The 56,683-nt window shown below is 59.6% G+C and carries 52 protein-coding genes and 4 pseudogenes; 20 read left to right on the forward strand and 36 right to left on the reverse strand.

Annotated elements, in window-relative coordinates:
- The 3 genes and pseudogenes from EKN06_RS15855 to EKN06_RS14360 form a co-directional block, all read right to left on the reverse strand.
- Positions 1–138 (reverse strand): annotated as a pseudogene (locus EKN06_RS15855) (IS6 family transposase); the annotation flags it as partial.
- Positions 139–415: 277 nt separating this feature from the next.
- Positions 416–916 carry a hypothetical protein gene (locus EKN06_RS14355; RefSeq protein ID WP_240655022.1) on the reverse strand — a complete coding sequence of 167 codons (501 nt, stop codon included), beginning with the start codon at positions 914–916 and terminating at the stop codon, positions 416–418.
- 404 nt (positions 917–1,320) lie between these two features.
- Positions 1,321–2,619, reverse strand: a complete 1,299-nt coding sequence (locus EKN06_RS14360) for an ISNCY family transposase (RefSeq protein ID WP_127613650.1) — start codon at positions 2,617–2,619, stop codon at positions 1,321–1,323.
- A gap of 331 nt (positions 2,620–2,950) precedes the next feature.
- Here EKN06_RS14360 and EKN06_RS14365 point away from each other — a divergent pair, with 331 nt between their 5' ends.
- The 4 genes and pseudogenes from EKN06_RS14365 to EKN06_RS14380 all read left to right on the forward strand — a co-directional run.
- The gene (locus EKN06_RS14365) at positions 2,951–3,193 is read left to right on the forward strand and encodes a DUF3489 domain-containing protein (protein WP_127613598.1); all 243 of its coding nucleotides are present in this window, start codon (positions 2,951–2,953) and stop codon (positions 3,191–3,193) included.
- The gene (locus tag EKN06_RS14370; RefSeq protein WP_127613599.1) at positions 3,193–3,627 is read left to right on the forward strand and encodes a DUF2924 domain-containing protein; all 435 of its coding nucleotides are present in this window, start codon (positions 3,193–3,195) and stop codon (positions 3,625–3,627) included. The genes EKN06_RS14365 and EKN06_RS14370 overlap by 1 nt, the downstream gene beginning before the upstream one ends.
- A complete protein-coding gene (locus tag EKN06_RS14375; RefSeq protein ID WP_127613600.1) occupies positions 3,624–5,282 on the forward strand; it encodes a recombinase family protein in 1,659 nt (552 codons plus the stop codon). Before EKN06_RS14370 ends, EKN06_RS14375 begins: the two co-directional genes overlap by 4 nt.
- A gap of 310 nt (positions 5,283–5,592) precedes the next feature.
- Positions 5,593–5,985 (forward strand): annotated as a pseudogene (locus EKN06_RS14380) (Ros/MucR family transcriptional regulator); the annotation flags it as partial.
- Positions 5,986–6,343: 358 nt separating this feature from the next.
- On the opposite strand, the pseudogene EKN06_RS16035 reads toward EKN06_RS14380, so the two are convergent.
- From EKN06_RS16035 to EKN06_RS14395, 3 genes and pseudogenes are all read right to left on the reverse strand, one after another.
- Positions 6,344–6,451: pseudogene (locus EKN06_RS16035) on the reverse strand (excalibur calcium-binding domain-containing protein); the annotation flags it as partial.
- A gap of 139 nt (positions 6,452–6,590) precedes the next feature.
- Positions 6,591–11,267: a DUF3320 domain-containing protein gene (locus EKN06_RS14390; RefSeq protein WP_127613602.1), complete on the reverse strand. Its 4,677-nt coding sequence runs from the start codon at positions 11,265–11,267 to the stop codon at positions 6,591–6,593.
- Between the two features lie 82 nt (positions 11,268–11,349).
- Positions 11,350–12,717: a hypothetical protein gene (locus EKN06_RS14395; protein ID WP_127613603.1), complete on the reverse strand. Its 1,368-nt coding sequence runs from the start codon at positions 12,715–12,717 to the stop codon at positions 11,350–11,352.
- 364 nt (positions 12,718–13,081) lie between these two features.
- Here EKN06_RS14395 and EKN06_RS14400 point away from each other — a divergent pair, with 364 nt between their 5' ends.
- Positions 13,082–13,555, forward strand: coding sequence for a GNAT family N-acetyltransferase (locus EKN06_RS14400; protein WP_127613604.1), 474 nt, complete (start codon positions 13,082–13,084; stop codon positions 13,553–13,555).
- Positions 13,556–13,682: 127 nt separating this feature from the next.
- Here the strand turns inward: EKN06_RS14400 and EKN06_RS14405 are convergent, their stop codons facing one another.
- Positions 13,683–14,675 (reverse strand): threonine ammonia-lyase, encoded by a 993-nt coding sequence (locus EKN06_RS14405; RefSeq protein ID WP_127613605.1) that lies wholly within the window; start codon positions 14,673–14,675, stop codon positions 13,683–13,685.
- A 441-nt stretch (positions 14,676–15,116) separates the two neighbouring features.
- Between EKN06_RS14405 and EKN06_RS14410 the strand changes: the two genes are divergently transcribed.
- On the forward strand, positions 15,117–16,001 hold the full coding sequence (locus tag EKN06_RS14410; RefSeq protein WP_240655026.1) for a division plane positioning ATPase MipZ: 885 nt from the start codon (positions 15,117–15,119) through the stop codon (positions 15,999–16,001).
- Positions 16,002–16,027: 26 nt separating this feature from the next.
- Here EKN06_RS14410 and EKN06_RS16205 read toward each other — a convergent pair whose 3' ends face one another.
- The 3 genes from EKN06_RS16205 to EKN06_RS14430 all read right to left on the reverse strand — a co-directional run bounded on the left by EKN06_RS16205 (position 16,028) and on the right by EKN06_RS14430 (position 17,799).
- Positions 16,028–16,243, reverse strand: coding sequence for a Lar family restriction alleviation protein (locus EKN06_RS16205; RefSeq protein WP_127613606.1), 216 nt, complete (start codon positions 16,241–16,243; stop codon positions 16,028–16,030).
- A 59-nt stretch (positions 16,244–16,302) separates the two neighbouring features.
- Positions 16,303–16,977: a protein-L-isoaspartate(D-aspartate) O-methyltransferase gene (locus tag EKN06_RS14420; protein ID WP_127613607.1), complete on the reverse strand. Its 675-nt coding sequence runs from the start codon at positions 16,975–16,977 to the stop codon at positions 16,303–16,305.
- Positions 16,978–17,379: 402 nt separating this feature from the next.
- On the reverse strand, positions 17,380–17,799 hold the full coding sequence (locus EKN06_RS14430; RefSeq protein ID WP_127613652.1) for an RrF2 family transcriptional regulator: 420 nt from the start codon (positions 17,797–17,799) through the stop codon (positions 17,380–17,382).
- A gap of 88 nt (positions 17,800–17,887) precedes the next feature.
- On the opposite strand from EKN06_RS14430, the gene EKN06_RS14435 reads away from it, so the two are divergent.
- From EKN06_RS14435 to EKN06_RS14460, 6 genes are all read left to right on the forward strand, one after another.
- Positions 17,888–18,310: a group III truncated hemoglobin gene (locus EKN06_RS14435; RefSeq protein ID WP_127613608.1), complete on the forward strand. Its 423-nt coding sequence runs from the start codon at positions 17,888–17,890 to the stop codon at positions 18,308–18,310.
- 50 nt (positions 18,311–18,360) lie between these two features.
- Positions 18,361–18,609, forward strand: coding sequence for a TehB family protein (locus tag EKN06_RS14440; RefSeq protein ID WP_240655028.1), 249 nt, complete (start codon positions 18,361–18,363; stop codon positions 18,607–18,609).
- Positions 18,610–18,642: 33 nt separating this feature from the next.
- Entirely contained in the window at positions 18,643–19,854 is a 1,212-nt protein-coding gene (gene hmpA / locus EKN06_RS14445; protein WP_127613610.1) for an NO-inducible flavohemoprotein, read from the forward strand.
- Between the two features lie 143 nt (positions 19,855–19,997).
- Entirely contained in the window at positions 19,998–20,699 is a 702-nt protein-coding gene (locus EKN06_RS14450) for an HPP family protein (RefSeq protein ID WP_127613611.1), read from the forward strand.
- A 77-nt stretch (positions 20,700–20,776) separates the two neighbouring features.
- Entirely contained in the window at positions 20,777–21,415 is a 639-nt protein-coding gene (locus EKN06_RS14455) for a cation diffusion facilitator family transporter (protein WP_127613612.1), read from the forward strand.
- 110 nt (positions 21,416–21,525) lie between these two features.
- Positions 21,526–21,987 carry a DUF411 domain-containing protein gene (locus tag EKN06_RS14460; RefSeq protein WP_420810800.1) on the forward strand — a complete coding sequence of 154 codons (462 nt, stop codon included), beginning with the start codon at positions 21,526–21,528 and terminating at the stop codon, positions 21,985–21,987.
- A gap of 100 nt (positions 21,988–22,087) precedes the next feature.
- On the opposite strand, the gene EKN06_RS14465 is transcribed toward EKN06_RS14460, so the two are convergent.
- From EKN06_RS14465 to EKN06_RS14475, 3 genes are all read right to left on the reverse strand, one after another.
- Positions 22,088–22,414: an antibiotic biosynthesis monooxygenase family protein gene (locus EKN06_RS14465; protein WP_127613613.1), complete on the reverse strand. Its 327-nt coding sequence runs from the start codon at positions 22,412–22,414 to the stop codon at positions 22,088–22,090.
- Positions 22,411–22,842, reverse strand: a complete 432-nt coding sequence (locus tag EKN06_RS14470; RefSeq protein WP_127613614.1) for a DUF6491 family protein — start codon at positions 22,840–22,842, stop codon at positions 22,411–22,413. The genes EKN06_RS14465 and EKN06_RS14470 overlap by 4 nt, the downstream gene beginning before the upstream one ends.
- A gap of 92 nt (positions 22,843–22,934) precedes the next feature.
- Entirely contained in the window at positions 22,935–23,501 is a 567-nt protein-coding gene (locus EKN06_RS14475) for a PRC-barrel domain-containing protein (RefSeq protein WP_240655030.1), read from the reverse strand.
- Positions 23,502–23,599: 98 nt separating this feature from the next.
- On the opposite strand from EKN06_RS14475, the gene EKN06_RS14480 reads away from it, so the two are divergent.
- Both EKN06_RS14480 and EKN06_RS14485 read left to right on the forward strand, forming a co-directional pair.
- On the forward strand, positions 23,600–24,952 hold the full coding sequence (locus tag EKN06_RS14480; RefSeq protein WP_164844097.1) for an NfeD family protein: 1,353 nt from the start codon (positions 23,600–23,602) through the stop codon (positions 24,950–24,952).
- Between the two features lie 19 nt (positions 24,953–24,971).
- Positions 24,972–25,751: a slipin family protein gene (locus EKN06_RS14485; RefSeq protein ID WP_127613616.1), complete on the forward strand. Its 780-nt coding sequence runs from the start codon at positions 24,972–24,974 to the stop codon at positions 25,749–25,751.
- A 52-nt stretch (positions 25,752–25,803) separates the two neighbouring features.
- Here EKN06_RS14485 and EKN06_RS14490 read toward each other — a convergent pair whose 3' ends face one another.
- From EKN06_RS14490 to EKN06_RS14500, 3 genes are all read right to left on the reverse strand, one after another.
- On the reverse strand, positions 25,804–27,507 hold the full coding sequence (locus EKN06_RS14490; protein ID WP_127613617.1) for a cation:proton antiporter domain-containing protein: 1,704 nt from the start codon (positions 27,505–27,507) through the stop codon (positions 25,804–25,806).
- 382 nt (positions 27,508–27,889) lie between these two features.
- Positions 27,890–28,081 (reverse strand): hypothetical protein, encoded by a 192-nt coding sequence (locus EKN06_RS14495; RefSeq protein ID WP_127613618.1) that lies wholly within the window; start codon positions 28,079–28,081, stop codon positions 27,890–27,892.
- Positions 28,082–28,139: 58 nt separating this feature from the next.
- Positions 28,140–28,343 (reverse strand): helix-turn-helix domain-containing protein, encoded by a 204-nt coding sequence (locus tag EKN06_RS14500; RefSeq protein WP_127613619.1) that lies wholly within the window; start codon positions 28,341–28,343, stop codon positions 28,140–28,142.
- 118 nt (positions 28,344–28,461) lie between these two features.
- On the opposite strand from EKN06_RS14500, the gene EKN06_RS14505 reads away from it, so the two are divergent.
- Together EKN06_RS14505 and EKN06_RS14510 are read left to right on the forward strand one after the other, a co-directional pair.
- Positions 28,462–29,058, forward strand: coding sequence for a hypothetical protein (locus EKN06_RS14505; RefSeq protein ID WP_127613620.1), 597 nt, complete (start codon positions 28,462–28,464; stop codon positions 29,056–29,058).
- Positions 29,058–29,723 carry a hypothetical protein gene (locus tag EKN06_RS14510; RefSeq protein WP_127613621.1) on the forward strand — a complete coding sequence of 222 codons (666 nt, stop codon included), beginning with the start codon at positions 29,058–29,060 and terminating at the stop codon, positions 29,721–29,723. The genes EKN06_RS14505 and EKN06_RS14510 overlap by 1 nt, the downstream gene beginning before the upstream one ends.
- A gap of 19 nt (positions 29,724–29,742) precedes the next feature.
- On the opposite strand, the gene terL is transcribed toward EKN06_RS14510, so the two are convergent.
- From terL to EKN06_RS14595, 17 genes are all read right to left on the reverse strand, one after another.
- A complete protein-coding gene (gene terL / locus EKN06_RS14515; RefSeq protein ID WP_127613622.1) occupies positions 29,743–31,224 on the reverse strand; it encodes a phage terminase large subunit in 1,482 nt (493 codons plus the stop codon).
- Positions 31,221–31,655: a DUF5681 domain-containing protein gene (locus EKN06_RS14520; RefSeq protein WP_127613623.1), complete on the reverse strand. Its 435-nt coding sequence runs from the start codon at positions 31,653–31,655 to the stop codon at positions 31,221–31,223. Before EKN06_RS14520 ends, terL begins: the two co-directional genes overlap by 4 nt.
- Positions 31,655–33,064 carry a site-specific DNA-methyltransferase gene (locus tag EKN06_RS14525; protein ID WP_205693921.1) on the reverse strand — a complete coding sequence of 470 codons (1,410 nt, stop codon included), beginning with the start codon at positions 33,062–33,064 and terminating at the stop codon, positions 31,655–31,657. The genes EKN06_RS14520 and EKN06_RS14525 overlap by 1 nt, the downstream gene beginning before the upstream one ends.
- A 736-nt stretch (positions 33,065–33,800) precedes the next feature.
- Positions 33,801–34,517: an IS6 family transposase gene (locus EKN06_RS14530; protein WP_127613625.1), complete on the reverse strand. Its 717-nt coding sequence runs from the start codon at positions 34,515–34,517 to the stop codon at positions 33,801–33,803.
- Positions 34,518–34,752: 235 nt separating this feature from the next.
- On the reverse strand, positions 34,753–35,241 hold the full coding sequence (locus tag EKN06_RS14535; protein WP_127613626.1) for a flavin reductase family protein: 489 nt from the start codon (positions 35,239–35,241) through the stop codon (positions 34,753–34,755).
- Positions 35,242–35,443: 202 nt separating this feature from the next.
- Positions 35,444–36,382, reverse strand: coding sequence for an alpha/beta hydrolase (locus tag EKN06_RS14540; RefSeq protein WP_164844098.1), 939 nt, complete (start codon positions 36,380–36,382; stop codon positions 35,444–35,446).
- Positions 36,383–36,502: 120 nt separating this feature from the next.
- Positions 36,503–37,279, reverse strand: a complete 777-nt coding sequence (locus EKN06_RS14545; protein ID WP_127613628.1) for a cyclase family protein — start codon at positions 37,277–37,279, stop codon at positions 36,503–36,505.
- A 2-nt stretch (positions 37,280–37,281) separates the two neighbouring features.
- The gene (kce, locus tag EKN06_RS14550; RefSeq protein WP_127613629.1) at positions 37,282–38,208 is read right to left on the reverse strand and encodes a 3,5-dioxohexanoate:acetyl-CoA acetone transferase; all 927 of its coding nucleotides are present in this window, start codon (positions 38,206–38,208) and stop codon (positions 37,282–37,284) included.
- 3 nt (positions 38,209–38,211) lie between these two features.
- Positions 38,212–39,021, reverse strand: coding sequence for a nuclear transport factor 2 family protein (locus EKN06_RS14555; RefSeq protein ID WP_164844099.1), 810 nt, complete (start codon positions 39,019–39,021; stop codon positions 38,212–38,214).
- Positions 39,018–40,565 (reverse strand): class I adenylate-forming enzyme family protein, encoded by a 1,548-nt coding sequence (locus EKN06_RS14560; protein WP_127613631.1) that lies wholly within the window; start codon positions 40,563–40,565, stop codon positions 39,018–39,020. The genes EKN06_RS14555 and EKN06_RS14560 overlap by 4 nt, the downstream gene beginning before the upstream one ends.
- 2 nt (positions 40,566–40,567) lie before the next feature.
- Positions 40,568–41,749, reverse strand: a complete 1,182-nt coding sequence (locus EKN06_RS14565; RefSeq protein WP_240655032.1) for an acyl-CoA dehydrogenase family protein — start codon at positions 41,747–41,749, stop codon at positions 40,568–40,570.
- Positions 41,750–41,771: 22 nt separating this feature from the next.
- The gene (locus EKN06_RS14570) at positions 41,772–42,632 is read right to left on the reverse strand and encodes a 3-hydroxyacyl-CoA dehydrogenase family protein (RefSeq protein WP_127613632.1); all 861 of its coding nucleotides are present in this window, start codon (positions 42,630–42,632) and stop codon (positions 41,772–41,774) included.
- On the reverse strand, positions 42,629–43,393 hold the full coding sequence (locus EKN06_RS14575; protein ID WP_127613633.1) for a crotonase/enoyl-CoA hydratase family protein: 765 nt from the start codon (positions 43,391–43,393) through the stop codon (positions 42,629–42,631). Before EKN06_RS14575 ends, EKN06_RS14570 begins: the two co-directional genes overlap by 4 nt.
- A 4-nt stretch (positions 43,394–43,397) precedes the next feature.
- Entirely contained in the window at positions 43,398–45,335 is a 1,938-nt protein-coding gene (locus EKN06_RS14580) for a flavin-containing monooxygenase (RefSeq protein WP_127613634.1), read from the reverse strand.
- Between the two features lie 47 nt (positions 45,336–45,382).
- Positions 45,383–46,582 (reverse strand): LLM class flavin-dependent oxidoreductase, encoded by a 1,200-nt coding sequence (locus tag EKN06_RS14585; protein ID WP_127613635.1) that lies wholly within the window; start codon positions 46,580–46,582, stop codon positions 45,383–45,385.
- Positions 46,583–46,622: 40 nt separating this feature from the next.
- Positions 46,623–47,288, reverse strand: a complete 666-nt coding sequence (locus EKN06_RS14590) for a glutathione S-transferase N-terminal domain-containing protein (protein ID WP_127613636.1) — start codon at positions 47,286–47,288, stop codon at positions 46,623–46,625.
- A 72-nt stretch (positions 47,289–47,360) separates the two neighbouring features.
- A complete protein-coding gene (locus EKN06_RS14595; RefSeq protein ID WP_164844100.1) occupies positions 47,361–49,733 on the reverse strand; it encodes a TonB-dependent receptor in 2,373 nt (790 codons plus the stop codon).
- Between the two features lie 493 nt (positions 49,734–50,226).
- On the opposite strand from EKN06_RS14595, the gene EKN06_RS14600 reads away from it, so the two are divergent.
- Both EKN06_RS14600 and EKN06_RS14605 read left to right on the forward strand, forming a co-directional pair.
- Positions 50,227–50,985 carry a TetR/AcrR family transcriptional regulator gene (locus EKN06_RS14600; protein ID WP_205693923.1) on the forward strand — a complete coding sequence of 253 codons (759 nt, stop codon included), beginning with the start codon at positions 50,227–50,229 and terminating at the stop codon, positions 50,983–50,985.
- Between the two features lie 109 nt (positions 50,986–51,094).
- A complete protein-coding gene (locus EKN06_RS14605) occupies positions 51,095–52,270 on the forward strand; it encodes an acetyl-CoA C-acyltransferase (RefSeq protein WP_127613638.1) in 1,176 nt (391 codons plus the stop codon).
- Positions 52,271–52,319: 49 nt separating this feature from the next.
- Here EKN06_RS14605 and EKN06_RS14610 read toward each other — a convergent pair whose 3' ends face one another.
- The 3 genes from EKN06_RS14610 to EKN06_RS14620 form a co-directional block, all read right to left on the reverse strand.
- Positions 52,320–53,279, reverse strand: a complete 960-nt coding sequence (locus EKN06_RS14610; RefSeq protein WP_127613639.1) for an alpha/beta hydrolase — start codon at positions 53,277–53,279, stop codon at positions 52,320–52,322.
- A 107-nt stretch (positions 53,280–53,386) separates the two neighbouring features.
- Positions 53,387–54,133 carry a glucose 1-dehydrogenase gene (locus tag EKN06_RS14615; RefSeq protein WP_127613640.1) on the reverse strand — a complete coding sequence of 249 codons (747 nt, stop codon included), beginning with the start codon at positions 54,131–54,133 and terminating at the stop codon, positions 53,387–53,389.
- A gap of 709 nt (positions 54,134–54,842) precedes the next feature.
- Positions 54,843–55,208 (reverse strand): hypothetical protein, encoded by a 366-nt coding sequence (locus EKN06_RS14620; RefSeq protein WP_127613641.1) that lies wholly within the window; start codon positions 55,206–55,208, stop codon positions 54,843–54,845.
- Positions 55,209–55,245: 37 nt separating this feature from the next.
- On the opposite strand from EKN06_RS14620, the pseudogene EKN06_RS16210 reads away from it, so the two are divergent.
- Together EKN06_RS16210 and EKN06_RS14630 are read left to right on the forward strand one after the other, a co-directional pair.
- Positions 55,246–55,464, forward strand: a pseudogene (locus tag EKN06_RS16210) (hypothetical protein); the annotation flags it as partial.
- A gap of 40 nt (positions 55,465–55,504) precedes the next feature.
- Positions 55,505–56,262, forward strand: a protein-coding gene (locus EKN06_RS14630) for an IS5 family transposase (protein WP_127613642.1) whose coding sequence is annotated in 2 segments (ribosomal slippage) — positions 55,505–55,829 and positions 55,829–56,262 — 759 coding nt in all. Because the reading frame shifts where the segments join, the coding sequence is not laid out codon by codon here.
- The last annotated feature ends 421 nt before the right edge of the window (positions 56,263–56,683 follow it).

Raw genomic sequence — 56,683 nt, forward strand, 5'->3', positions numbered from 1 at the left:
GTCGGCAGCGAACATCGGTCCGAACCTGTTCCACCAGAGCCGAACCGTCTCGTGGCATAGGTCGTAGCCGCGCTCGAAAAGCAGGTCTTCGACGTTCCGAAGGGACAGCGGATATCGCACATACAGCGTCACCACCATGCGGATGATGTCCGGCGAAGAATGAAAATAACGGAACGGCGACGCGGGCTTTCTGGGACGTGGCATAGCCCCGACCTACCCCATGCAGCTCACGGTGCAATCCTTCTGACAACACCCCTTCGCCATCCAGCGTCACCTGATCTCCCGCAATACCATGCGCAACTTCCGATCCGCCGCCATGGCGGAATGGAATGCCGCGTCCGCCGCGGCAGCATGAGATTTCAATTTTGGACCCTTGCTCGGCCCGGCAAAGTTATCCTGACAAGCCCGACCAACCCTATGATCTGGCGCGGGCGAAACGAAAATTGCGGACGAAGGGCACGCCATTATCGTCCACGTCCGCGGCGCTTTCCGTCATTTCCAACCCATCGGCGGAAATCGCGTAAGTTCGAACCGATTCAAGTTGTTTGTCGCGCGCCAGACTCATCACCAGTACATTTGGAGCTGGAGAATTCACCGCTGCGGTATCGCCCTCGCCAGCATAGCCACTGCCTGAATTGGCCTGGCCATCGCGACGATAGCTGACAGACATATCACGCACGCCGCCATCATCGTCGACAATGTGGATGCGCGTTTCCCAGCGGCCGTTGCGCAGATCAACGAATTCATAGGTCACGCTTTTCGGCGGCGCGCCATAAGTTGTGGGCATGGTTTTGACGTCGAGTTCCCATTTACCAAGAAACGGAGAAACGGGTCCGGCCGACGCCGCCAGGACCGGGGTAGTGGCACTTAACAGGCAAGAAAATGCCAATCCGGCTACCGGCATGGGCAACTTCATCGCAAATCTCCTTGTTTCCAATTCGATAGTTGCACATTCTCGTTGTAGGCCAAGCTGTCAATGGGCACCTAAGTTTCCGTAGATGTGGGCGCCCAAAATTCCCTATCCTGGCGGTTCGGGACTGTCGGCGATCAGCCGTATTCGGGATCGGGGTTTCCTTTCCTGGGTAGTCACTCGCGGGGTGCTGTCAGTCTAATTACGGTCCCGGTCAACTCCCTGTCTCCATGTCCGCGCAAAATAGAGAAGTCACAAATTCTGCCAAATAGAGATGTCACTGGTTGAAGTAGCAGGGGCTGCGTGGAGCCCCTCGATCTGGCGCAACGCAGCCCCTGCTGGTGCGCTGGTCTGGCAGTAATGAGGCCGGGACCCGCTGCGACAGCAGCGGGCTCCCTGGGTGGCGCGGATCAGTCAGGACAAGCGAACATATGGATCGGCTGCGATTTCCGGCTCGGTTCACTATTATTGCGCCGCATGGGTTCGCGCTGTTCCTGCATTAGCCGGGCCATCGTCAAAGCTGCATCGAGACGCTCGTTGTCGACCACCGCAGACGGGTTCACCCGCCGGATCTTGTCGAACACCCGATAGGGCAGGCTGCTTCCTTCGTGCTGGATCTCGACCCTCCCATCGGGATACTCGCAGACCATCACCCGCTTGAGCGCAAGAGCCTGGCTGATCTCGTTCGGCTCGAGGATGAATATGGCCTTGTTGTAGCGCAGCGTCAGGGAAGCAGTCACCTTGCGCTCCTCGCGCCACACCATCACAGCTTTGGGATCGTCATGAACCGCAAGCGGGCGGTGAAGGTCGCGCGGATCGAACGGCGCCCTGGCGAACCGCTGGTTGTGGCGCGCCATGTAGCCGGGCAGGAACGCGTTGGCCTCGGCAATCGACGAGATGCCCTCCAGCCTCATCGCCTTGACCAGGCGATCCTGCAGGGTCCCGTTTGCCCGCTCGACCCGGCCCTTGGCCTGCGGCGAGTTGGCGCAAATAATCTTGATATTGAGCGCATCGACCGCACGGCCGAAGTGGGTCATGCCGTCGCCACGGTCCGATGTCCGGGTTCTGCGAAACACGCTGTGCTTGTCCGAATCGAACGCCACCAGCTTGCCGTGGCGTTCGATATACTCGCGGGTTGCATCCATGTAGGCGAAGGTGTTCTCGCTCTCGACCATCTTGAGATGCATGAGCTCGCTGGTCGCGTCATCGATATAGACAAGCAGAGTCGATTGCGGCCCGCGATCCTCAAACCACCAGTGCTTCGAGCCATCGACCTGGATCAGCTCGCCCCGGCAGTCCCGGCGATAGCGGGGCTGGTAGACCCGCGGACGACGCGCCGCCCGGTCCTTCCAAAGGCCCGCCGTCATTATCCACTGGCGCAGCGTCTCGTGCGAAACAGTGATCCCGTGACGATCGGACAGATACTCCGCCGCCAGCGTCGGACCGAAATCATGGTAGTGTTCGCGAACGATCGCAATGACCCGATCCCGAAACGCATCGTCATATCGGCGGTTGCTCGGCCGGCCGCGCTTCCACGATATCAGCGCTTCCGGTCCGCCGGCACGCACACGGCCGAGCAAGCGGAATATCTGACGGCGACTGAGCCCGAGCAACGCTGCGGCATCCTCCACCCGAAGATCCCGGCGTCCGACCCGTTGCAGCGTATCGTATCGTGAAAGCTCGCCATGGCTCATCGCCACCACCGTCATAAGCACGTCCTCCCTGTCAGGGAGAACCATGCCACCGGGACCACAAGACATCCCACAATGGTGACATCTCTAACTTGCGGGGAGTGACATCTCTATTTTGCGCTTACACTCCAAAATTATGGAAACCGCCATTATGTGAAATGACCGTCTCCCAACATTCGGACCGACCTCCCACAAACCACTCGACTTCGCTGCCCGTTCGAGCATTGCTGTCCTCACCGGCTGCGACGTAGATCTCCCGCAGCTGCCCCGCCCCGACCGCTCCGACGCGTGATCCGGGGCTGTCCCTGGTAGGAGCGGCACGGTGCTGCTCCCGATCAGGAGAGCCACCATGGCAAAGAAGAACGAAACCGCTGCAGCCGAAGCGGCAACCACCCCCACCAGCAAGATCGACATGGTGATCGCGCTGCTGCGCTGCGAGGACGGCGCGACGCTCGCCGAGATGATCGCGGCGACCGGCTGGCTGCCGCACACGACCCGCGCGGTGCTTACCGGCCTCAGGAAGAAGGGCCACGTCATCGAGAAGAGCAAACGCGATGACGTGACCTGCTGGCGCATCACGGGAGAAGCGTGATGGCCGCCGGCAGTCTCGAACACGAGCTCGCCGCGCTCGAGACCCTGCAACTGCCGGACCTGCGGCAGAAATGGACGACGGTATCGGACGCCCCCGTCCCCCGCGTCAGCGCCGCCCTGCTGCGCTATGCCCTCGCCTTCGAACTACAGGCCAGGGTCCATGGCGGGCTGTCGCGGCGAACGCGGCAGAAACTCGACCAGCTGGCGGACGGTGCGACCCAGACCCGCGATACCCGACCCGGCATGCGGCTGATGCGCGAGTGGAACGGTACGCTCCATGTCGTCACCATCGAAGAGGATGGCGCGATTGTCTGGAACGAGCGGACATGGGGTTCCCTGAGCAGCGTCGCCCGCGCGATTACCGGCACCCGCTGGTCGGGTCCGGCCTTCTTCGGCCTGAAAGAAAGACAGCAGCAGAGGAAGTCCGCAGCATGAGAACAATCCGCTGCGCGATCTATACGAGGAAGTCGAGCGACGAGGGACTGGAGCAGGACTTCAATTCGCTGGATGCCCAGCGCGAGGCGTGCGCCGCCTATGTGCTGAGCCAGGCCAGCGAAGGCTGGAAGCTGAACCCCGGGTTCTACGATGACGGTGGCCTGTCGGGCGGAACGCTCGAGCGCCCTGCGCTTCAGAAACTGCTGGGTGATGTTCGCGAAGGCCGCATCGACATCATCGTCGTCTACAAGGTCGATCGCCTCACCCGCTCGCTGTTGGACTTTGCAAAGCTGGTCGAAGCACTCGATGCCGCCGACACCAGCTTCGTCTCGGTGACCCAGTCGTTCAACACGACAACCAGCATGGGCCGGCTGACGCTGAACATGTTGTTGTCGTTCGCCCAGTTCGAACGCGAGGTCACCGCCGAACGCATCCGCGACAAGATCGCGGCTTCGAAAGCCAAGGGCATGTGGATGGGGGGAACCCCGCCGCTGGGATACAGACCCGATGGCCGGAGCCTGGCGATCGTCGAGGACCATGCCGCGCTGATCCGCGATATCTTCGATCGCTATCGCCGGCTGGGCAATGTCCGGCTGGTTGCGGACAGCCTGTTGGCCGACGGGATCACCACCCCTTGCCGCGTCAACGGCAAGGGACGGTCCTATGGCGGCTGCGCTTTTACCCGCGGCCAACTCTATACGATCCTCAGGAACCCGATCTATGCCGGCAGGATTCCGCACAAGGACAAGGTCTGGCCCGGCAACCATCCCGCCATCATCGGGCAGGCCATGTGGGACGCAGTGCAGGCCCAGCTCTCCGACAATGTGAAGGGCCATCGCACGACAAGAGAAGCCAATGCCAGCCTGCTCGCTGGCCTTCTGGTCGAGCCCGACGGCAATCCGCTCATTCCGGTCCATACGACCAGGGAGCACCGGCGTTACCGCTACTATGTGAGCAAAGCGCATCAGCATGGCACGGCTGATCCCGACACCAGCGCGCTGCGGCTACCGGCCCGCGAGATCGAGCAGGTCGTCAAACAGGAGCTGACCTCGCTGCTCGCCGATCCCATCGATCTTGTCGCACGCTGCGGGATCGCCATCACGCCGGCGATGTTCGAGCGGCTAACGATCGGCTGCGAACAGCTGGGCGTTGATCTCAGGCGCGGCAGCAACGCGAAGCTGAAAGCATTGCTGCACCGGATCGTCGTGCATCGCGACCGGCTCGACCTGGTCCTCTCACCTTCGGGACTGATCGAACTGCTGAAGATCGAGGAACCTGAAAGCGTGCCGGGCGAAGTCATCTGCAAGACCCGGGTCCGGCTGACCCGCAGCGGTCGCGCCATCCGGCTCGTGCACGACAATGGCTGTACCATTACCGGCGATCCCTATCCGACGCTGCTCGGTCTTCTCGTCAAGGGTCGACGCTGGTGGGTCGAGCTTGCCCGAGGTGAACTCGATGTCGCCGGGCTGGCCCGGCGCGAGAACGTCAATCCGTCGTACCTGACCCGGGTGGCACGACTGGCGCTGCTGTCGCCCAGCGTCATCGAAGCGATCCTGGCCGGAAAGACCCGCACTGATCTTGATGGCAACCGGTCCCTGGCGCTGGTGGGCAGGACTTCGAACTGGGCCGAGCAACAACGTCTGCTGATCGCCTGAAGTATCCGCAACCCGAACGGGACTGTGCAACGCAACAGTTGGCGTCCAACATCCGTACCGAGGTTGCCGTTACATCGCCTGTCCCGCGATCTTCACGCCAAGAGCGGATCCCTTGCCATTTGTCGCATCAACACCAGCACCAACAGGCGGCTATCCTCGACCGGGACAAGTCGCTATCGGCGTCCGATCGCAATTTCGATAATCGTGGTATTCTGCGACCGGGTCTGATTAATGGCGACCGGTCGTATTCGCCGCAGGATGCATGATGCAGGAGCAACTGCATCCGACGCAGCAAAATGAAAGGCCAGTAATGGACCAGGACCTGACCCCCGAAACGCTCATCACCCTCACCTCCGATATTGTCGCTGCCCATGTCAGCAACAACGCGGTCAAGGTCGGCGATGTCGCAACGCTGATCAACTCCATCTACGCTGCACTCGCCGGTCTCGGGACTTCGGTCAGCGAAGAACTGCCGCCCGAACCGGCAGTCCCGGTCCGCTCTTCGGTCAAGCCCGACTACATCGTGTGTCTGGAAGACGGCAAGAAGCTCAAGATGCTCAAGCGTCACCTCATGACCCATTACAACATGACGCCCGATGACTATCGCAAGCGCTGGAACCTGCCGGCCGACTATCCGATGGTCTCCCCGAACTATGCTGCCAAGCGTCGCGAACTGGCCCTGAAGATCGGCCTTGGCCGTAAAGCCACCCAGCCTGCACCCGAACCTGCACCGGCCAAGCCGGCACCGCGCAAGGCCGCAACGGGCAAGATGGCAGCAACGAAGGCGAATGCGACAAAGGCAGCGCCGCGCAAGGCCGCAGCGCCCAAGGCAACGACCGACATGGCACCTGCCAGCCAGACCGCGCCCACCAAGCGCGCACCGGCCAGGAAGAAGCAGGCCGCCAGGACTGACGCCGCCTGAGGTCGGCGCCCGCTCAACCGGGATGGGGTGGCATTGCTCCAACTGACTGCGAGCATGCCCATAGGATTGCCGGCGGGATGGATCTGCCCAGATCGGGCACCGGAATGCCCTGTCTCTGAACTTCACAGGTCCATGTGGTTCAGCGACCGCAGCAGGGTTCGCATGCGATCCCGTCACCGTCGGCATCCAGCAAAGTCCGGCAGCCGGGCTGCCCTCGATAGAGCGGTGCCGCACCGGCGGCCCGTGCCCCCTTGCGGTTCCTGAACCAGACGCCTGCTCAAGATGCGGCGCCTCCGGACGCTACCGCAGGTTGAGCAGCGTGGTTCAGTTCGCTTCATGTTGCTGCCCGGGCCGATGCGATCTGAATTGCCCGCAGACCAACTCCGTCACAATGCGCCGGAAATCTTTGCCTGCAGGTCGGCCCCGACGCGCCTGAAACCGAGAAGGCGGGCGGCGCTGCGGATGAGATCGGCGTCGTCGCCGCCGGCGTTGTCCTCGCGCGCCAGTGCCAGCGCGGCTTTCACCTCGAGCGCGGAGATGTTCGCAGCCTTCAGTGTCGCGCCGCTCTCCATCGAGCGATCCCGCACCGGCGGCCTCTCCGATTGATCGCGGGTGAACGAGAAGGTCCCGTCCGACAGCAGCTGGCTGTCATGCGATTGGGCGCGGGCTAGTGCGGCCCGCGTAGCCGTCACGATGCGCGACCCGGCCTTCTCTTTGCCGAAGCAAGAGGCAATGCGCCGAGCGGCCTCCTCGACGTGGATCGGGCCTTTCGCCTCGATGATCCGCTTCACAAGATCGGCCAGGACCGCCGTGCTCACCTCGTGGGGTTCCTGCAGACTGTTCACCGGGAACACCGCTCGCTGGTAGGCCGGCATCTTGCGCTCGACGATGTCGGCTATCGCGATGACGGGGACGGGTTCGTCCACCGTTGGCAAAGCTGGCCGGGACTCGTTTGCGCCTTCGACCTTGATACCCGCCTCGGCCGCTTCCCTCGCGGCGACGAGGGCATGGCGCAACCGCTCGATCTCGGCACGACGATTGTAGAACCAGTCCGTGCTCCAGATGCGGTGGAACCGCCAGCCAAGGTGCTCGAGCACGTCCTGGCGCAGGCGGTCTCGCTCGCGGGCCCAGAGCGCGCTGTGATAGGCGGCTCCGTCACATTCGACGGCGAGCACATAGGTGCCCGGTCGCTCGGAATGGCGCACGCCGATGTCGATGCGGAAACCGGCCGATCCGACTTGTGGGTCGGCGAGGAAGCCGAAGCTGCGGATAACGTCGGCCACGTCCTCCTCGAAAGGCGTATCCGCGTCGAGCCCAGTCGGCGAGTGCTCCTCGAGCTGGCCCGACTTTGCGTATTCGAGGAAGCGCTTGAGAATCCGCGGGCCTTGGCCTGCGGTTCTGCTGACGTCGATATCGCCGGGATCGAACGAGGCGAACACTTCGCAGCGGATGCGCGCGCGGGTGAAAAGGACGTTGAGGCGCCGTTCCCCGCCTTCCCCGTTTACAGGACCGAACGACATGCTTGTCAGCCTACCACCTGCAACGGCTGGGCCATAGCCGACACTCACGAGGATGACATCGCGCTCATCGCCCTGAACGTTCTCGATGTTCTTGACGAAGATGTCCTCGGACTGCCCTTCGCGCATGAAGGCGTCGAGGACGGTGTCGCCGCGTCTGGCGAGCTCGAGCAGTTCAGTAATTAGGTTGCGCTGAGCGAAAGAGAAGGTGACGATACCAAGTGAAAGGCTCGGATTCTTGCGCGCGTGCTCGGCGACCCGGGCGACGATCGCCTCGCCCTCTTTGCGGTTGTCGCGTTTCCCGCCCTTGTCGTAGACGCCTGCGACCTGCGTAAAACACAGGCCGAACTCCGGATCGGCTTGGAGAGGCGACGGCGGGAGTATCAGGCCGTCCTCGTAAAACTCCCGGTTCGAGACTTTGATCAGTGAGGGGTCGCGCGAGCGGTAGTGCCATTGGAGCATCCGCGAACCGAGTCCACGTGCCTCGCACAGCGTCAGTACGCTTTCCATCGCGCCTACCTTCGCGGCGCCCGCCAGCAGTTCGGGCTCATCCTCGTCAGCATCATCGTTGGCCGCAAGCCTGTCGAAGAACGACGATGGCGGAAGCTGTTTTTGATCGCCGACCACGACGATCTGATTCGCGCGAGCAATTGCGCCGAGCGCGTCCTCGGGCCGGACCTGGCTGGCCTCGTCGATGACGAGCAGGTCGAACGAAAGGGCGTTCGGCGGCAAATACTGGGCGACCGAGATCGGGCTCATTAACAGCACCGGTTTGATCCGCTGGATCGCTGTGCCCGCCCTTTCGAAGAGGCGTCGGATCGCGAGGTGACGCATCTTCTTGCCGATCTCGCTTCGGATCACCCCCATCTCGCCTTGGGCGCCCTGCGGGACTTGGGCAAGGTGGCCGGCGAGGATGTCGGTGACGTTGTCCTTCAGACGCTCGCGCTCAAGCCGGCCGAACGTGGCCACGAGCTCGTGGCGCTTCTCCATCGGCAGGTCGCGGAGGATGGGCGACTGTTCGAGCGCTTGGCGCCACAGTCCCTCGGCACGCGCGAAACGCAGCTCCACGACCGCGGCCGGCCCATCGACGGCGCCGGTCCGCATGCATTCTGCCAGGTCGGCCAGACCTGCGGCGGTCATCCGGCCTTGCATCCGCGCCAGCCGCACCCAACCAACATACCGATCCGTCGCCATCGCCATGTTCCCGATGCGAAGGACTATGGACCACACTTCGGCTTGTTCGAACCGTTCGGCCCCGAACGTGGCGGGATCGAGGTTGAGGAAGTCGGTGGCGGCGGCGAGCGTCGACCGTGCGGTGGTCGCAGTCTCGATCAGCCGGCGCAGCATTGACGTCGCGTCATCGGAGGCGGCTAACTCGCTTGCGGCCACGGGCGCCGCCTTGAGGGCAGCTTGGCTTAGATTGTCGCACCAGCCTGCGATTGAGATCAGCAAGGCGAAGTCGCTTCGTTCGCCCCGCCAGGCGTCCCCGAGTATCCGGGCACCGTAGGCCTGATCAGTTTCCCAGGCGGCCCGCTTGCTTCCGACGTTACCGAGGGCATCAACTAGGGCAACCCTCTCAGGGGCCGCCTTTGGCAGCGGGCCGCAGAGCAGGCCGGCGAGTTCCCGCGAAGCCCCTCGATATGCGCCGCCGAGCCGGGAGAAGAAAGAGTTGCAGCCCGCGACGAGCGGCCCGCGGAGTCCTGTGACTGGGTGGGCGAAGGCTACATCTATGAAGTTCGGCGCCTGTGCGTCGAATTCGGCGCGCCATTCGGACCCAGCTTGCAGCAGCTCACGCAACCGCGCCGGATCGGAGGCGTCAAGCATCGACACCGCGGTGGGCCCTGCGCCCTGAGGAAGGCCTTCGAGCCTCGACAGCAAGTCGACCAGCGCGTCCGCCGTCTCCAAGGTCACGGGCTGCGACAGGCTTAGAGCCGCGAGCAGCTGTTCGACCACATCGGCCAGCTCTTCCAACGCTGACTTGGCGTTAGTCAGTACCGAGGCCAGGCGGGCCAGCTCAACAGGCTGGAGATCGAGGTTCCTCGCGCCCTCGAAAGGGTGCGGCACATCGACGCCCTCGTCGGCAAGCAGCTCACCATAGCGCTCGATTGTATCGATCAGCGCAGCTTCCTCGGTCCGCGTCATCCGCAGGAGAGGACCGGTGTTCATGGCCGGCGGAGTTGCGTTCATGCCAATGTAGCGGACCTGCCGCCCGAGGACTGAGAAGGCGGTCTCGCCGGTCGATCCGATCGGCTCGTGCAGGGCCTTTGCGATGTCGTTCAGGCGATCGCGTACTCTCGTGAGGGGATGCGGCGCATCAGGCATCTGCGGGATCGCTGCGGCCTGCGAGATCGTTCGTGCCAACTCGGCGAGGACGATCTTCTTGTTGGCCGTGCGCGAATGAAGCTCGAGGCAGACATCGCGCAGTCCGACCTTGACCAAGCGGTCGTGCACGACGGACAGCGCCGCCATCTTCTCGGCGACGAACAAGACGCGCTTCCCGTCCTTCGCCGCGGCCGCGATGATGTTCGTGATCGTCTGACTCTTGCCGGTTCCGGGGGGACCCTGCACGACCAGGTTGCGGCCCGATCGCACCTCCTCGATCACCTTGGCCTGCGAGGCGTCCGCGTCGACGACGTGGAATATCCGCTCTGGCGGAAGCAGGTCGTCCAGCTGGTCCTCGGGGCCGAACAGCGGCTGTTCGCTGGCGAAGCCCTCGTAGAGTAGGCCCCGCGTGAGCGGATGATCTGCCAAGGCCTCGTCGGGCCAGGATTCGACATCGAGGTCGCGGTACATCAACAGCTTGCTGAAGCTGAAGAAGCCGAGTTGGATCGCGTCACGGTCGACCTGCCAGCGGTCGCGGGCGGCGATGACCGATTCGACGCGCTCGAAGTAGCTTGAAGGCTTCCAATCCTCCTCTGTGTCGATCTCGGGCAGGTCGATGCCAAAGTCGTCCTTGAGCCGCTGCTGCAGCGGCAGGTTGGTCAGGATCTCCTCATCGCGCGCGCGGATGTCGTAGGTCGAGGTCCGGGAGTTGCGCACTAGTTCCACGGGCAAGAGCACCAGCGGCGCCTCGCGTTCGATCCCCGAGTTTCGGTCCTCGAACCAGGTCAGGAAGCCGAGGGCGAGGTAGAGGATGTTGACGCCGCTCTCCTCTTCGGCCGTCTGGGCCTCGCGGGCGATTTTGAGCAACTTCTTCTGAAGGGCATCGGGGCCAAGGCGCGTCTCGAGGTGAATGTCGGTGTAGCGGTCGGCGCCAAGCTCATCCTCGACCGAGGCGAAGTGGACCTCGTCGTCATCGTCTGATTTGTCCCGGCCAAGGGCGAGGAAGCGCATGACCTTCGAATCGCGAAGAATGGCGTGGACATCGTCAGACCGTTCGTTGACGACGTTGATAACGTTGCCGCGCGTGTTAGCGCGGTTCACGTGAACGAGACGGTTCCTCGTTCCCGTCTCGACCAGCCGACGGCGGGTCTCATCGAAAAGTCTAGCCACCTCGCTTCGCTGCTGCTGCGAGGGGCCCGATCCATCGTTCTGCAGTGTCGCCATTATCAACCCCGAGACCGCCCGACTGGCGGTGACCCACAATACAAACCGCGCCGACGCAGGACACCCCATGCAGCCACGGACGTCAACCAGCCCGGTCGAGCGCCTCGCGTTCGACCTCGTCGCGCAGGGCTTCGGTGCCGACCGATGCGGGTTCGAGCTTCCCTTCAACGATCTTGGCCGGCTTTGGCTGCCATGCGGTCAGCCGCCCGCCCACGCTGGCGTGGAACTGGCTCGCGGACTTGACTAACTCGGCTACGATTATCTTGCGCTGTGCGAATTTCGCGCCGAGCTCGCGGACCAACAAAACCTCGAAGGAGGAGACGACCATGCCCGGCCGCTCGTCGATCGTGATCTCGGGATTGTTCACTAAAGTGGCAAGCGGATATTGTGTCACCTGTGCCCGACCTGGCCAGAAGAGCCTGACGTGCAAGTCCTTGGGCTCCGTGCCCGAAAGTTGCTTCAACAGCCAGCTCACCCGCGCCTTCGTGGACTTCCGGTCACCCGGCGCGCGCAGGCGCATCGAGACGCTCACCACCCGCTTCCTGAAATCGGCGCTAACCTGCATCGGGCCGGCGGCGTTGGGAACAACGATGTCAGCGGCAAGGGAGGCGTCTGCGGTCAACGCGGCCGAAGCCTTCTTGAGCCGCTCCGTCGGGTCGGTCGCTTCGGCACGGCCCATCGCGATCTGAACGTGGTTGTTCACTTGGCGGCTCATGACCGTAGTGATGCGGTCGAGCAACTGGTGCCAAGAGCCGACGACGTCCTGGCACTGCTGGTTCTTTGCGTTAATGACCCCGCCTGCCGCCACGCTCTCGCACAGTTCTGACCAGGCCGCCGGCATCTGATCAAATTCTTTCACGCCTGAACTGGGATGCAGGAGGAAGCGTTGAAGCTCCGAAAGAAGGATCAGCTGTTCTCGGTCCTCGACCTCTCCAAGTTCCTGCAGAAGGTGGGCCTGCGTGATCACATTGCCCCAGGACCAGTGAAAGAGGGACACCTTGCGAGTGAACACCGGGCTGACGATCAGTGGGTGATGGGTCGGCAGGGGAGTAAACTGGTTCGAGAGCGTGATCACCGCGTCGATGCCGTTCAACTTCGCGAGGTTGAGGTAGCCCTCAATCTGCGCATTGGTCAGCTCGGCCGCGCCGACCTTCGCCTCGACGAGGGCTGTCCACGTTGACTTGCCGGTGTTGACAACGATCAGGCCATCGGGACGGTGCTTCGCATCGCCGGCGCTCTTGGTGAGGACGACCTCGGTGAACGTGTCGATCCGCCCGCGCGTACCGACCTTCTGGCCGAGCCCGCCCAGCAGCGCCCGGCCGAAGCCGCCGACACTTTCAAGGCAGGCCAGAAAGATCGAAAGTGTACGACCCTCCTTAGAAGTGTCTGCCAGAACAGGGAAGAGCCGCGCTGGCTCACCCGATTTAACAAAGTCCGGAAGTCGCCCCATTATTTCCCCCAGCTACTTTGCAGGAATTCGCACGCTCAGGGCCTGAGGGCAATAGTCCCAATAAATCCTTACGGATGAAAGCAGAGCGACCGCACTTCCTCTTCGCAAAACTGGCAACGCGAATAGTGAAATTTCAGTCAACGATCGAGGGGGCGCTGACAGACGCGTGACGTTGATCGCGGATGGCACGGCGGTATTCGCTGACTTAGTCGCCATTCGCATGGCCAGATCAGGTCCTCAAAAGCTGCCTTCCGTTCATGAGGCTAGAAATGGCGATGAACGGCGGATTTCAGGGATCATTTGGTAAGCCTTCGAAGGCAGAGAAGTTGTGGAAAGCTGCTATATATCACTATAGCTCGGGCACATGTCGAGCATGCTTCTCACCAAGCTTCTCACTGGAGACCTTGCTAATCCGAAATGGCCTGATGGCTTCAGGCTAGTGCCATTTGTTCCGCAGGCGCACGCTCTGGCGTGTCATGATCTTCTGTCGGCCTCCTATACTCAAGGGCAGGGCACGATTGAAGCGATAGACGAATGGTGGGCGTCCATTGAAACCGACCATGAATATCTAGCAGATGGATTGTTTCTCGTAGTCGATTCCAGCTCCATTCCGGCTGCGTTCGGTCATTGTTGGTCGAGCGCTTTTCTGAAAGACTTTGCCGTATCTAGCGACTGGCGCAGAAAAGGGCTGGGCACGGCTTTGCTCTCCCACATGTTCATTTTCTTTCGGCAGCGTGGTTTCGATCAATTCAGACTGAAAGTTCGAAACGGAAATGATGCGGCCCTTGCCTTCTATCTTGGCCTCGACATGCAACCTACCAGTATTGCCTCCTCCTGAGTTGGGGAATGTCCGTAATCGGGTCGTTAGCTGACTGGTAGCTTTAAGGGCGCTCACCGCAAGGGTTAGCGATCACGAATGGGGTGGGATGCTGACCTTCCGCGATCTCGATTTCCGGCCAGCTTGATTAGGCCGACGAGATTGCCTCGGCGAACAATTCGGCATCGACGTTTGCGCCCGACACGACGACAACGGTTGCGCCCTGTACCGGCTTCGCTTTACCAGAGAGCAGTGCCGCCAACGCCACAGCGCCCCCGGGTTCGATCACCAACTTCATCACCTCGAATGCGTAGCGCATCGCTTCGCGCACTTCCTCGTCGGAAACGGACAGTCCGCCGGCGAGTAGCGCCTTGTTTATCGGAAAGGTCAGTTCGCCCGGCCTAGGACACAGCAACGCATCACAGATCGACTTCGCACTCGCAGGCACCGCTTCGCGCGTGCCGGAAGCGAGCGAGCGGGCAGTATCGTCGAACGCGGTCGGCTCGACCGACCAGACCGTTACTTCGGGTTGTGCATCGCGGATCGCAGTGGCAATCCCGGCAACAAGGCCGCCACCGCCGCAGCAGACCAGCACCTGCCCAATTCGTGCACCCAACTCAATGGCCTGCTCCATGATTTCGAGCCCGGCAGTTCCCTGTCCTGCAATTATGTAAGGATCGTCGAAAGAGGGGACGAGAACCGCACCCCGCTCCTTCGACAGAGCTCCAGCGATTGCCTCGCGCGATTCCGTTTCGCGGTCATAGCGGATGACCTCGGCCCCGAGCGCATAGGTGTTGGCCAACTTCATGGCAGGCGCATCGGCCGGCATCACTATTGTCGCCGGAATGCCCAGAATGCGGGCCGCCGCAGCAACCCCTTGCGCATGATTGCCCGAAGACCATGCTACGACGCCCTTGGCACGGTCTGCGTAAGCGATGCGGGCCAGGCGATTGTAGGCGCCGCGGAACTTGAAGGCCCCGCCAATCTGCACCCCTTCGTACTTTACGAGCACGCGCGTGCCGACACGCTCGTTCAGAAATCGGTATTCGAGCAGCGGCGTGCGCACGGCTATGCCTCGGATCGTCACGGCCGCACTGCGGACGTCCTCGGCCGTGATGGCAAGGGCTACCTGCTTTGTCATTTATCGCATTCCTTCAGGCATCGCGCAGCATTATGAGCAGGATCGCTTCGTAGATTAGCGTCTCGCGCTGCCCAAGTAGAGCGGGCGAGTACTGTAACAGAGGCGCAATGTCCGCAATTAGGGTCGTTAGCTGAATAGCCGGTCTCCACCAAAATCTGCGCGAAGCTGCCAGTCCGCAAACAGCGTGGCGCGCGAGGGGCAGCTATGACCGAAATGTCGTGGTTAGCGAACGGTTCACTCTTCTTAGAGAGCGCCGGGCGGCTCCCAACCCGGTTCATCCGGTTCGGCTAGCCGTCCGTCCGGCGCGGGGCCATCCTTTTGACAGAACAGGGCACCTAGTGCGGGAAGCCAAGGAGCCTACCTTGCCGAATCCGCACGTTCAAACATCTTGATCACTGTGAGTTGGCGCAGCAGAGCACCCTGCGATATGAAGGCCATGCCATGGCTGGATTTGCCCCTTCAAAAGCGGAGAGCTCGCATCTGGCAACGGCGATCAGTCGACGCATGAAGTTCGCCCTTGGCGACAACTTGTTCGCAGATGCCATCGAAAACGTCTGGAGAGCCAACGAGCGCGCCATAGCTGTAGGTTTATCCGGAGCGCAGGGTAGCGGAAAGTCGACAACAGCCGTTCGCATCGCAACTGCTCTTCACGAGAGGGGATTGCGCGTCACGATTTGTGCCATCGATGACTTCTACCTGAGCAGGACCGAACGGCTGGAGCTTGCAGAGAAATTCCATCCCTTGTTGGCAACCCGTGGTGTTCCGGGAACACACGATATTGCGCTTTTGGAATCCACACTTGCCAGAGTGCTGTCAGCTACGGACAGTGACGCTGTCGAAATTCCACAATTCGACAAAGCTGCTGATGATCGTTTGCCATATCCCGAGTGGAGGATCTCCAGAGGTGCATCGGATGTTGTCCTGATCGAGGGCTGGTGCGTCGGCGCGCGCCCACAGGACCTCAAATCTCTCGTCGAACCAGTCAACGTTCTCGAACGTGATGAGGATAGAGATGGCGCTTGGCGGCTTTACGTGAACGAGCAGCTGGCCAACGACTATTCTCGTATATTCTCAACGTTGGATCTTCAGCTCATGCTTCGAGCGCCATCGTTCGATTGTGTGCGTGCATGGCGGGCCGAACAAGAAGCGGGATTGTCACGTTCTTCGCCGAATGCTCAACCGCCCATGGATGATGCAACCTTGAATCGATTTATCGCGCACTATGAGCGGATCAGTCGCTGGATGTTGGAAGATGAGCCAGCGGATCTCATTGCTGACCTCGATACCATGCGAGCACCACATGCCTGGCGCGTTCGCAATGTGTGAGATGGCCTGACGTTCAGGCGGAACAATTACTCATGGACCCGCCTATTCCACATCGTCCCCGCCTCCTCACGCGTTGGCCTGCTCGGTCCTTCGGCTCCGCACAAATTGCAGATCACAGCAAAGTGCTTGGCGTAGACATGCTCGTAGAAACCCAGATTAATCGAAGCGCAGAACGGGCATGCGGCCAAATCCGTGGCTGTTGAAACTGGCAATCGCCTGCAAGAACCTTTGGGGTCTGACATTCGCTCTAACTTTGCTGCCGACTTACCTCATTATGGAAATGGTTTTTGTCTGCAGCGCCTTAATTCGTTTCGAGCGGAGTGAAACGGGCTGGCATAATTGCATTTGTGGTCACCGATCCGTCGGTTGCTTTTTCAACAAGCGTTACCTGTTGCACATCCTGATTGCCCAGCGGCATGACCAATCGACCACCCGGCGTAAGCTGATCTACAAGCGGGCCAGGCACTTCTTCTCCTGCAGCCGCCACGATGATCTTGTCAAACGGTGCCGCATCCATCCATCCGCGAGAACCATCCCCAGTGCGGAGCGTGACGTTGGAGTACTCCAATGCCTCCATGCGGGATTTGGCAACTTCGACGAATTCCTCGACGACATCGATACTCCAGACATGGCTGGCCAATTCCGCCAGAACCGCAGCCTGATAACCATAGCCAGTCCCGACATCGAGAACCTTGTCCTCAGGTTGGATATCGAGAAGATCCATCATCAATGCCGCTATGAATGGCTGAGATATCGTCTTTTCGAAACCAATTGGTAGCGGGCCATCCTGATAGGCCGCGAGAATCAGCTGGTGAGGAACGAAATAGTGGCGGGGCACCTTCAGAAGCGCCGCACGCAATCGATCGCCCATGACAGGTTTGCCGGTTTCATCGCTAATCAGATCAAAGTGGATATCGATCACCTCGACCATATGCCGACGATAAACGGCCAGGTGCTCCTCGGTAATCGGTTTCATACCTCTACGCCTCTCTCGCGAGTCCTTTCCAGTCTCATACTATGCCTTCACGGGTCATGAGTCTTCTCGGGCTCTTAAAATCTGCCGTAAGCTTCGCCAGACGTGTAACGGTGCAGAGTTTTGAGAGGGGCCCCGAAGCATGGCAAACATTGCTCATCGACTCTCATGCATCGGTAAACTGCTGGATAAATGATATGCTTTGGCTGACCGAGTACCGGCCCTCACTGGACGTTGGTCTATCCAGGTACTGGCCTGCATGCGCGGCAGCGCATGGCGCGGTGACGGTAGGGCGAAGCTGAAGGATCTGGCTGCCGCGCTGGAGCGGTGAAAGCGAGCGGCGGATGCTATCGTGTCCTATCCCAATGCAGGGTTCGGGAATCTCCTATAATAAGCGGCAATTCCTTAGCTGGCGTGCAACAGGTGTAAGAAGTTGCCCTTCATGGCTAGAACGTCGGCAAGCGAATATTGATCAAGCACGGCAAGAAAAGCATCGATTGCCTCATCGAGCACACTGGTCAGGCCGCACGCCGGCGCAATGATGCATTCGCCACACCCGACCAGATCAAAATCGTCCTCGGTATGACGGATTATTTTGCCCACATTGATATCCTTGGCAGGCACTGCAAGCCGAACACCGCCTGAGCGGCCGCGGACACTCTCCACATACCCTGTGTGCACCAGGTCGCTCACAACCTTCATGAGGTGGTTTTGCGAGATGCCATAAGCCGTCGCAATCTCGGAAATCGAGCACAGACGATCGGGCCGCGAGCCGAGATAGAGCAGCACGCGCATTGCATAGTCGGTGTAGCGGGTGAGCCGCATCGCCAAGATCTCCAAATGATGCATTTCAATTGCATGATTTAAGCAGCGCGTATAGATGCATCCTTAATGCATGTTTTGGAGTCGGGTGATGAAAACGGAACAGATCGACGACCAGAGCCTCCGACGGCTCGTCGAAGCCTTCTATGCCCGCGTTCGCACCGACGATGAGCTCGGCCCAATCTTCAACGATGCCATCTCTGGTTGGCCTGAACATCTCGATAAGCTGACCGATTTCTGGTCGTCCGTGATGCTGACCACCGGGCGTTACAAAGGGCAGCCGGTTCCCGCTCATATGAAGCACCGAACCAGGATCACGCCTGAACTCTTCGAACGCTGGCTCAGCCTCTGGACTGAGACGACGGACACGATGATGGAACCTACGGCGGCCAAGTCCCTTCAAGACAAGGCACGACGCATCGCGCAAAGCCTGCAACTGGCCATGTTCTTTCGTATCGAAGCGGAATGCACGACGAGCAACAGGGCCGAGGCTGAGAAGGCCGCTGCGCAATGAGTGATCACGGAAATCAGGATAACCTGCCCAAGCCATATCGGTCGACACCGATGTTCGACGAAACCTCGCTTCCCACCGCATTGCGGGAAAAACATGACACCAAGGCCGGCGTCTGGGGGCTGATCCGCGTGCTCGAAGGCCGGTTGAAGCTGACCATATTGGATCCACTTGGCGAAGAGATTCTCGAGCCCGGGCGGCCTGGCATCGTCCTTCCCGAACAACCGCATTTCGTCACGCCGCTTGGCTCGATGAAAATGCAGGTGGACTTCTACAAAGAGCTTCCCCCAACCGATCAATAACCCGACCAACCTGAAAGCATATTGGAGACGTTGATGTCGAAGACACTCAGCGACGAGACGATCGCGCTCGTCAAAGCCACGGTACCAGCGCTTGAAGCGCATGGCCTCGATATCGTGCGCGAAATGTATGCGCGCATGTTCGAAAACCCCGACATTCGCGACCTGTTCAACCAGTCGCATCATGGCGACAGCGGATCACAACCGCGTGCTCTGACCGGTGCAATCCTCGCCTATGCGAGCAACATCGAAAACCTGGCCGCGCTTGCCCCTGCGGTCGAGCGGATCGTCCAAAAGCACGTCGGCCTCCAGATTCTTCCCGAACACTACCCCCATGTCGGTGAAGCCTTGTTGGGCGCGATCAAGACCGTTCTCGGCGATGCGGCGACGCCTGAAATTCTCGACGCCTGGGGTCAAGCGTACTGGTTCCTTGCCGATATACTGATCGCCCGGGAAAGCATGGTCTACCATGAGCAGCAGGCGGCCGATGGCGGGTGGAACGGCTGGCGCGATTTCAGCATCGAGGAGATTGTCACGGAAAGCAGCGTGATCAAATCGTTCGTCATGCGTCCCGTCGATGGTAATTCCGTGCTTCGCCACAAGCCGGGACAATACCTTACATTCTGGTTCGAGATTCCAGGTCATCCGCCAGTCAAGCGCAACTACTCGATCTCGACTGCCGCGAATGGTGAAACCTACCGCATCTCGGTGAAGCACGAACCGCAGGGACTCGCCTCGGGCTGGCTGCACGACAACGCCAAAGTCGGGACCGTGCTGAAGGTCGCGCCACCTGCCGGCGAGTTCTTCCTTCCTGACCACATCGACGGCCCCGTCGTGCTGCTGTCGGGTGGCGTTGGCCTTACGCCGATGGTTGCCATGCTCGAAACGCTGGCCGAGCGCAGCGTGGAGCAACCCGTGCAATACATCCACGGAACGCATGATCGGGACACTCATGCGATGCGCGATCACGTGCGCAGTCTGGCAGCCAGCCATCCGAGTTTCTTGGTCGTCGACTTTCACCAGACTCCATTCCCGGACGAAGTCGTTGGCAAGGACTACGATCAGGCCGGGATCATCACCGATGACTGGTTGCTCGCCAATACATCGGCTGAGAAGGCCGATTATTTCATCTGTGGCCCGCGACCGTTCCTGCGTGCTGCGGTATCCGCGTTGTCGTTAGCGGGCGTACCGTCACAGCGCATCCACTACGAATTCTTTGGCCCCGCCGACGAGCTTCTGGCTGCATAGACGTCTGACCAAAACGACTTCCGATTACATCCAAGATGACGGGTCTCGCCAAACTATAGGGCGGGACCCGTCAATTTATGCAAGCTGTCCTCGCCTTCGCCTCTGACAGCGCCGTTTACCGCTGCCGCCAATGAAAGCATGTCGTGCTCAAATTCCTGATTTCACGTTCAGCCACTCTCCTTCCGCAGGCTGCCATCGGCCATCTGGGTTGGTTGCGTGGTGCAATCGGCGCTGGACTGGCTATTCTAATCTCCGGTCTTGTTACCTTTTTGCTGCTCGGCGCCAACAGCGGCGCTCTTCCAATGCTGGTCGCACCACTGGGAGCATCGGCAGTCCTCGTATTCGCCGTACCCGCCAGCCCCTTGGCCCAGCCCTGGTCTGTGATCGGCGGCAACCTCTTGTCGGCGGCGATCGGCTTGGCATTTGGCCTTGCAATCGGACAGCCCGTCCTTGCAGCAGGCCTTGCCATAGCGACTGCAGTTGCCGTTATGTCTATGGCGCGGTGCCTACACCCTCCAGGTGGGGCCTGTGCGCTACTATGCGCGCTGGGCGCCGCAGGACCCGATGCATGGAACTGGTCATACCTGATTCCGATTGCCCTAAATGTCCTAGCCCTCTCGGCCAGTGGATGGCTCTATAACAACCTGACTGGGCACCCTTGGCCGCACCATGTTCTCTTGCCAACTGCGCCGCCGACACCCACAGAGCAAGCCTATACACCCGAGGATCTCGAGGCTGTGCTCGCAGACTGGAACGAAGTTCTGGATGTCGATATCGAAGACCTCAATGCAATCTATCAAGCTCTGCAAAGGCGGGTGCGGAAACGCAGTCGGCCCCAATCCTGAAATCTGACCTTGCCGGCGTTCCAGATTAACACTGTTATCCGGTTGCAGAGAGCCGGACTCTTGACCATTTTGCCCTGATGCCCGACCATTGCTGCTCATCCAAGAGTACTGAAATCGAAGCGCTTGCGCAGCAGGTCGAGCAGCGTCGTGTCTTAATTGCGGTACTGATCATAAACGCCGTCATGTTTTTCGTGGAATTCGGGGCCGGCCTGACCGCAGGTTCGACCTCCTTGATGGCTGACGCCACGGATATGCTGGGCGATGCGCTGGTTTATGGCGTCAGCTTGTTCGCGATATCTCGTGGCAACCGCTGGAAGGCGGGAGCGGCTGTCTTCAAGGGTTGTCTCATCCTTCTTCTGGGGATCAGCATCCTTGTGAATGTGGGAATTAAAATCAACAGCGGTGTTCCGCCCTCATCTACGCTCATGCTGGTATTCGGCGGCATAGCTCTCGTTGCCAATTTGACCTGCCTGTCTTTACTCTGGCGATATCGGCGACAGGACGTGAACATGGCGAGCACTTTCGAATGTTCGCGTAATGATGTGATCTCAAATGTCGGTGTGTTGATAGCTGCCGGAGCTGTAGTTGCGCTGTCGTCACCCTGGCCCGACATTGTGATAGGCGGGGCCATGGCTTTTCTGATCCTTTGTTCGGCGGTGCGGGTATTACGGGAAGCGATACCGCAGCTAAGGGCTGAGAAGGCGAGAGTTCAATGATCGCTATTCGCTGGCTTTGAACTTTCGTTTGGGTCAGCTCCTGTGTAAGTTTCATAGCTGACTAACGTTCTTCAGCTTGTATGCACCGAGAGATTTGCAGGAGAGACCGATTGACTGCCCTCACCCAGACGTTTCGCAAGGCGGCTTTCGTCACTTTCGCCATTTTGGCGACAGCGTGTACCTCGGCCGCAGAGGCTGCTTCGTACGTCATGTTCCGGGATCCGGGCTGTGGTTGCTGCTACGAGTGGGCCGAACACGTCCGGGCCCAGATGGAGGCAGAAGTCATCATGCGTGAGGATGTCCCGATGGAGCAGGTCAAGGCCACACATGGCATCCCCGACGATCTCGTTTCCTGCCATACGATGGAGGTCGAGGGCTACGTGATCGAAGGACACGTGCCCGCCAAGGATATCGAACGGCTCCTGCGCGAACGCCCCGAAGGCGTGAAGGGTCTTGCCGTGGCTGGGATGCCTCTTGGTTCACCCGGGATGGAAATGGGTGGTCGCATCCAGCCCTATCAGGTGATCGCTTTCGGTGATTTCCGGATGCGCGAATTCTCCAGCTACAGGTAGACGAAGGATGAGAACGGCTGGGGTCAGACAGCTGAGGGCCCGTTGGAGGTTATCCGTTAGGGAGCGTGAGCGCCCTTAAGCCGTCGCAACGGCCAAGCCTTCAAAGATTTTTGCCCCGATCGAGCAAATCGTCTGTCACTTCCATCAACAATAGGGGTTCATCATCCCAGCTCTCCAGGGCATCGACAAAAGCCGCTCTCGCATCGGGATCATCGTAGACCATCTTGGCGTCAAACGCTCTTTGCCAGGTTGACCTGTCAGGCCATTCGGCGACGCCGATTAAGCGCCCCATATCGTCGCGATGAAGGCGCGATCCCAACGAACCATATCGCTCCTGGATCAGTTCGGTCCCACGGCGCCAGGCCTTGCGGAACTGCTCCTCCTTACCTGGCTTAACTTGCCACCGATAAGCTGCAAAAAAGGTCATCGAGCGTCCGGAACCTTGCTGATCATCCGGACTGGACAGCGCTGAATGCCGATACTGGTCGGAACGAGAAGATCGACATCGATCCCTCGGCAGATCTGACCGGGACCGTTCTGGTCGAATGCGATGCTCTCCGAGTAGTTCAGGTCCGGACAACTGCCGAACGTCTCGAACAGGTAGATGTCGCGGGGACCAGTATGCACCAGAATGCGGCCAGATCCATTTTCCGCATCTGGCGCATCCGTGAAGCCGCTCACTTGCGAAAGATAGAAGCACTCGCGAGAGGACGAAAGCGTAGGTTGTTGGGCATCCATGCCCTCGCTACCGGCGTTGGCGCATGCTGCCAGCGCGAGCGAGCCTGCGACAGCGAACGAACGAATGAACATGATCTTCTCTCCGTAAAGCTGATCAAGCGAGTCGGGCTGCCACATGACCGCCTCCGGCCCAACTCGTTGGGCAAACGAAGTTCGATGGCCCAGTTACCGCATGGGGCCAAATGGAGCATCGGATTCGCGCCTCCCGCTCAATAAGGCACTCCCCAATAGCCGAAGACATGCATTCCATAAGCGCGGTCCCAAGTCGGTTCGATGTCTTCTCGAAGGTAAGGGCTGTTGCGAAGGGTATCTTCCTCCGCTGACACTATGTATCCGCCCATCTCCGGATCATAATCTAGCGCTTCCCAAGGGACTGGCCGCAGCTCCTTTCCCATGCCGAGAAACCCTCCGAAGCTCATGATAGCATATTCGACCTGACCGGTCGTCTTGCCGACCATGAGGTGATGAATCCGGCCAATCTTTTCCCCGTCGGGGCGGTAAACAGCGGTACCTTCCACCTTGTTGGAAGCGATGAGGTTATGCTCTTCGTCTCGTCCGACTTCATTGCGAGCATCGCGCAAATCCTGTGCCGTCGGACTCACGATGTCATTCATTTCAGCATTGTCGACCACATTGTCCTCCTCTGACAATGATGGCAGATGCTCCGGATTGGTTACAGCCGAGGCCGTGGCTACCGGCGACGGCAGCATCTCTTGCGCCATCGAACAATTAATTGATTCCTGAAATGGCGATTGGTTCCCGAATTTCCGGATCATGCAACAATATGGTATCCTGCCGAGCGCCAGTTCGCGGTTGTTCCTACGGTTCGGGTCGCCTGGACGGTGGAAGTTGAGAGGTGAAGCAATCAAACGCCTTGGCCAGAATCTCCCGGAGGCTGACGTTTTGCCTCGCGATCGCGATTGCGCTTCTGAATTTCCAGACTTCGATCCATGCCCAGCAGGCCGGGCGGTCGACGGCCATCGTCCTGACGCTGGATGGCGCTATCGGTCCCGCGTCGGCGTCCTACATCGATAACGGCCTGATCGAGGCCCGCGCGCGCGATGCAGAGTTGGTCATCCTCGAGATGGACACGCCCGGCGGCCTCGACACATCGATGCGCGACATCATCCAGGCTATTCTGGCCATGCCTGTCCCTGTGGTCACTTATGTCCACCCCAGCGGTGCGCGTGCAGCGAGTGCCGGAACCTACATCGCCTATGCCAGTCACGTGGCAGCCATGACCCCTGGCACCAATCTGGGAGCGGCGACGCCCATCCAGCTGGGTGGAGGGCAGTCCGATCCGGACGAGGGCACCGACCGGCAGGAGCCTGCCAGCGCTGGCGAGCGAAAGGCCGTAAACGATGCGGTTGCCTATATTCGCTCGCTCGCCGAACTGCGCGGTCGCAATGCCGATTGGGCGGAGGACGCGGTGCGGGGCGCGGCAAGCCTATCTGCGCAGGCCGCACTTGAGCGCAACGTGATCCAGATCGTCGCCGACAACCGTGCAGATCTGCTCCGCCAACTCCATGGCATGACCGTCGAAATCGCTGGAAGGGAACATCGGATCGACACGAAAGGCATTGCCGTTACCGAAATCGCGCCAGGACTTGCCGACAAGGTACTGGCGACGATCACCGACCCCAATGTCGCGCTCATCCTCATGATGGTGGGCATCTACGGGCTGATTTTCGAATTCATGAATCCCGGTGCAATGGTCCCCGGCACGATCGGTGCCATCTCGTTGCTGATCGGGCTTTATGCCCTGGCAGCCCTCCCTCTGGATTTTGCAGGTGCCGGCCTCATCGTGCTTGGCCTTGCCCTGATGGTCGCGGAAGCCTTTGCGCCATCCTTCGGCATATTGGGCATGGGCGGATTGCTGTCGTTCGTGCTGGGTGCCGTCATCCTGATCGATACCGATGTCCCCGCGTTCCAGATCAACTGGTCGGTGATTGCCGCCTTGGGCGTCGCCGGGACCGCGATGATAGTCGTCATGGCACGATTGGGTATTCGCTCACATGGCATCCAGGTTCAAACCGGCGAAGAGGAGCTATTGGGCTCCCGAGGAGAGGTGCTCGACTGGAAGAACGGTAAGGGTCATGTCTTCGTTCATAGCGAACGATGGAGTGCGGAAGGACCGCAGGCCCTGGCCAAGGGAGCCGCGATCGTCGTCGATGCCGTCAATGGCCTTCGCTTGAAGGTCACTCGCGAGGAACCACCTGATCAATAACCTGTAGGAGAAGGCAGTCATGGAAATCGTCGGGGACTTAGGGTTCTACTTTCCGCTTGTCTTTCTTCTTCTCATTTTCCTGTGGTCGGCCATAAAGATCCTGCGCGAATATGAACGCGGGGTCGTATTCACGCTCGGTCGTTTCACCGGCGTAAAGGGGCCGGGCCTCATCATCCTGATTCCGTTCGTCCAGCAGATCGTAAGGACCGATCTGCGCACGGTAGTGCTCGACGTACCTACCCAAGACATGATCTCGCGGGACAATGTCTCGGTAAAGGTCAATGCCGTCGTCTATTTTCGCGTTCTCGATCCGCAGAACGCAATCATTCAGGTCGAAAATTTCATTCCGGCAACCAGCGAACTAGCGCAGACGACCCTGCGATCCGTGTTGGGCAAACACGATCTCGACGAGATGCTGGCCGAACGCGACAAGCTCAACGCGGACATCCAGGAAATCCTCGACAAGCAAACCGACATCTGGGGCATCAAGGTGGCCAACGTCGAAATCAAACATGTCGACATCGATGAATCCATGATCCGGGCAATCGCCCGACAGGCGGAGGCAGAGCGCGAACGGCGGGCGAAAGTGATCAACGCCGAAGGCGAACAGCAGGCGGCGGCCAAGCTTCTGGAAGCGGCCAATATCCTCAGCGCCCGGCCGGAAGCCATGCAGTTGCGCTACCTCTCGACGCTCAATGTGCTCGCCAATGAACGCAACAGTTCAACGATCGTGTTTCCATTCCCGATGAACCTGTCGGAATGGTTCAAGGGTGGGAAGGATGAACCCAGACGTAATTAGGCAGGACGGCCCGGCCGTCGCGGGCCACATTCCTTCCTCGACGGAGTACAACTCAAAGTGCGCCGCGTTCTCGTTCGACAATCGTTTGAGCGACATCCTCCGGGATGCCGAGCCCGAAGAGCAAGGATTCCGAAAGCTGGAGGGTCGCTTCTGCGGTTTCAGGGATCGCCTCCAAAGCCCCCATCCGCTTCAATCGCCGGGCATGCGCAGGATCGCGAGCACGAGAGTACACCGGAATATGGGGCCAAGAACGGTGCACTGACGAAACAAGCGCCTCGCCAGATCCCATTTCATCCATGGTCGTTACGAATGCCAGCGCGTGACCAATATCGATGTGCTCCAGCAACGCGGCATCGCTTGCATCTCCATAATAGACGGGGGCACCATTCTCTCGGGCGCGGGCCACAACATCAGGATCCCTGTCGATCGCGATATAGGGGATACGCTGATCTTCCAGAATCCTGCCCAGCATCTGCCCAACCCGCCCGAAGCCGCCGATCACGATCCGTTCTTCCGAAGCCGATGGAGTGGAGGCAGCAGCCTCTTTGCCCCTTGCCGATAGACGTAAGCCCACCCGGCGTGAAAGTGCCTCGAGGCCCGGCGTGGCAAACATGGTCACCACCACCACAAGAATGGCAGTTTGCGCGATTGCGTCGGGTACGACGCCCAGAACCAATGCCGCACCGATGGCAACGATGGCGAATTCCCCTCCCTCGCTGAGCAGGATCGCGGTCTCTGCGGCAACCGCCAAACCCAGGCGAAAAGCAAGAGCGAGGCCGAATAGGACAATTGCTTTGATGATGATCAGGGACAGGGAGGCCAGCAACAACCATCCAAGGTCAGGCCACGCCGAGGCGATATCCAGACGCATGCCGACCGAGATGAAGAACAAGGAAAGCAGCAAGCCCTTGAATGGCTCGATGTCGCTGTTGATCTGATGGCGGTATTCCGTGCTGGAAAAGATCAAACCGGCCAGAAACGCGCCCAACGCCATCGACAGCCCTGCCCAAGCGGTGAGGGCGGATGTACCGAGGATCAGCAGCAGAACAGCCGCCATGAAGGTTTCGCGGTGACCACGCCCCCCGGCATTACGCAGCAGGGGCCGCACGATCACCCGACCAATCAGCAGAATTACCGCGATGACCGCAATAGCTCCAGCAACTGCAAGGAGCGCGGAACTCGAAACAGAACCAGGTTCGCGCGAGCCCAACGCTTGCACAAGAAACAGGATGGGCACGACCGCAAGGTCCTGCATCAGTAGGATGCCGAAAGCCGTTCGGCCTACACGCGTGCCGATCCGCATCTTCTCTGATAGAAGTTGCAGAACAATGGCAGTCGAGGACAGCGAGAAGCACAAAGCCAGAAGTCCAGCGAGCTGTAGTTCAAACTCAAGTACGAACAGACAGAGGGCAATGACCGCCGCCGTTACGAGAATCTGCGCCGAACCAAGCCCAAACACGAGCTTTCGCAATCCCCAGATCTGGGGAAGCGACATTTCGACGCCTATACTGAACAGGAGGAATACGACGCCCAGTTCGCCGGCAACGCTAATGCTCTCTGGATCGGAGACAGAGATATGCCGCATGACAGGAATTTGCGATGCAAGCTGCGATAACCCGAAAGGGCCGAGCAACACGCCAATGCAAAGGAAACCCAGTACGGGGCTGATGTTGAGCTTGCGCACAGCGGGCATTGCTATGCCCGCTGCTGCCAAGAAAACGATGGCGTCTTTCAGGAATGGCATCTCTTCCGACATGAATCGTTCCTTACGAAGGCTCGATCAGGGGGCGGACCGCCGCTTCACTTCAGCATTACGTTACGGGTCGATTGTAAGTCCGATATAGCCATAGGCATAGTGATCAATCGGGTAGTGAACCGACAGCACGTCAAATCGCGCACTGTCTGCAACGGTTGATTTTGGAGCGCCCGGTCTCGCGGATTCGGAACTCGACCTCTACTGACCGAAGCTGGGGCGCGTAGCTGACGTGCCGGCACGCTGCCCGGGATGTCCGCTATCCCGATCGGCGCTTCTGAAAGGAGCCGTTCCGGATCGTCCAACAGACCCGACATTTCCTGACTGGTCGTTCCGGCATCAAACCCGGGTTTCGCTGCCGGCCCAGCATGCGGGAACTGATGTATCAGCCCCGCCCTGTGACGAGCACGGCGACCGCCTCGAGCAACGCTGACGCATCTGCAACATCGCGTCGCATGGCGACGATAGCTCCTGCATCGGTTGCAGTCTCGCGCAAAGCCGCAACGGTACTCACATCCTCGAGAATCCCCGCAACCCGGGAGAGCAGAGCGCCGGCAATGTCGGTGTCGTCGTGCATGGCCCGGGAATGCGGACACGCCGACGGCAAGTCCAGACGGAGCTTTTGACCGTCACCTTCAGTCGAGCAGTTCACCCGGCCGCACGTCGAACGGTACCGCGAGCTTCTCGACGACCGTGACCGTCGGGTTGCGCCGCCCCCGCTCGATATCGCTGACGTAGGTGCGATGAATGCCGGCGCGGTCGGCATAATCCTCCTGGCTCCATCCTTTCTCCTCACGGAGGCGACGAACGTTTTTGCCAAGGCGGGTGCAGATGTCCACGCACGAGTAAAGAGCGCCATGTCGCCGATTGATCTACAGACGATCAGTGACATTGTGCTTGACTGTGCGGCCACACGAAGCATCCATGTCGTTACTTATTGTCGACATGGAGAGCGTGATGAATGACAACGCTGGCGAGAACCGAGCAGGACAAAAGGAGCCACGCCGGGTCAGCTTCCCGCTGGGCATTGGTATCGCGTTGGCGCCTTTCGTTTTCGCATGGTTCCTGCTGCGCGAGGGGTACAGCAGCCTGGCCCGCGCGGTCGGATTCGGATGGCTGGCTTTTTTCGCGCTCGGCTACATTGCCGGACTCGCAGAAGCCGGCGACGAAGCTGCCCTCGCCGAGACCAAAGTGCCCGATACGCTCAAGCCTGCAACGGCGGCGCGTGCTGATCGGCTGCCGGGCGAACCGGACTGCACCCTGACCAGCGAGACCGAAGGCTGGAATCTGGTTAAGGCCAACGCCATCCTGACCGCAGAGCGCTACGCCATATCCCATAACCCGGCTGCCACCTTCGGCGATGCTGATGGCAAGCCGCTCTACCAAATCGATGGCGCCCACAAGGGCCAATACACGTTGATCATCTCCAACGATCAGGTTGCCCTGGCACAGCTGGTTCCGCTGTTCGACTTCTGCACGCCTGCCGAGCGGCTCGATCCGGAAGGGGAACTCTGGAAGGTGGTTCTCGCCAAGCTCAACGGGGAGACCTTCTGATGACCCCTGCCGCCATCCGCTCGATGAGCGGGCTCCGTATCGCCTTCCTCGCCATCGCCATGGTCCTGCTGCTGATGACACTGGTCGCGGAGGCATGGATCGCCGCAGTTATCGTCATCATCGCCATTGCCCTTGTCATACCATGGCCATTCCTCTTCGTGACCGGACCCGATGGATCGCGGCAGACCAGAAGCGATCTCGTCACTTCACGCAAATGGATGGGCCGGTCCGCGGTGCTGCTGACGGTTGTCGCCCTGTTCGCAATGTCGTCGGCATGGTCGGACACACCTGAAGGCAAGGCCGCGATGGCAAAGCGCGATCAGGAACGTCGGATCGAACAGGCGATGGATGAAGCGCGCGAGCGCGCGGAGGAAGCTGGAAAGCAGGCCGCCGCGGAAGAGGAAAGCCGCAGCGGCCTGCACTGTCTCAGCCCATGGAACGGATCCTACCGGGCTCTCGTAACCGCCGTCGAACCCACCATGCGCAATCCGGATTCGTTCGAACACATCGAGACACGGATCACGCGGCTCGATAGCGATGGCAACCACAATGCCCTCATGACGTTCCGCGCCGAGAACGGCTTTGGCGGCATGAACGTCGAGACGGCCTTTGCGCTGGTCCGGGGAGGCGACTGCCAGCTGCTCGAATGGCGGATCATGAGTTGACCAGTCCGAAGGGGCAATCCTAGCGCCACCTCAACGGTGCACCCTGCGGACGGTTGCGACCTCCAGACGACCTCTTGCGTGCAGGACGCTCGCTGGCAAGGTCCCTGCGCATCCGCCGCTGGAACCAGTCGAGCGCCTGGCTGGTGGAATCGACCTGGTCGTCGTGACGCCGGTTGGGAAAGCCCAGCAGTTCCTCGAGATAACAAGTGAGCCATGGCGCCTCGCGCGGCAGGATGATCTTGCCGGTCTCGAACATGACGGCGCGGGCCTGCATGCGCGCGATCTTCTCGATCCTTGGTTTGACCAGTTGCGGCCTGCAGCGCCGCGAGGCATTGAACAGATTCTGCGCAATCGCACGACCGAGATCGGCATCCTCGACGAGCGTGATGTCGGCATCGTTCTCGATGTGGGTATTTTCGATGAGCCGGGTCAGTCCCGGCGCCTCCATCCGTTCGCGGATGACATCGAGAAGCCAGATCTCCCCATTGGCCTGTCCCCAGACGGTGCCCACCGACCAGTCGGCATTTTCCGACAGCGTCGAGGCCGTGTCCCAGCTGACCAGCGTCGTCTCGAACTCTTCGGGATATTCGTCGCAGTAGCGCAGCCACGCCCGGCGGATGACAACGCCGTCATCGGGAACCGGCTGCTGCTGGTACTGCGCGCTGAACGCGGTCGCACCCATGATCTTCTTCTGGCGGTCGAGTTCGGCCTTGCCCATGCGCGTGGGCTGGATGAACTCGCCCTTCCTGCGAACATGGCTACGACCGTTGCCCAGATCCCGGGTCTCCTTCTGCGTCGCGATCGCCGGGATCGACAGCAGTTCGTAGTTCTCCTGTTCGAGCAGGTGCCCCGCCAGATCCTCGTCGTGCAACCGCTGCATGACGCAGATGATCGCGCTTTCCTTCGGATGATTGAGCCGGGTCGAGATCGTGTTGTCCCAAGCATCCGTCACCCGGGTACGGGCGACCTTCGAGAAGATCTCCTGCCCCTTGTTGGGATCATCGAGGATGATGTAGTCGGCGCCGCGTCCGAGCACGCTGCCCTCGATCGAGGTGGCAAGCCGATAGCCGCCTTTCGTGGTCTGCCATTCGAGCGTCCGGTTGGGCACGGCCGGACGGCACTCGGGAAAACAGCGGCGGTACCATCCGCTGCGCACGATGCGCACGAACTGGGTCGCCTGCGCCTTGGCGACATCGTTGCTGTAGGTGACGCACATGATCCGGCGGGTCGGATCGTGACCGAGGATCCACGCGGCAAAAGCGATGGAAACGGTGATCGTCTTCATCGCGCGTGGCGGCATGTTGATGATGAGGCGCCGGTTCGCGCCATCCTGCACGGCCAGAAGCCTGTCGGCGATGACCTCGAGGTGCCAGTTTTCCTCGTAGACCGTGCCCGGTTCGAGTTCGGCCATGACCCGGCTGACAAAGGTCAGGAAGTCCAGCCGGGTCATGGCGTCCCAGATGTCGGCCGGCAGTTCGACCGCTTCGGCGAGCGCGGTCATGCCGCGTCTCCTTCCCCGGTCGGCATCCGGCGGGTGAGAAAGTTCATCACGCTCTCAAGCGGGACGGTGGCACTCGCGTTCTCGTTGCTGTCGCTGGCCGTACCCAGCAGCCGCAGCAAGGCGGCAATGGCCTTGGCATCACCTTCCAGGGCCGAGTTCACCATGCGCTTGGCAAGCGCTTCGCGCTTGGTGAGGCGCAGGAACTCCTCGCCTACCTTGATCCGCATCTCGGCATCGAGTTCGTTCTCGACATGCTTGAGGAGGCTGCGTTCTTTCGGCGGGCGGCCAGCCGGATTGCCGGACTGGCCGGGTTTGAAGCGCGTGGAGACGGGCGGGTTGCCGGGACCGACAGGCGAGGAAGCAGCCGGCGTTTTACCGCAAGTCGATGCACCGGATTTGCGGGTCCGCGTGCGGGCAGGAGCCTTTGCCATCAGCCGTCCTCCCGCTCGCTGGCGGCAATGTCGACGATCTCCCGATCATCGACACGCCCCGGATCGCTCTTACAAGTCATGCTTTCGTGCTCGACTTCTTCTTCCGGACCACCGGCCGACCGATCACCCAGATCGACGCCGCGGGCCTGCGCAACCTCGGTCCACGTCTCACCGGTGGACGCCAGCACCGCTTCCCTGCCCGTCATCTTCTGCCAGCGTTCGATCATCGCATTGCAGTACTTGGGATCGATCTCGATGAGCCGGGCCCGCCTGCCGGTATGCTCGGCCGCGAGCAGCGTGGTGCCCGAACCACCGAAGCAGTCGAGCACGATCCCGCCGCGGTGCGAACAATCGCGCATCGCATCGGCGACCAGCGCCATCGGCTTGACCGTCGGGTGCGCGGCCAGTTCCTCGTCGCGGCCGGCATGGAACGTATTGTTGCCGCGGTAGGCCCAGACATTGGTCCTGTACCGGCCCGTGTCACCTAGCCCGAAGTTGTTGATGGGCTTGGCGTCTCCGACCTTCCACACGTAAACCAGTTCGTGCTGCGAGCGGTAGAAGGAACCCATGCCGCCCTTGCCCTTGTCCCAGACGACGAGGTTCTTCAGTTCGCTGTAGACCGCCTCGCCTGCATCAAGCATCTCGCGCTGGTGACGCCAGTCCATGCACTGGAAGTGGATCGCCCCGTCCTGACTGAACCGGGCCGACAGGTCGAATGCTCTGGTGAGGAACTGCGTGAACTCCGCGGGACTCAGCTCCCCGGCCGCCATCGCGAAGTCAGGAAACTGGGACTTGCCCTTCCCCGAGAAGGCCCTGGTCGGCAAATTATAAGGCGAATCCGAGAACACCATCTGCGCGCGGTCCTCGCCCATCAGGATCGTGTAACTTCCCTCTGCCAGAGCGTCGCCGCACAGCAGGCGGTGATCGCCAAGCAGCCAAAGATCGCCCGGACGCGTGACGGGCGCGGGCTGGTTTTCCTCATCATCCGTCCCGCCGCTGCCCTCACTGTTGACCAGAAGGTCGTCGATCTCGCTCCTCGCAAAGCCCGACACCTCGATGCTGAGGTCGAGATCGAGCGTCAAATCGAGCAGTTCGCTGAACTCGAGCCGCAGCGCGTCCTCATCCCATTCGCCGAGGTCGCCAGTGCGGTTCTCGGCGATCGCGTAGACACGCTTCTGCTCGTCCGTCAGGTGATCGACGCGGATCACCGGGACAGTGGCAAGGCCCAGATCCTTCGCCGCCAGCCAACGGGCGTGGCCGCAGATGATGCGGTTCTCCTCATCGATCAGGATCGGGTTCAGAAAGCCGAAGTTCGCGATCGAGGAGCGGATCGCGCTCATCTGGCGCGGGCCGTTATTGCGCAACCGGCGCGGCGGCGGCTTGAGGGTGTCGGATGCGACGTCGGTCACCGCAAGCGCGAGCGCGTCATGCGGATCGTTCGGCAGGGCAACGACGGAGGGGATCACACTGGACGTATCGAGAAGAACGCGAGTGCGCTTGCGAACAGAGGCAGTCCTGGGCATTGTATAACTCCAGCCCGGCAGCTGGAACGGAGAGCATGCGCCGAAAACGACGTCTGCTTCATTCCTGCTGCCTCCGGACCTGGAACTGACCCTGGATGCTGCTGCTCCTGGCTGACGGGGTCGCCAGGTGCGAGGGCCTTTTCGCAGATCGCCCAGTGCGCTGTCAAGCCCGATTTTGTCACAAGTCATTGAAATCGTTGACGAAGGATCTGCGTTCTGGGCCTGCTATTGGCCCGCCCCTCCCTGCTATTCGGAAACAGGAAGGCGACTTTGCGCATGCAAATGGTTCATTCTCTTCGGTAAATGCGGCGCCGGGACGTGACGCGCTGCGAGTACATTCCCTGTTTTTGCGGGAATAACAGGGAGACTTGACGCCTGAATTGGTCCGAAATGCAATCCCGTAGTGGCCGACAGGGTCGCGGAGAAAGCCGGCTGAAATCGCCTGAAACTTCTCCGATCTGGGCCCTCTGCACTACGGGTTCACGCGCAATGGGCGCGGATCTGCGCCGTTTTGAGAGGGTTGTCAGGTCAATGTCGGGAAAGGGTAGACTAGGTGGCGGTGCTGTCAGTCCGACGCTAACTCGTCTCCACTTGGCGTACGACGGCTCAGGTTTTTCCGCAGTTATGCCGCAAGATTTTGCCACTCGACCAGCGCGGCCGAGCGTCTTGCCTTGAATGTTTCCCTGTCGACGAGGTGACGTTCCTGGTTGAAGTGGTTGGAGATCGAGGCGTGGACCGAGGCGAACTTCTGTAGCGATTTCATCCGCCGAAACCGGAGCATCGCGCGCTCCCTTCGTCGGAAGGGCAGGTGTGAATTTTCGGCGCGATTGTTGGCGTGGCGGCCAACTTCCTGGCGGCGCTCGTTGCCCAGTGCGCGCATGGCAGCCGAATAGGACTTGAGGCCATCGGTAACGATCTTCTCGGTTGGACCATGGCGTTTCAGCGCCTTCTTCATGAACCGCAAAGCCGCCGCTTTGTCGCGTTTCTTCGTGACATAGCTTTCCAGGACCTCGCCCTCGTGATCGACGGCCCGCCAAAGATAACACATCTCTCCGTTGATCTTTACGTAGACCTCGTCGAGGTTCCATTTCCAGTGGCGGAATCCCCGCATCCGGCTCACCCGCTGTCGGCGAATATCAGCTGCAAACAGCGGACCAAATCTGTTCCACCAAAGCCGCACCGTCTCATGGCAGAGATCAATACCACGCTCGAACAACAGATCCTCGACGTTCCGCAGGCTCAGCGGGAACCGGACATACATCATGACCACGAGCCGGATCACCTCCGGCGAGGAGTGGAAATATCGGAACGGCGAAGCGGATTTTCGAGGTTGGGCCATAACCCGGCCCTACCCTCGACCAGCACCATCCGCTAGCGGTGCAGTTGCTTTGACAGGGCCTCGCCGCCATGCGGATGACTTCGGGTGAGGAGTGGATATAGCGGAACGGCGACGCGGGCTTTCTGGGACGGGGCATGACCATGGCCTCCCCTATGCAGCTCACGGTGCAATCCTTCTGACATCACCCCACCTTCCCCGCAAGCTCAAGATCCACGGCGACAGATCCGACGATCGATCAAGAGATGGACTCTAGCCGGTTGAACCCACCATCGGCATAGACCAGCGGCTCAACCGGCTGATCCGATATGTGGACCGCCACGACCTCGCCGATCAGCAAGTAGTGCGTACCATATTCGTGAAGCTCAACCTGCCGGCATTCGAAGCTAGCCTGAGCATCTGCAAGGATGGGCATGCCGAATTGGCCGAATTGCCAATCGCCTACCGCAAAGCGCGCCTCCCCTTTCACCTTACCGCTGCATGCGCCGCAAATGTCATCGTGCGAGGCATGGAGGATATTGATCGCGAAGTTCGCTCCGGCCTTAATCACTCGAGCGATCGAGGCTGACTTGTTGATGCAGGCCAGAAGCGACGGTGGGTCCATGCTCAGTTCGCTGATTGCAGTCGCCGCCATCGCATAGCGCGTTTCCTCGAATTCACAGGTGATGACGACGACCGCCTTGGCGAGCCGACGCAGACCCTGCTTGAGATCGTCTTGTATGCACATTTGTCTTCCCTTCGAGAGAGCATCCCCATGACGCTACTTGAGATAATCCTTCAACAATTCAATCGCGCAGAAAGCAATTGCACCGCTAGCGAATGGTGCTGGTTGAGGGTAAGGCTGGCAGAATCTTGCGGCATGAGGGCGTGAATGCTTGGGCCGTTCTGCGCCAAGTGGCGAGAGGTTAGCGTCGGACTGACAGCACCCCTCAAATCAAAACTTGGCGAAGCGCATTCAGCTGGTGATCAATTGCGCGGCGGCTTACGGCTGCATCCGGCGCAAGTAGATCGAAGCCATGGGGGGCGCCTGGAAAAACAGCAAGGTCAACTGGTACACCCGCAGCCATCAAACGGCTGGCATACTGAATGCATTCATCCCGAAACAGATCCAGATCGCCAGTCATGATATAGGCCGGTGGCAAGCCCTGCACATTCTCGGCGCGGGCTGCCGCTGCATATCGTGACGTACCGGTTTCTTCCGTGTAGACTGACCAAGCGTCCAATGAAACCTCCCGGGTCCAAAGGCCGGGCGGCAAGTCTAGACGCCCCGATTCCGTTTCATGGGTGTCGTCGATCATCGGGTATATTAGTAATTGGTAACGGAGGGGAGGTCCACCCCGATCGCGATTGAGGAGCGCCGCCCCCGCCGCAACGCCGCCCCCGCCGCTTGGCCCCCCGATGACGATTCGACTGCGGTCCAGTCCGAGTTCGCTAGCGTTTGCGGCAAGCCACTCTAGTACTGCGCACGCGTCGCGCGGAGCCGATGGTGAACGGTGCTCAGGAGCCAATCGATATTCCACCGACACGACCGTCATTAGTGGCGTGTATCGGAAGGCCCATGGGTCATGAGCTGATCCCAAGACATATCCGCCGCCGTGCAGCCAGACCAGCACGCTTTCAGGGCTCACCGCTTTCGGGTCGCGGTAGATGACGATGGGCACCTCGGGATCTGCATCAAGCCCCGGAACGGTTCGAAGTTCGGTGGTCCCGCCGAATGGATACTGGCCGCTCTTTACATCGTCCAATCGCTCTCTTCCTGCGGCGCGGGCTGCCCCTATGTCCTTGGTTATTAGCGCGAAAACCTCGGCAGATTTCTCCGGATAAGCCGGGACAAGTTCTGGATCGATGCGGTCCTTTACCGTTTTCACTGTTTCCTCCCCCGGTTGATGCCCTTGCGGGTACTGATATTGGATCTGCTGTTCACTTCTGATCCCTACACCGGAGTGCGGTCAAAAGCATGAGCCCTTGTCGGCATCGATGGGAAGGCTTCAGTCGTCGAAGATAGCCACGGCACGCGTCCATCCTGCAGACGCGGCGCGGATTTTGACCGGAAAACACGATACGGTGAATCCTGTCGCCGGTAGCACTTCGAGGTTGTGAAGTTTCTCGAGATGGCAATAGCCGATTTCCCGGCCTGCTTTATGACCCTCCCAGATCAGATCTGCGTTTTCAGTTTCGGCGTAGCTTTGTGCGGTATGCGAAAATGGCGCGTCCCAGCTCCATGCGTCTGTGCCAGTCAAGCGCACGCCGCGTTCCAGAAGATAGAGTGTTGCTTCGCGCCCCATGCCGCATCCCGCATCGACATAATCGTCGGCGCCGTATCGCTTGCCGGCCTTTGTGTTGATCATCACGATTTCCAACGGCGACAGCTCGTGTTCGATCCGCGCAAGCTCCGCCTCCACATCGGCGGCGGTAATGATATATCCGTCGTCAAATCCGGTGAAGTCCAGTTTGACACCCGGCTGAAAGCACCATTCTAGCGGCACTTCATCGATGGTGATCGCGCGCTCGCCCTGGTTCATCGTTGACGCAAAGTGCCAGGGCGCGTCGAGATGCGTTCCGTTATGCGTGATCAATTCGACCTTCTCGATCGCCCACGCCTCGCCATCGGGAAGATCTTTCTTCTGCAAGCCGGGGAAAAAGCGTCGAACCTGCGAAACGGACATTTCATGATCGATGTACTCGATCTTCGGTCGATAGGCCGGGGGATCGGAAATGACGTCGTTTTCGAGATAGATCGACAGGTCGACGAATTTGCGCGCCATCTTCAAAACTCCACCCGGTCAGCACCCTTCAGGCCGAGGATCTCTCGCGCTTCGGCTGGCGAAGCAGGTTCGTGCCCCATTTCGTGCAGGATGCGCACGATCTTCTGCACTTGTTGCGCATTCGACGCGGCCAAGACACCTCGCTCGATGAAAAGGCTGTCTTCCAGCCCGACCCGCACATTTCCGCCCATCAACGCGGCCTGAGTCAGAAACGGCATCTGAAAACGACCAGCCGCCAGAACCGACCACTGGAATGCATCCTTACCAAACAAGCGGTCGGCTGTGGCCTTCATGAAAGTCAGATTCTCAAGGTCTGGACCAATTCCGCCAAGGATGCCGAAGATCATCTGAATGAAGAACGGCGGCTTCACCAAACCCCGATCGACGAAATGGGCAAGATTGTAAAGATGGCCCACATCATAGCATTCATGCTCGAACCGCGTTCCTTGATCGCCCAGCGTTTGCAGGATGTATTCGATGTCGCGGAAAGTGTTGCGAAAGATGAAGTCGTCAGACCCTAGGATATAGGGCTTTTCCCACGAATGCTTCCACTGAGTGACGCGCTTGGCTGCGGGGAACATTGCGAAATTTATGCTACCCATGTTGAGCGAGCACATTTCTGGTTTGAAGTGAGCCGCAGCCGCAAGGCGATCCTTGAGAGGCATAGTTGCCGATCCGCCGGTGGTGATGTTCACGATTGCATCCGTGCGTTGGCGAATGACGGATAGAAAGCGCGAATAGACATCGGGATCGCCGGTTGGTTCGCCGGTTTCGGGGTTGCGTGCGTGAAGGTGCAGGATCGCCGAACCGGCCGCTACCGCATCGAGCGACTGGCTAGAGATTTCCTCGGGCGTGATCGGCAGTGCGTCGGACATTGTAGGAGTGTGTGCGCCGCCAGTCACAGCGCAAGTAATGATGACTTTCGCCATGGTTCAGCCTTTCTTGAAAGACGTTAGCGATCGCGATGCGCCAAGCCTGTCGGCGCAAATATGCGCGGCACTGACTACGCCGTCGGTGAGAGTCACCATGCCTGCCACGGGCAAGACCATTTCCGAACCGATGCGGTCATCACCGACCCCTTCGAACCCGCCCATGTATTGACCGATGATCCCGCAATGAAACGCCGCCCTGCCGCCGCCCGCGAAAATCGTGTCGATATCTATTGCCGCAGGCCCGATGACAGACCGGCATCCGGGATTGCCTACGCCGATTTCCACCACGCCGGGATCGTCAAGAAAAGTCAGTGATTTGAGCCATCGCCTGACGATTTCCTCCGCCTCTGGATCGGCGGCATGGCACGGCTGGTCCCAAGGGGCCGGCGCTGGCGCTTCGATTGGATTGACCTGTCCGCTGGCCAGTTGGACCTTGCGCGCGAAGTAATCCTCTTCAGCCCAGCCGTGCCGCAAACGCCCGTCCTTCAACTCGAACAGAGAGATGCCGCCCCAGGATGCCGCACGGCCGGCATTCCTGATCGAGACGCCGTGCTCAGTAAACCGCATCGCGACGGCATCTTCGCATATCAGTGTATCGTGCACAGTGACCACAAGCCCGGGAAACTGTTCGAGCTGTGCGCGGGTCGCGGGCAGGTAATCGTGGTCGCGGCCCTGAAAAAGGTGGCCGCTAATGGACAGGCTGTAGTCTGGATCCATGATCCGTTCTACTTCAGCCACGTCATGTGAAGTAAGGAAATCGGTGGCAAAGCCGCGCAGAACGCGAGCCTGTTCGCTGATGCCTTCGATCATATCCGGGCTTCCCTGTCGGCCATCGCTCGCAATTCCTGTTTCAAGACTTTTCCCGACGCATTTCGCGGCAGAGCGTCGACGATCGCGACTGACGTTGGGCATTTGTAATGAGCCAGCTGTTCACGCGCGAAGGCGATGGCGGTCGCTTCGTCGATGTCGGCACCGACACTGGCGACAACATAGGCGCGCGGGGTCTCTCCCCACTTCGCATGGGGCACGCCGATGACGGCCACTTCGGCAATCGCGGGATGATCGGCCAGTGCGTTCTCGACTTCGGCGGGGTAAACGTTCTCTCCGCCAGAGATGATCATGTCCTTGTAACGGTCGTGAATGTAGAAATAGCCATCGGCATCCTGAAGGGCAGCATCGCCTGTGCAGAACCATCCGTCATGGGTGATCGCCGCGTCCGTCTCATCTGGCTTCTGCCAATAACCGTTCGTTGTCATGTCGCCGCGCACACGGATTTCGCCGACTTCGCCCACTGAGACCGGGTGACCGGTGGCAGGATCGACCAGTACGATTTCCGCCCAGGGCATGGCCCGTCCGCATGAACGTAGCCGAGCTGCGCGAGGCCCGCCCGGGTCGTGATCTTCTGGGGCCAATGTGATCACGGTCCCTGCCGTTTCCGTCATGCCGTAGGCATGATTAAAGGCGCAGCTGAACGCAGCTATCGCTCTCAAAAGCAGATTTTCCGAGATTGGAGATGCGCCGTAGATCAGCCGTTGCAGGCTGGCGACAGAGTGGCCGCCGTGCTCGACATGCTCAACCAGCCGCTGGATCACCGCTGGAACGAAGAAGGCGTGAGTCACGGCGTAGCGGCGCATGGCCGAAATGACGGCATCGGGTTCCAGCGTATCAAGCAGGATCGAATGACCGCCCTGGCTGAGCGCCATGAGCCCGTATCCCATTCCCCCGATATGAAAGAGCGGCATGGCCACCAGATTCACGCTGTGATCGGAAAATCCCCACATCTTCGACGCAGTGCGGTCAACAGACAGCATATTGCGCTGGCTTATCGGAACGCCCTTTGCCTTACCCGTGGTGCCGGAGGTGTAAAGCAGCAGGATGATGTCATCGGTCAAAGCATCGCGGTGAGGGGGCATATCGCGTGCCGCATCACGCCAAGCCCTGTAACTGCTGTCGAGCAGGACGAGGTCCGGTGTATCGGCCGCATCGCCAAGCAGCGGCATCAAAGCGCTGTCGATCAGCATCAGAACAGGTTTGCTGTCGGCCAGGATTGCCGCAACTTCCCGGGCCGACAGTCGTGCGTTGATCGGGGTCATGATAGCTCCGATCTTTCCGCAGGCGAAAAACAGTTCGTAAAACGCCGGAGAGGAAGGCGCGAGAATCGCGACCCGATCGCCGGCTTTCACCGATCGGTCGGCAAGCGCGGCGGCGAGTCGATCGCTGGCCGCGTCAAGCTGGGCGAAACTGAACGTTTCCTCATAAAATGTCAGACACGGAGCCTCGGGCGTCTTCTTCGCAAACTGACCCAGCAGTTCAAGCGGGAACCGCGCGTCGAAATCGAGGTGCGGCGAGTTCATCGTCAATAGCTCTTGGCGAGATGCAGACTGTGCTGCGCGACATAGTTCAGGATCATTTCTCGGCTGACGGGCGCTGTCTTGTGAAGGCGAGCGATGAACCACAGGTCGGCAAGTCCATATTCAAGCGACAGCCCGTTGCCGCCATGAACCTGAATTGCCTGGTCGAGCGCCTTCAGCGATGTTTCGGCAGCAAGGAACTTGGCCATGTTGGCAGCCTCGGCCGCGTCCTCGCCCGCATCGTAAAGCTGCGCTGCACGGGCATTCAACAGGCGAGCGGCCTGAACTTCGATATAGGCTTCGGCCAGCGGATGGGCGACGCCCTGATGCGCACCGATCGGCTGGCTCCACACTGTGCGGTCCTGCGCATAGGCGGAGCCCTTGGATAGCGCGAAGCGGGAAATACCGTTGTTGATCGCAGCGGCCGATATGCGTTCGGGGTTCAATCCGGCGAAAACCTGCCGCAATCCCTGTCCGGGTTCGCCGACCAAGGCATCGGCATCCATTTTTACGTCATCGAAAAACACCGAAAACTGGTTCTCGGGCGACTGTACCGCAGCCTCGATTTTTTGCATGGTGATTCCCGGCGTGTTGGTGGGCAGAACGAACAGCGAGAGCGCCGATTTTCCGGTCGATTCCGCCAGTTCCGCATCGCGCGCCACCACTAGCACCGACTCTGCCTCGTCAATGCCGGAAGTCCAGTATTTCGCGCCGTTCAATACCCAGCCGTTGCCTTCGCGCCGCGCGGTTGTCGTCACCTTGTGGGTGTTCGATCCGGCATTGGGTTCGGTAATGGCAAAGGCCATCTTGCGGCTGCCGTCGGCAATGCCGGGCAACCATTTGTCCTTCAATTCGTCGCTGCCATATGTGGCGATGATCGGGGCGCAGATCGATGTGATAACCAGGTAGAGCATCGGGCAACCTTGCGCCGCGCATTCTTCGATGACGATATTGAATTCGGCCATGCCGCCGCCGCTGCCGCCATATTCTTCGGGAATGTGGACGCCCAGGAAACCTGCCTCACCCAGCTTTTTCCAGAGCGCATCGGGCTGTTCGCCCTTGGCCACGCATTCCTGAAAATACTTGCGCCCGAATTCACCGACCAACCTGCCGACGCTTTCGCGCAAGTCGGCATGATGATCGGCCGTGTCGACCAGATTTGAAAAGAACATGGGTTCGCCGGACACGTGGAATCCTTCCTAGATTTATTCAGTCGGTCCAGGCGAAGAAACCTTCGCCGGACTTCGCACCGAGTTTGCCCTCGGCGACCATGCGTTCGAGAATGGCGGGCGGCGCAAAGCGCGACCCGTGCGCCGCTTCGAGCGTACGCGCGATATCAAGCCGGACATCGAGGCCGACAATGTCGGAAAGCCGCAGCGGGCCTACGGGATGGCGATAGGCGACCACTGCCGCTCTATCGATATCTTCCGCACTTGCGACGCCGCTTTCGACCATCCGCATCGCCTCAAGCGACGCAATCAGGTCGAGACGGCTGGTCGCAAAGCCCGGGACGTCGCTGACGGTCAGCGATTCCTTGCCAATCCAGCGGGCGAATGTGCGCGCCTGTTCAATAGCATGATCGGATGTGGCGGCTCCGCGCACGATTTCGAGCAGTTTGATTGACCAAACGGGATTGAAGAAATGCATGCCTAGAAATTTCGCCGGCTCCGGAAGGTCAGCGGCTAACAGGTCAATCGAAATTGCGCTGGTATTTGTGGCCAAGAGGTGCGGTTTGCGCGCCGCCGCGCGGGCAAGAACATCCTTCTTGATTGCCAGGCGTTCCGGCACGGTCTCGATCACTAGGTCAAGATTTTCAGGAATGTCATCGACGGTCTTGAGCCGGGTAATACGGCGGGGAAGCTCATCTGCGTCCGGTTCGGTCATTTTGCCGCGATTTATGGCCGAGGCAACTGCATCGCCAATTTCGTGTTTCACCGCCTTGGCTCGCGCGTCGTCGGGTTCGACGAGCCAGACTTGCCCTCCGGCCTGCGCACAGACGTAGACTATGCCAACGCCCATCGTGCCACCGCCAAGGACCGCGGTGCTCCAAGTTGTTTGCGACGCGTTCATCGACCACTCCAGACGGGATCCCGCTTCTCGGTAAAGGCGCGGGCTCCTTCTTGCGCGTCGTCCGACGCGAGCACAGAATCCACCAAGGGGCGTTGACAGTCCCAGATTTCTGCGGGAGCCCAAGCGCCGCTCTCTTCTACAATGCGCTTGCTCATCATCACGGACAGGGGCGCATTCGCCGCGATCTCGCTCGCCAGCGCAAGCGCTTCGGTCAGGGCTTGACCCGAAGGAACCAGCCGGTTGATCATGCCCCACTGTTGGGCAATCGGGGCCGCCATCCGGTTTCCGGTCAGGGCATATTCGAGCGCGATCGCGGGAGGAACCTTCCGAGCCATACGGATCAGACCCCCGGAACCGGCGACGAGACCGCGGCATACTTCGGGTAGGCCGAAGGTTGCGTCATCGGCTGCCACGATGAGGTCGCAGGCGAGGGCGAGCTCGCATCCCCCCGCGAGCGCATACCCTTCCACTGCGGCGATTAACGGCTTGCGGGGAGGGGCCTCCGTCAAACCACCAAAGCCGCGCCCTTCCAGCTCGGGCCGCTCGCCTTCGACAAAGGCGCGCAAGTCCATTCCGGAACAAAAATTGCCACTGGCGCCGGTCAAAATCCCGACGCGCAGATCATCCTCGCTGTCGAGGCGATCAAGGGCGTCGGCAATGGCCATCGACACTGCGCGGTTGACCGCGTTGCGTTGCGCCGGACGGTTGATCGTAATAACCAGCGTGTGACCGATCTTTTCGATAAGGACGTTTGCGCTCATCGGATCATTGCTCCGCCGTGGCATGGTGGACGATCTCGAAATCGTCGAGGTTGGCGTGCTCGGTCATCTTCCAGACTTCCAAGATCCGGAACGGGTTATTGACGATGACCCGGCCCTTGGAATTGTGGAAATAGGTTTTCACCCCTGTGGAGGTCCACACCATGTCGGCATGGCGCGAGTCGATCATCGCGTTGTATTCTTCGTATCGGTCGTTCCGCACATCGACGGAGTCGATCCCTTCAGCGAACATCTGACCAAGCAGGGACATCAGATAATGCACTTGTCGTTCCAGCACGGTAATTAGGCTGCCGCCGTGACCGAATTGGGTATTCGGACCATAGAACAGAAAGAAATTAGGGTAGCCTGGAACTACCGTGCCCAGATAGGCGCGTGCGTTGTCGCCTTCCCAATCATCGTGAATGTCACGCCCGCCAATGCCTTTTACGCGCATCGGTATCAGCCAGTTGACAACATCGAACCCGGTCGCCCAGATGAGCACGTCGGCATCGATAGTCTCGCCACCATCGGTAGTGATGCTGTGTTCGGCGACCGAGCTGACCGATCCTGTGACAAGCCGAACATTGGGTTTTGTCAGCGACCGAAACCATCCATTGTCCAGCAGCATTCGTTTTGCAAATGGCGGGTAATCCGGCAGGACCTGGGGCAACAAATGCGGTGAATCGCCCAGTTCCGACTCGATATACGAAGTCAGTCCGCGCCGATGCGCATCGTTGATTGGATTGATGGCGAGCGGATCTTCGGCATAGGCAGGATCGTTCTGCAACGCTTCGTAGAGCTTGTCGTTGAATGCCCAACTCAGCCGAAGGCGATACCACAGGCGATAGACAGGAACTTCTTCAAGCAACTTCTGTACCGGCTCGGGAACCTCGACCTTGAACTTGGGATGGGGCGCGGCCCACTGAGCTGTGCGCTGAACTATGGTAAGCGTGGCTACCTCGTCGGCAATTGCCGGTGCGACCTGCATGGCGCTTGCCCCGCTGCCGATGAGCACGACATGCTTGCCCGCAAGGTCGAGGCCTGCGTCTGGGTATTGCGCGGTGTGCACGCTGGGGCCCTCGAAGGATTCGAGACCCGGCAAATTGGGTATGCGCGGTTTGTTGAAGGCACCGACCGCACTGACAACAATTGACGCGGTCAGCGTCTCGGCCTCGCCAGCTTCGTTCATAACGTCGGCATCCCACATTCGGCGTGCCTCGTCATAACGCACCTCCCGGACATTAACCCCGAAACGTACATGGCGAATGATATCAAGATCGCTGGCGACTTTTTCGAGGTACCGGTGGATTTCGCGGCTGTCCGCGAAATAGCGTGACCAGGGATAGGAGGCGAAAGAAAACGAATAGAGGTAGCTGGGCACGTCACAGGCGGCGCCGGGATAGCGATTGTCCTGCCAGACGCCTCCCATTGCAGATCCGCGTTCGACAATCACGTAATCGATGCCCGCTTCCTCGAACTTGGCCGCCGCGCAGATGCCCGAAATGCCTGCGCCAACGATAAGTGCGCGAAAGCCGGGCGGCGACGCAGGAAAGGGCTGATCCGCACCAGCCGGATCGGGCAACTGCAATTCATTACGGACAAGCGGGGCATATTCGGCCGGAATCTGCTCGCCCAAGGATACGCTCATGATGCGGAGCAACAAGGCATCATCGGGATTGGGAATAGCCGGCTGCTTGCCCGCGAACCACGCGCGCAGTTCGTTAAGCGCAGCGGCCCGAATTTCATCCTGGACCGCGTCCGGCAAGCCGCCGTCGTCATTGTCGTCCAGTCCGCGCGTACGGGTTGGGACGAAGCGTCCCTCGATCCACTTGAGATCGCCCGTCATCTGGATCAGCATAGCGGCCAGCGTCGGGATATTGGCGAGCTTTACCGCCTCGCCAAGCCATGCACGCTCTCCCTGATCCAGATTTTCTGATGCAGTCACCGATATTACCTCTTGCGTATCTGAACGTCCGTCCACCGCGCCTGCGGTCAGGACTCTCCCTTCTTGGGAAGTGCGGCGATGAGTTCGGGGGCGATATCCTTTTCGCCGCGTTCGTCGATGTGCCGCTGAATCCGATCCTGAATTGCGGCAGCGATCTTGCCCGCGAGTTCTGGCCGGCTTGCACGGCACTCGTCGCATGAGATCTTGCGATTGTCAGGCATCTCGTCGATTTCCGGCATCACATAGCGGGCGAACATTTCGTAAGATCGCTTCGTGCTTTCCCAGTTGGCCCAGTTGTGGCCAAAGAGCAGAAGGGTGCCGAAGCCGCCGGATTGTTCCTGCAAACGCCGGATTTGGGCGATTGCGTCGTCAGGCGTGCCGATCACCGCCATATTAGAGCTGAGCAGGGCGTCGATGACATCTCCGCCGCCAGGTACGATAGGCAGAGCGGCTACATTGCGTAGATAATCAGCCCAGCCGTCGATGCCGAATTCGACGTCCTTTTTCGCCTGTTCCCGCGTCTCTGCAATGTGCATCGGCGCGACGAGCCGCCATTTGGAGCGATCGACCTTCTGGCCATTGGCTTCCGCAACCTCTTCTGCGATGTGCCAGTTCGCGGCAAGCGCATCGAAGGCGGCGCTGGAAGTGGCGCCGAACGACAACATCCCGATGCCATTGCGGCCGCTGGCGCGCGCGCCGGTCGGCGAAACCGTGCTAGCTGCGACCATTTCGATGCGCGGGCGGGTGTAGGGCCGCATATGGATGCGCGCGTTGTTGAGCGTGAACCAGTCGGTCTTCGCCGTCACGGTTTCGCCGCGCAGCAGTTTGACCATGACGTCGATACCATCGTCCATCATGTCGCGCTGCTTGGCGACATCAATGCCCATCATTTCAGCGTCGGAGGCGAGCGAGCCAGGGCCCATGCCGATCATTGCACGGCCGCGTGTCATGTGATCGAGCTGACTAAAGCGTTCGGCCAGCATCAGCGGATGGTGATAGGGTAAGGAACTGACGGCCGAACCCAGCATGATCCGCTTCGTGCGTTCTGCTGCAGCGGCGATCATCAGTTCGGGACTTGCAATAGTTTCCCAACCGGCGGAATGGTGCTCGCCGTACCAGACCTCATCATAATCGTATTTCTCGAGAATTTCCGCGAGTTCCAGATCGCGCTCCATGGCGAGCGTCGGATTCTCGTTGAGCGGGTGATGCGGGCCCACAAATGCGCCGAATCTCATTTTTGCTGACATGGGTGAAAATCCTCTCGCTATTATTTTAGTTGTTCGGCGGTCAGTTCATCGCCGCTTTTAGATCGACATCCATATGGGCCGGACCCGTCGCGACAAACGAAGGGCGCCGCTCGATGGCCTCTACGAAGCTCGTCAAAGATGGGAGCCGCGCCCGCCAGACGAGAGCGTCGATGGCCTCGCTCAAGCCAGAAGCGACGGCGAATTCGAACAACAGCAATGTTGTCGCCACCGCGATGTCGCCATGATCGATGGGCCGGTCGTCGGCTGGTGCCTGACGGTCGGCGTACATTTCGTCGAGCGCGCACAGGGCACCAACGACTTTGCGGGTCTGCCGCTCCACCCAGGCCATGCTGGGTTGCGGCCGCTGGCGCTCAAGGATCAGGCTCTGTGCCGCTTCCATCAGCCGTTCGCCGAGCAATTGGCGCTTTTTGGCTGCCAGCACGTCATTGATGTCAGCGGGAAGCAGCGGGGTTTCGGGGTAACGTGCTTCCAACCAGGTCAGGATGTACGCTGAATCGTAGATCGTCTCACCATTGTCGGTGATCAGGATCGGCAATTGTTCCAGCGGATTATGCTGAGCAGTGCAAGTATCCTCCGCCCACGGGACATCGTAGCTGACCGTGAAATCGATGCCCTTTTCAAGCATCGCGATCGCGACTTTACGGCCGAACGGACTTGGGCGCGCATTGATCAAAACATTCGTCATTTTGCATCCTCCGCCTTTCGGCCTTTGGTCGGGGCCCAGCGTTGAAAATCGATCTTAACGTTGTGTCAGACCTCAGAACTTCTTGCGTGCTTCGAGCAGGAATGTGCGCGGAGCGCCCGGGATGACGGTGTTGACCGCCAGCAGGCTAAGGAAGCCGATGCCCCCGACGTAATACGTCCTGTCGAAAGCATTTTTCAGGTTCGCGGTGAGAGACCATCCCGCCACATCGTCTTCGATTCCGGCGCGAAAGTTGACGAGCGTGTAACCGGGGATCTTGGTGCCGGGATTTAGCGTGTTGCCGGTCGAACTGAAGTATGTCGACGTCTGGGCGTAGACATCGCCGTGCAGCGTGGCGGTAAGGTTCGAACTGACCGGCGCCTTGATTTCGGCAAAGGCTACGCCCGACCATTCGGGCGTGTCGGGGTAAGTGTCGAACGCGACTGCCGGATTGCCGAGAACCGAGACGATATTGCTGGTGAACCGGGCGTCGGTATAGTTCACGTTGCCGCCGATGTTCAGCCACGAAGTCGGGCTAATCACCCCGTCGACTTCGATGCCGGTGACTTCGGCCTTGGGAACATTGACGGTAATCCCGGCAAGACTGCCAAAGATTTCGACGTAGTTCGAACGCTGAATATCATCGATCCACATGTTGTATGCGGCAAGGTTGAAGCGGACTGGAGTGGTGCCGATTTCGCCCTGATATTTCAGGCCCAGTTCCACATCGAGCGCCGTTTCCGGGCTGTAACCTGCGCCACCTTCATTGCCGACACCGGGAAGCGGCGGGGCGAAGAAGTTGAAGCCGCCGCTGCGGAAGCTTCTGCGGCTCACCGCATACAGCAGGAGGCTGGGGTTGACCTGTTGTTCTAGCCCGACATGCCAGCTGAACTTCTTGAAGGTTTCCGAGAGCGGATTGACGAACGCGGGGTTGGGGTTGGTCAGGTAGATGTCGTCATTCTGGTGCGTGATCGTCACCTTTTCGGACGAATAGCGTCCACCCAGCGTGATGCCGAGCCCTTCGTTGATCATGTCGCTAAGATCGAGCGTGCCCTGCGCGTAAACCGCATACGACGTGTTATCGATCCGGGCATCGTTGATCTGGTTGATCGGGGGCGCTATGGGAGTGAGATCGAGGATCACGCTAAGCGAGCGGTTGTCGAGCGTTTCGTCAGAATAATAGAGACCGGCGACGTAGGTCAGCGTGTTGCCGAACGTGTCGCCCAGGATCTGCAGTTCCTCGGAAAACTGCTTGAGGGTGCCGCCGCGGCCATCGGCGCCATTGCTGTCAGCGGGGAATGATGTCCCATCGAACTCGGAAGCGTCAAAGGCCTTTTGCCGAACGTAGCCGACAATGTTCTTGATGCTGGTGTTCGGGCCGATTTCCAAAGTGCTCGTGTTGGTGACTGTCAAAGATTTGGAGCGGTGGAAGTTGGGTGCATCGACATCGACGATATAGGGCCCGCGGGCCTGCTGTTTTGCAGCAAAGGCCACGATGCCTTCGGGATCGGCGCCCGGGTGCGCGGCAAGAAAGGCGGCAAACACGCCAGGGCCGAAAAGGGAATCGATGTCGGGGCTGTAAAGGATGTTGTTTGGAACAAATGCGCCGCCTGCGCCGCGTGGCAGAATGTTATAGATGACACTCGACAGGTTATCGCCGCCAGAATGGCCGTATTCGACCATCAGGTCGTTGGTAAACGAAAGTGAAGGCTTGATAGTCAGGCTGCCGCGGACGTTCTCTTTCTTGACATCGCCAAGACGGCCGCCGTCGAACAGATTGCGCTGATACCCGTCACGACGCTGGAAGAAGCCGGCCACGCGCAGCAGAACAGTATCTTCGACCAAGGGCACATTGATGGCGCCTTCGGCCTGAACATGGCTGTAATTGCCGCCGCGCAGGCTGACATAGCCGCCTAAATCGTCATCGGGCTTCGCCGTCGTGAACAGCACGGCACCGCCGGTGGAGTTCCGCCCGAACAAAGTCCCCTGCGGTCCCTTCAGAACCTGGATCGACTGAAGATCGTAGAACGCGGTCGAGCTTGCGCCACCGACCTGCACTTCGTTGACATATGGCAGCACGCTGGGCCGCGAGAAGCTGAACGAATCCACCGATTGGCCGCGCAAGGAATAGTTAAGCTGATTGTCGCTCTGCCCCGCCTTGACAGTAAGGCCGGGGATGGCGGTCTGGAGGTCCGCCTCGCTAACGATGGCCTGTTCAGCAAGCGTGTCTTGGCTCAGCACCGAGACCGCCACCGGGGTACGGGCTAGGGAGCCTTCGCGCCGCTGGGCCGTGACCACGATCTCGCCCATGGCGCTGCCCGTCTGGTCGGCAGCACTAACGGTATCGCCGTCAGCTGCGGCCGCGACGGTCTGCGCCATCGCGGTGGAGCATTGCAGCGCGGCCAGGATCGGCACTGACCACATCATCGTCTTGAATTGCGAAGCCATCATCATCCTCCACCAGCTGCAGGCTGATGAAATTCGCCTGCTTGCCTGATTGTTGACGCGGTGATGTGCGGCTTAATCTGATTGTCGCCACCACTCGTCTTATGAGCTTTAAACTCCGCCCAACGGATAAGTTTGTCAACACATGTATTGAAAAAAATACAAGACCGAGCCGTTATTGGCTCGAAACTGCGAGTTTTCGGTCAGGGGGCGAGTTCGCCAGAATCCGCGAAGTGAGCCATGGGCTTAAGCGCCGTGATCGCTTGGGTGATGCAGACTACAATCGGGAGAATGCGGATGAACTATATGATATAGCACGAATATATGACGAATGTCGGTCTGCAACTGTGGTGCATCCGCTCAAATTTCTGAAAAAACGCATGCGAGATCGATTCGTTTCTGCACCGAGGGACGGCCAAGCTAGTAACCTGTCGTTCGTTCAACATAGATGTTTAATTACGATTGATCTTCAGCGCGTGTGTCGATATGGAAAGTAATGTCGAACCCTGATTTGGTGGGCTTGGCATTTGTCCCTTTGACCGGATTGGCTATAGGTATGTCCCCTGACCTTCTTTCGATGCCTGGAGATATAGTGACAAAGCCGACGAGCGGGATCGGAGCGAGACGCTCTGCCAACCGCGATGAAGAAACCAGACCTGCGAAATACGATGCGAAACGTCAGTCGATCGTTGAGGCCGCTGGCAAAGTATTCAATCGCGAAGGTTTTGAACGGGCCAGCATGTCTGCGGTCGCGCGCGAAATCGGCGTCGATCGTGCGACGCTTTATTACTACTTTTCGTCCAAGGAAGACCTGTTCGATGACGTCGTTGGCAGCATCGTCGAAAAGAACCTGAAAATGTGCACGGCGATCCGTGACAGCAAGCTCAAGCCAGCACGCAAGTTGCGCGATTTGATGGTGCAGTTGATGCAGTCATACGACGAACACTATCCGTTTTTCTACATCTATATTCGAGAAAATCTCAGCCACGTCAGCGACAAGCGAACTGCATGGTCGAAGCGTATGCGGCAGCTGAACCAACAAACCACCGATGCGGTCATCGACATCGTGGAGCAGGGCTTGGCCGATGGTACCTTGCGCAAGGTCGGGTCACCGAGGGTCATTGCCTACGGTCTTTTCGGGATCGTTGGCTGGACCCACCGTTGGTACCGCCCCGGTAACTGCGAGGTGAGCGCCACCGAGATCGGCAGTACTTACGCCGAAATATTCATAGCGGGGCTTGAGAATCAATACTGAACTGCGGGCTGAGGATCGCATAAACACTGCCAGCAGACCCAAACTTGCGTCGGCTGGACACAACTGAACCGCTCGGTCGAACGGGCGGCAACGATAAAGAGGATGTCCCATGCGCGAAGCATTAATTGTCTCAACCGCCAGAACCCCGATCGGACGTGCCTTTCGCGGTGCGTTCAACGCAACTCACTCGCCCACGCTGGCTGTCGAACCGATCCGCGCCGCGCTTGAACGCAGTGGCATTGACGGCGCAATGGTCGAAGATGTCATCATGGGATCGGCCCTGCAACAGGGTTCCCAGTATACCATTGGCCGCAACGCTGCGTTGCGCGCCGGACTGCCGACATCCGTGCCCGGCCAATCGATCGACCGGCAATGCGCGTCCGGCCTGATGGCCATTTCGATTGCGGCGAATCAGGTCGTCAACGACGGGATGGATATCTGTATTGCCGGCGGCGTTGAATCTGTGTCGATGGTGCAGACCAAGGATCTTCGCGTCACGCCAGATCCCGAGCTGGTTGCGATGATGCCGCTCGCTTACATGCCCATGCTGCAGACAGCCGAAGTCGTCGCCGCACGTTACGGAATCTCGCGCGAGGTACAGGACGAATACGCGCTGCAATCGCAGGAACGCACAGCGGCCGCACAGGCCGCCGGCGCTTTTGATGACGAAATCGTGCCTGTAACGGCCACAATGCAGGTCACGAACAAGGAAACGGGTGAAGTCAGCGCGAAGGAAGTCACGCTGACCAAGGACGAGGGCAACCGGCCCGGAACGACACTGGAAAACCTGAGCAGCCTGTCTCCCGTGCTGGGCGAGAATAAGGTGATTACCGCCGGCAACGCCAGCCAGCTTTCCGACGGCGCATCGGCATGCGTTGTGATGGAAGGCGCGCTTGCCGCCAAGCGGGGGCTTGAGCCGATCGGCCGCTATATGGGCATGGCTGTTGCGGGCACCGATCCCGATGAAATGGGTATCGGCCCGGTCTTTGCAGTGCCCAAGTTGCTTAGCCGATTTGACCTGTCGATTAACGATATTGGCCTGTGGGAGCTCAACGAGGCGTTTGCAGTTCAAGTCATCTATTGCCGTGACCGGCTTGGCATTCCGAATGAACTTATGAACGTGAACGGAGGGGCGATTTCGATCGGCCACCCCTATGGCATGTCAGGTTCGCGCATGGTCGGTCATGCCTTGATCGAAGGCAAGCGCCGGGGCGCGAAGCACGTGGTCGTCACGATGTGCGTTGGCGGAGGCATGGGCGCTGCGGGGCTTTTCGAAGTCTTGTAAAACAGGGGGGCGGCAGCGGTTGCCCCCCTTCCTAGGCTGCTACCTCGTTTCAGGCGCCAGTCGGCGGCGGCGTTGCGTTCATCATCTGGCTGAGCGCAGCGTTGAGGATCTGGCTAAACCGGATCGATATCGCTGCTTTGCAAGCCACGTCAAAGCCGTGAACGCCATCGGGCATGACGTGTAGTTCGGTCGATACCCCGCTGGCGGCAAGCCGCCTTGCATACTCCATCGCTTCGTCACGAAAGAGATCGATCGATCCGACAGCAAGGAAGGCTGGGGGCAGCGCCTCGCATGATTTTGCCAGGGCCGGTGAAAACCAGCCCGCCCGTTCGTTGGCAACTGCAAAATTGCCGCGATACGATGTCCAGCCATACCGGTTGTTCGCCCGCGTCCAGATATATTCGTCGTCTGGCGGGATCGATGCTGCACATGTTGGGCCACCGGTGCGATAATCGAGCATGGGGTAGATGAGGATTTGCCCGGCCAGCAGATCCGCTCCTTCATCGCGAAGCCTTAGGCAAAGAGCCGCTGCAATACCGCCGCCTGCGCTTTCGCCCATCACGAAAACTCGTGACACATCGACGCCCAGCTCTTCGCTGTTCGCAATCAGCCATTGTAGTGCCGCCAGCGTATCATCAAGCGCGGCTGGGAAGGGGTGCTCCGGTGCCAGCCGATAATCCACTGACACCACGACCGCGTCATGGTCGAACGCAATGGCGGGCATGTTCGTCCGGCTCATCTCCGCCGAACCCATGACCAGACCGCCGCCGTGTAGGTGGATGATTGCCGGGCGCGACCGGTTGGGTGAGGGTGGATTATAAACGAACAGGCTCAGCGGTTGCTCTGCCGAAATGAGTACCACCTCGGGATCAAGCCTGACGTCGAACATTTTCGGGTCGGTGCTCATCAGTTCGCGGACCCCGCCGATGCTGGCATCGGTAAGATCAAGCTGAGGAAATCGTTCAACGAATTTCGTCAGTTCGGGATCACAAATGGGCTTCGGAGCCATGTTATTTCACTGCTTTCAATTTACGACTGGGCGAAGTCGCCAAGCCAAAACGTCACTACTTGACCCAGACTTCTTGCCCGACCTTCACGCCAAACGCTTCGTAATCGTCAAATGGCTGTCATGCCGCCGTCAATGATGTGTTCGGTTGCGGTAATGAAGGAACTCTCATCCGACGCCAGGAACACTACCAGATTGGCAACTTCCTCTGGTTCGCCGAAGCGCCCCAAGGGGATCGCTGCCGCCGCCCCTCCGCCATCCTCGTCTGTGGCCGCCACCATCATCGGGGTGCGGATGTATCCGGGGTGGACAGAATTGACCCTGATACCCTTCATTCCATATTCGACCGCAACTTGCTTGGTCATGCCGCGTATCGCGAACTTGCTTGCCGCATATGCAAGGTTGGGAGTGCCGACGATGGCGACGATCCCAGAGATGGATGAAACGTTTACGATTGACCCGCCACCCGACGCAAGCATCGATGGGATGACCGCTTTCATGCCTAGCATCACGCTGGTCTGGTTGACCGAGCATACAAAGTTGTAGTCGCTCAAGGACAGGGCTTCTGCATCGGCCAGCGGTCCGATGATCCCGGCATTGTTGACTAGAATGTTCACCGATCCAAACTTGCATTCGGCGGTTTCGACGACGCGCTTCCACTCGTCCTCGACGCTCACGTCGTGGCGCACGAACAGGGCATTTTCGCCAAGTCCATCGGCGAGCGCTTGTCCGCCTTTTTCGTTAAGATCGGTCAGGACGACTTTCGCGCCTTCTGCAACGAAGCGCCGGGCGTGAGCCTCGCCCATGCCTTGTGCGGCGCCGGTAATAATGGCGACTTTGCCTTCAAGCCTCAGCATCCCATAAATTCCCTTTTGCTTTGATCCGCACTCACATTGGTGCGTTCGGGTATAGTCGTTCTCGAGCAATTTATGTTGCCGGCACCCTATTCGCCTAAAAGCACGATCAAAAATTATTGCCCCGCCGCTGTGGGTCGGTACCGCCTTTTACCGCCGAGATATTCTGTTGGATCAGGGCAAGCAGTTGGTATCGCTCGTTCGTCGACGGAATGCTCACTCGCGTTCCGCATGATCGCAGCTCTGCATCGCCGTGAATGCGTCGCGACGGGGAGGACATCGGCTGGGATACTTGATCTGCTGCACTTGACATCATCCTCGCCCATTTCTTTGAAGAGATCTCGGCAAGGCCGGAAAAGCATCTTCGTTCCATCTTTCAAGGGCTACCGGTTCCACAAATGCCATCCAACCATCTCAAACTGCGGTCAACGGCAGTATTGATTCGCTACTCAATATGATCTTTATCGACGAATTTCCTGCCAGAAATAGAGGTTAAATGCAAAACAATAATCAACAGTGGCGTTGAAAAATGGTCGCGCCGGCTTTTTCAGGGCAACTTTGCCTGGTCGAACAAAGGCCCGAACCTGAAATCTCAGACCGCCGCGGCGGACATGAGGCTCCACTCCGCAAATGTGCGGTCTCTGAACACTCGCATGGTGTTTCGCGAGAAGAGATAACGCTGGGTATTGAAGGTCGTTTAATCGGGGCATCGTCAAGGAGGATTGCCCTTGTGCTCCTTGCAGAAGATCACGATGGCCGCCAGGTAAAGGCGTAGTGGCCGTTTGAGCGATGCGAAGATTGTGCCGGACGTGATGCTGAAATCCTTCTGGCAACCACGGCCGCGAAATCGTGTCGCTCCGTTTGGCCTGCGGCAATCATAGGCATCGGGACTGTCGCAGGTGGGACTGATGAGCTTCCCAGCAGTGCTGGCCCATCGAAGCTTGCGAAAAGCCACTTCAGCTTCGGCATCCGAAGGCCAAAAACAGTCGCCAGTGTGAGCGTCCTGCCCCGGCTCGAAAGTAGAAAATGCTGCGACATCCGTCTCTTGCACGCCCGAGCCGGCCCGCTTGCGATACAACTGCCCGAGCCCTTGTGGCGTTTGCGCTATAATACCGGAGAATTCACATCTGCCGTTCCGACGACGGGAGCGGGCGATGCAGAGATTTCGGTGAATGAAGTCACCGCAGAAATTCGCCTCGGTCCACGCCTCGATCTCCAACCACTTCAAGCAGGAACGTCACCTCGTCGATAGGGAAACATTCAAGGAACGACGCTCTGCCGCGCTGATGAGGTGGACGCCCCCATGGTCCTTAGGCTCAGGACCCATTGATTAGCAGAGGGCGATGTGATTCAGGCTCCGTGAGGAGACTGAGCATGAGCGACCTGTATTGGCTGACAGACCAGCAGATGGCGCGTCTTTCGCCATATTTTCCCAAGAGCCACGGCAAGCCCCGGGTTGATGACCGGCGGGTCCTGAGCGGGATTATCTTCGTCAACCGGAACGGCCTACGGTGGCGGGATGCGCCCAGGGAATATGGTCCGCACAAGACATTCTATAACCGCTGGAAACGGTGGGGTGTGTTCGGTGTGTTCGCTCGGATGATGGAAGGCCTGTCCGCCCAGCAGGCCGAGCCGCAGACCGTCATGATCGACGCAACCTATCTCAAGGCCCACCGCACGGCGTCCAGCCTTGGGGTAACAAAGGGGATCTTGGACGCCTGATCGGACGGACCAAGGGCGGCATGAACACGAAGTTGCACGCCGTGACTGATGCAAACGACCGCCCGTTGAGCTTCTTCATCACGGCCCGGCAGGTCAGCGATTACACCGGTGCCGCGGCCTTGCTCGATGATTTACCCAAGGCCAAGTGGATGCTCGCCGACCGCGGCTATGACGCTGACTGGTTCAGAGATGCGCTGGAGCAAAAGGGCATCAAACCGTGCATTCCGGGCGGTAAATCCCGCTCATTGCCCGTCAGGTATGACAAGCGGCGGTACAAACGGCGTAACCGCATCGAGATCATGTTCGGCCGCCTGAAGGACTGGCGCCGCGTGGCAACGCGACATGACCGCTGCCCAACCGTCTATTTCTCCGCACTCGCACTGGCTGCCACCGTACTCTTCTGCCTGTGATCAGTGAGCCCTGAGCCTAGGCGGCCAAAGTTATGCCGGTGGCCTGGAGCAATTAGGAGCCGCTCCTTGGCGTATTGAACCTACTTTCGCCGCTGTTTTTCCATGTCTGAGATCACGAATAGTGATGATGATCTTCTTCTTTTTCTGGCTGGAAGAGCTAGTGTGTAAAGGGACTGCCTGAGGCAAACCCTGATCGGGAATGAGCAATCCGAAACCCTCAAAAGACCGCCTCGCTGAGGGTGGGTTTTCGCTTTGTCACCCGCTCACCCCGCCGAAGCGGAATGTTCGCGTCGCTCAGGTAATTCCATCGGCATCGTGAGATCTCAATTTTACCGGCCGCAAGTCCGAGCCCACATTGGCCCCGTGGGGATTGTGGTTGGTTTGCGTGCTCTTTGCGCTGGATAAATCACAAACAAAATTT

The organism is Croceicoccus ponticola (assembly GCF_004004515.1).
Taxonomy (GTDB): Bacteria; Pseudomonadota; Alphaproteobacteria; order Sphingomonadales; family Sphingomonadaceae; genus Croceicoccus; species Croceicoccus ponticola.

Bases quoted from the DNA above. Each gene is read 5' to 3' on its own strand.
- EKN06_RS14355 (WP_240655022.1), bottom strand. From the start codon at position 916: ATGAAGTTGCCCATGCCGGTAGCCGGATTGGCATTTTCTTGCCTGTTA.
- EKN06_RS14360 (WP_127613650.1), bottom strand. From the start codon at position 2,619: ATGACGGTGGTGGCGATGAGCCATGGCGAGCTTTCACGATACGATACG.
- EKN06_RS14365 (WP_127613598.1), top strand. From the start codon at position 2,951: ATGGCAAAGAAGAACGAAACCGCTGCAGCCGAAGCGGCAACCACCCCC.
- EKN06_RS14370 (WP_127613599.1), top strand. From the start codon at position 3,193: ATGGCCGCCGGCAGTCTCGAACACGAGCTCGCCGCGCTCGAGACCCTG.
- EKN06_RS14375 (WP_127613600.1), top strand. From the start codon at position 3,624: ATGAGAACAATCCGCTGCGCGATCTATACGAGGAAGTCGAGCGACGAG.
- EKN06_RS14390 (WP_127613602.1), bottom strand. From the start codon at position 11,267: ATGGCGACACTGCAGAACGATGGATCGGGCCCCTCGCAGCAGCAGCGA.
- EKN06_RS14395 (WP_127613603.1), bottom strand. From the start codon at position 12,717: ATGGGGCGACTTCCGGACTTTGTTAAATCGGGTGAGCCAGCGCGGCTC.
- EKN06_RS14400 (WP_127613604.1), top strand. From the start codon at position 13,082: ATGTCGAGCATGCTTCTCACCAAGCTTCTCACTGGAGACCTTGCTAAT.
- EKN06_RS14405 (WP_127613605.1), bottom strand. From the start codon at position 14,675: ATGACAAAGCAGGTAGCCCTTGCCATCACGGCCGAGGACGTCCGCAGT.
- EKN06_RS14410 (WP_240655026.1), top strand. From the start codon at position 15,117: ATGGCTGGATTTGCCCCTTCAAAAGCGGAGAGCTCGCATCTGGCAACG.
- EKN06_RS16205 (WP_127613606.1), bottom strand. From the start codon at position 16,243: ATGTCAGACCCCAAAGGTTCTTGCAGGCGATTGCCAGTTTCAACAGCC.
- EKN06_RS14420 (WP_127613607.1), bottom strand. From the start codon at position 16,977: ATGAAACCGATTACCGAGGAGCACCTGGCCGTTTATCGTCGGCATATG.
- EKN06_RS14430 (WP_127613652.1), bottom strand. From the start codon at position 17,799: ATGCGGCTCACCCGCTACACCGACTATGCAATGCGCGTGCTGCTCTAT.
- EKN06_RS14435 (WP_127613608.1), top strand. From the start codon at position 17,888: ATGAAAACGGAACAGATCGACGACCAGAGCCTCCGACGGCTCGTCGAA.
- EKN06_RS14440 (WP_240655028.1), top strand. From the start codon at position 18,361: ATGTTCGACGAAACCTCGCTTCCCACCGCATTGCGGGAAAAACATGAC.
- hmpA (WP_127613610.1), top strand. From the start codon at position 18,643: ATGTCGAAGACACTCAGCGACGAGACGATCGCGCTCGTCAAAGCCACG.
- EKN06_RS14455 (WP_127613612.1), top strand. From the start codon at position 20,777: ATGCCCGACCATTGCTGCTCATCCAAGAGTACTGAAATCGAAGCGCTT.
- EKN06_RS14465 (WP_127613613.1), bottom strand. From the start codon at position 22,414: ATGACCTTTTTTGCAGCTTATCGGTGGCAAGTTAAGCCAGGTAAGGAG.
- EKN06_RS14470 (WP_127613614.1), bottom strand. From the start codon at position 22,842: ATGTGGCAGCCCGACTCGCTTGATCAGCTTTACGGAGAGAAGATCATG.
- EKN06_RS14475 (WP_240655030.1), bottom strand. From the start codon at position 23,501: ATGATCCGGAAATTCGGGAACCAATCGCCATTTCAGGAATCAATTAAT.
- EKN06_RS14485 (WP_127613616.1), top strand. From the start codon at position 24,972: ATGGAAATCGTCGGGGACTTAGGGTTCTACTTTCCGCTTGTCTTTCTT.
- EKN06_RS14490 (WP_127613617.1), bottom strand. From the start codon at position 27,507: ATGTCGGAAGAGATGCCATTCCTGAAAGACGCCATCGTTTTCTTGGCA.
- EKN06_RS14495 (WP_127613618.1), bottom strand. From the start codon at position 28,081: ATGCACGACGACACCGACATTGCCGGCGCTCTGCTCTCCCGGGTTGCG.
- EKN06_RS14505 (WP_127613620.1), top strand. From the start codon at position 28,462: ATGAATGACAACGCTGGCGAGAACCGAGCAGGACAAAAGGAGCCACGC.
- EKN06_RS14510 (WP_127613621.1), top strand. From the start codon at position 29,058: ATGACCCCTGCCGCCATCCGCTCGATGAGCGGGCTCCGTATCGCCTTC.
- terL (WP_127613622.1), bottom strand. From the start codon at position 31,224: ATGACCGCGCTCGCCGAAGCGGTCGAACTGCCGGCCGACATCTGGGAC.
- EKN06_RS14520 (WP_127613623.1), bottom strand. From the start codon at position 31,655: ATGGCAAAGGCTCCTGCCCGCACGCGGACCCGCAAATCCGGTGCATCG.
- EKN06_RS14530 (WP_127613625.1), bottom strand. From the start codon at position 34,517: ATGGCCCAACCTCGAAAATCCGCTTCGCCGTTCCGATATTTCCACTCC.
- EKN06_RS14535 (WP_127613626.1), bottom strand. From the start codon at position 35,241: ATGTGCATACAAGACGATCTCAAGCAGGGTCTGCGTCGGCTCGCCAAG.
- EKN06_RS14545 (WP_127613628.1), bottom strand. From the start codon at position 37,279: ATGGCGCGCAAATTCGTCGACCTGTCGATCTATCTCGAAAACGACGTC.
- kce (WP_127613629.1), bottom strand. From the start codon at position 38,208: ATGGCGAAAGTCATCATTACTTGCGCTGTGACTGGCGGCGCACACACT.
- EKN06_RS14555 (WP_164844099.1), bottom strand. From the start codon at position 39,021: ATGATCGAAGGCATCAGCGAACAGGCTCGCGTTCTGCGCGGCTTTGCC.
- EKN06_RS14560 (WP_127613631.1), bottom strand. From the start codon at position 40,565: ATGAACTCGCCGCACCTCGATTTCGACGCGCGGTTCCCGCTTGAACTG.
- EKN06_RS14570 (WP_127613632.1), bottom strand. From the start codon at position 42,632: ATGAACGCGTCGCAAACAACTTGGAGCACCGCGGTCCTTGGCGGTGGC.
- EKN06_RS14575 (WP_127613633.1), bottom strand. From the start codon at position 43,393: ATGAGCGCAAACGTCCTTATCGAAAAGATCGGTCACACGCTGGTTATT.
- EKN06_RS14585 (WP_127613635.1), bottom strand. From the start codon at position 46,582: ATGTCAGCAAAAATGAGATTCGGCGCATTTGTGGGCCCGCATCACCCG.
- EKN06_RS14590 (WP_127613636.1), bottom strand. From the start codon at position 47,288: ATGACGAATGTTTTGATCAATGCGCGCCCAAGTCCGTTCGGCCGTAAA.
- EKN06_RS14595 (WP_164844100.1), bottom strand. From the start codon at position 49,733: ATGGCTTCGCAATTCAAGACGATGATGTGGTCAGTGCCGATCCTGGCC.
- EKN06_RS14600 (WP_205693923.1), top strand. From the start codon at position 50,227: ATGTCGAACCCTGATTTGGTGGGCTTGGCATTTGTCCCTTTGACCGGA.
- EKN06_RS14605 (WP_127613638.1), top strand. From the start codon at position 51,095: ATGCGCGAAGCATTAATTGTCTCAACCGCCAGAACCCCGATCGGACGT.
- EKN06_RS14610 (WP_127613639.1), bottom strand. From the start codon at position 53,279: ATGGCTCCGAAGCCCATTTGTGATCCCGAACTGACGAAATTCGTTGAA.
- EKN06_RS14615 (WP_127613640.1), bottom strand. From the start codon at position 54,133: ATGCTGAGGCTTGAAGGCAAAGTCGCCATTATTACCGGCGCCGCACAA.